Consider the following 57671-nt stretch of genomic DNA (forward strand, 5'->3'; position numbering starts at 1 on the left):
CACGCTTCAAAGCCTCCCACCTATCCTACACAAGCAAATTCAAAGTCCAGTGCAAAGCTATAGTAAAGGTTCACGGGGTCTTTCCGTCTAGCCGCGGATACACTGCATCTTCACAGCGATTTCAATTTCACTGAGTCTCGGGTGGAGACAGCGCCGCCATCGTTACGCCATTCGTGCAGGTCGGAACTTACCCGACAAGGAATTTCGCTACCTTAGGACCGTTATAGTTACGGCCGCCGTTTACCGGGGCTTCGATCAAGAGCTTCGCTTGCGCTAACCCCATCAATTAACCTTCCGGCACCGGGCAGGCGTCACACCCTATACGTCCACTTTCGTGTTTGCAGAGTGCTGTGTTTTTAATAAACAGTCGCAGCGGCCTGGTATCTTCGACCGGCATGGGCTTACGTAGTAAATACTTCACCCTCACCGGCGCACCTTCTCCCGAAGTTACGGTGCCATTTTGCCTAGTTCCTTCACCCGAGTTCTCTCAAGCGCCTTGGTATTCTCTACCCAACCACCTGTGTCGGTTTGGGGTACGGTTCCTAGTTACCTGAAGCTTAGAGGCTTTTCCTGGAAGCATGGCATCAACCACTTCGCTTTCTAAAAGAAAGCTCGTCATCAGCTCTCGGCATTAAGATCCCGGATTTACCTAAGATCTCTGCCTACCACCTTAAACAAGGACAACCAACGCCTTGCTGGCCTAGCCTTCTCCGTCCCCCCATCGCAGTAACTAGAAGTACGGGAATATTAACCCGTTTCCCATCGACTACGCTCTTCAGCCTCGCCTTAGGGACCGACTCACCCTGCGTCGATTAACGTTGCGCAGGAACCCTTGGTCTTTCGGCGTGCGAGTTTTTCACTCGCATTGTCGTTACTCATGTCAGCATTCGCACTTCTGATACCTCCAGCCAGCTTCTCAACTGACCTTCACAGGCTTACAGAACGCTCCTCTACCGCTCAACTTGCGTTGAACCCGTAGCTTCGGTACCTGGTTTGAGCCCCGTTACATCTTCCGCGCAGGCCGACTCGACTAGTGAGCTATTACGCTTTCTTTAAAGGGTGGCTGCTTCTAAGCCAACCTCCTAGCTGTCTAAGCCTTCCCACATCGTTTCCCACTTAACCAGGATTTTGGGACCTTAGCTGACGGTCTGGGTTGTTTCCCTTTTCACGACGGACGTTAGCACCCGCCGTGTGTCTCCCGTGCTGACACTTGCTGGTATTCGGAGTTTGCATCGGTTTGGTAAGTCGGGATGACCCCCTAGCCGAAACAGTGCTCTACCCCCAGCAGTGATACACGAGGCGCTACCTAAATAGCTTTCGAGGAGAACCAGCTATCTCCGAGCTTGATTAGCCTTTCACTCCGATCCACAGGTCATCCGCTAACTTTTCAACGGTAGTCGGTTCGGTCCTCCAGTCAGTGTTACCTAACCTTCAACCTGCCCATGGATAGATCGCCCGGTTTCGGGTCTATTCCCAGCGACTAGACGCCCTATTAAGACTCGCTTTCGCTACGCCTCCCCTATTCGGTTAAGCTCGCCACTGAAAATAAGTCGCTGACCCATTATACAAAAGGTACGCAGTCACCTAACAAAGTAGGCTCCCACTGCTTGTACGCATACGGTTTCAGGTTCTATTTCACTCCCCTCTCCGGGGTTCTTTTCGCCTTTCCCTCACGGTACTGGTTCACTATCGGTCAGTCAGTAGTATTTAGCCTTGGAGGATGGTCCCCCCATATTCAGACAAAGTTTCTCGTGCTCCGTCCTACTCGATTTCACTTCTAAGACCTTTTCGCGTACAGGGCTATCACCCACTATGGCCGCACTTTCCAGAGCGTTCCGCTAAAATCAAAGAAGCTTAAGGGCTAACCCCCGTTCGCTCGCCACTACTAAGGGAATCTCGGTTGATTTCTTTTCCTCAGGGTACTTAGATGTTTCAGTTCCCCTGGTTCGCCTCACACACCTATGTATTCAGTGTGTGATAACCATCTTATGATGGCTGGGTTCCCCCATTCAGACATCTCCGGATCAAAGTCTGTTTGCCGACTCCCCGAAGCTTTTCGCAGGCTACCACGTCTTTCATCGCCTCTGACTGCCAAGGCATCCACCGTATGCGCTTCTTCACTTGACCATATAACCCCAAGCAATCTGGTTACTGCCTATAACGTGAAGACGACATTCGCCGAAAATTTGCATAGAGAACACGCAAATTTTACCTTGACTTGAATAATCACCAGTGAAAGTGACCACTCAAATCTACTTCTATCACATACCCAAATTTTTAAAGAACAGTTCTGGCGCAAAGACCAGAAATCAATACCCTCACACATCACAGGATGCGCAAGCAGCACTCATTTCTGAGCTTTCAGCGATTTTCGAGTTAATGGTGGAGCCAAGCGGGATCGAACCGCTGACCTCCTGCGTGCAAAGCAGGCGCTCTCCCAGCTGAGCTATGGCCCCATCTACAGATCGGCCACATCCCATGACAATTGGTGGGTCTGGGCAGATTCGAACTGCCGACCTCACCCTTATCAGGGGTGCGCTCTAACCAACTGAGCTACAGACCCAATCGTCTCTCTCGGGTCGAAACCCAATCGCTTTTCGCTAGTGAATCAAGCAATTCGTGTGGGAGCTTATGAAGAAGCTGAAGTCTTCGATTAAGGAGGTGATCCAGCCGCAGGTTCCCCTACGGCTACCTTGTTACGACTTCACCCCAGTCATGAATCACTCCGTGGTAACCGTCCCCCCGAAGGTTAGACTAGCTACTTCTGGAGCAACCCACTCCCATGGTGTGACGGGCGGTGTGTACAAGGCCCGGGAACGTATTCACCGTGACATTCTGATTCACGATTACTAGCGATTCCGACTTCACGCAGTCGAGTTGCAGACTGCGATCCGGACTACGATCGGTTTTATGGGATTAGCTCCACCTCGCGGCTTGGCAACCCTTTGTACCGACCATTGTAGCACGTGTGTAGCCCAGGCCGTAAGGGCCATGATGACTTGACGTCATCCCCACCTTCCTCCGGTTTGTCACCGGCAGTCTCCTTAGAGTGCCCACCTTAACGTGCTGGTAACTAAGGACAAGGGTTGCGCTCGTTACGGGACTTAACCCAACATCTCACGACACGAGCTGACGACAGCCATGCAGCACCTGTGTCAGAGTTCCCGAAGGCACCAATCCATCTCTGGAAAGTTCTCTGCATGTCAAGGCCTGGTAAGGTTCTTCGCGTTGCTTCGAATTAAACCACATGCTCCACCGCTTGTGCGGGCCCCCGTCAATTCATTTGAGTTTTAACCTTGCGGCCGTACTCCCCAGGCGGTCGACTTAATGCGTTAGCTGCGCCACTAAGATCTCAAGGATCCCAACGGCTAGTCGACATCGTTTACGGCGTGGACTACCAGGGTATCTAATCCTGTTTGCTCCCCACGCTTTCGCACCTCAGTGTCAGTATTAGCCCAGGTGGTCGCCTTCGCCACTGGTGTTCCTTCCTATATCTACGCATTTCACCGCTACACAGGAAATTCCACCACCCTCTGCCATACTCTAGCTTGCCAGTTTTGGATGCAGTTCCCAGGTTGAGCCCGGGGCTTTCACATTCAACTTAACAAACCACCTACGCGCGCTTTACGCCCAGTAATTCCGATTAACGCTTGCACCCTTCGTATTACCGCGGCTGCTGGCACGAAGTTAGCCGGTGCTTATTCTGTCGGTAACGTCAAAACACTAACGTATTAGGTTAATGCCCTTCCTCCCAACTTAAAGTGCTTTACAATCCGAAGACCTTCTTCACACACGCGGCATGGCTGGATCAGGCTTTCGCCCATTGTCCAATATTCCCCACTGCTGCCTCCCGTAGGAGTCTGGACCGTGTCTCAGTTCCAGTGTGACTGATCATCCTCTCAGACCAGTTACGGATCGTCGCCTTGGTGAGCCGTTACCTCACCAACTAGCTAATCCGACCTAGGCTCATCTGATAGCGCAAGGCCCGAAGGTCCCCTGCTTTCTCCCGTAGGACGTATGCGGTATTAGCGTTCCTTTCGAAACGTTGTCCCCCACTATCAGGCAGATTCCTAGGCATTACTCACCCGTCCGCCGCTGAATCAGAGAGCAAGCCCTCTTCATCCGCTCGACTTGCATGTGTTAGGCCTGCCGCCAGCGTTCAATCTGAGCCATGATCAAACTCTTCAGTTCAATACTGCTTGGGTTTTGAGAAAACCCTAAACTTGGCTCAGCAATCGCAAATCTCTTTACAAGTAAAGAGTAACTCTCGAATAAACGAGTGTTGCTTTGTGATGCTGATAATCTATCTGACCATCAGTCTTACATTCACAAGCACCCACACGAATTGCTTGATTCAGTTGTTAAAGAGCGTTTCGATCAAGTCTTTCGTCTCAACCGAGGCCGCGCATTCTACAGCAGCCTTGTTACCTGTCAAGCTGTTTTTGAAGAAGTTTTTCTTTCTTCTCAACCGCTTGCGCTTCAGATCAACTTGCGTCCCTCGTCAGCGGGAGGCGAATCATACAGCGTTCAAAACCGCTGTCAACCACCTCTTTCAACCGCTTCCGATCAACCCGACCGAAGCCGCCAACAGAATTCAACCACCACCCTGCCAGCCCGGCGCATTCTACTCGAATCCGCCATCCGTGCAACCCTTTTATTTCGCCAACCTTTTGATTTACAAGAGGTTTTGCTTAAGGACTGCGCCGGAAGTGGTGCGCATTATAGGAGCCTGAAAATCAACGTCAACCGTTTATTTCAGTTTTATTCTGCCTTGAGGGAAATACGTGCAAACGACTTCTTTCCAGCCTGACAAACATGGGTCGCGCCAAGCCTGAATACGAAACCACGATCCACTACCTGCCCGTCAACACGGACACCGCTAGAACCCAGCAAGTCACGCGCGACAGCTGCGTTCTTGACCAGCGCCGCCTTATTAAGGACCGACGCAATGGGCATGTCCTGATCAGAGATCAGTTCGATTTCCGGAAGGTCTTCGGGAAGCTCGCCCTCCTTCATCCGATTACCCGCAGAACGATGCGCAGCCGCAGCCGCTTCGTCCCCATGGAAACGCGCAACGATCTCCTCGGCCAACTTGATCTTGATATCCCGGGGATTTGATCCCCGCTCGACATCAGCACGAAACTCATCGAGCTCACCCTGCGACCGGAAGCTGAGCAGCTCGAAGTACCGCCACATGAGCGAATCAGGGATCGAGACCAACTTGCTATACATGACGCCTGGTGCTTCCTGGATCCCGACGTAATTGCCAAGGGACTTGGACATCTTCTTCACGCCATCCAGCCCCTCAAGCAACGGCATGGTCACCACGCACTGCGAGGCTTGACCGTACGACCGCTGAAGCTCACGCCCCATAAGCAAGTTGAATTTCTGGTCAGTCCCTCCGAGTTCTATGTCAGCCCTCAACGCAACCGAGTCATACCCCTGGACGAGCGGATAGAGGAACTCATGGATGGCTATCGGCTGGTTCGTGGAGTAGCGCTTACTGAAGTCATCACGCTCAAGCATACGGGCGACAGTATATTGAGAAGCTAGACGGATAAAGTCGGCCGGGGTCAGCTTGTCCATCCAGGTTGAATTGAACGCCACCTCAGTCTTCGCGGGATCCAGTATCTTAAAAACCTGAGACTTGTAAGTCTCGGCGTTCTCGAGGACCTGTTCCCTGGTCAAAGGGGGCCGTGTGGCGCTTTTGCCACTTGGATCACCAATCATTCCGGTGAAATCCCCTATAAGGAAGATCACCTGATGCCCCAAGTCCTGAAGCTGGCGCATCTTATTAATGAGCACGGTATGCCCGAGATGAAGATCGGGAGCGGTAGGGTCGAATCCCGCTTTGACGCGCAACGGCTCGCCTCGCTCAAGCTTAGTGACCAGCTCCGATTCGACGAGCACCTCATCAGCGCCCCGTTTGATCACCGACAGTTGCTCTTCAACCGACTTCATGGCAAGCCCCATACCATTATTAAAGGGCGACAACCTTACAAGATCGACGGCCGATTACAAGCCGCGCGCTTGTACCGACCAGCAGCTCAGCAGCCACAAGGGTTGCCTGCGATGCGCTTTGCTTATATTTTAGACAGTTATTTCCCGTACAAAAATATGCCAGAAGCCCAAATGATGCCTTCCAAATCAAAAGCTCCGAACTACCCCAAGAGCCATCTTCTGGCTGCCAGTGGTGTAGCTGCGCTGCTGAGCCTGGCGCTGCTTGTATTCCCATCACGTGAAGTCGAGGCGAAGAAGACCTTCATTGACCTGAAGCTCGAGTCCTCCTCTGGACAAATTGTCGTCGAGCCCGGCGACAGCGAACCAGGCCTGGTCGAGTCTCCCTTCGCTGCAACTGCCACGCTGGACACATCATCCGAGGCCAAGAATGCTGAGCTACCGGAAGAAGAGGAGCTCACCCAGGCCCCCGCTCCAGAGTCAGACTCTCTGACGAAGACCGTGGTCGTGGCCAATGGGGATACGCTATCGACAGTATTTTCCAAAGTGGGCCTTTCCCCATCCGTCATGCATGCCGTCCTGTCGAGCAGCAAGGATGCCAAACAGTTTTCCCGCTTGAAGATCGGCCAGCCCCTTGAGTTTCAACTGACCGAGCAAGGCGGGCTAGCCGGCCTACGCAGCAAACTCAACAGTCTGGAAACGCTGGCGCTAGAGAAGACGCCTGACGGTTATTCATTCAAAAAAGAACAGATCAAGCCCGAAATCAGCTCCGTATACGCTCGCGGTGAGATTGATAGCAGCCTGTTTCTAGCCGCGAAGCGCGCGGGCCTCAGCCATAACCTGACTATGGATCTGGCCAACGTATTTGGCTACGACATCGACTTTGCACTAGACATTCGCAAAGGCGACAGCTTCGAAGTTATTTATGAAGAGAAGACCGTAGAGGGGGAACGCATCGGTACCGGCAATATCCTCGCGGCACGCTTTACCAATCAGGGCAAAACCTATTCTGCCGTTCGCTACACCAATAAGGATGGAGCCACCAGCTATTACAATGCTGACGGTACCAGCATGCGCAAAGCATTCATCCGAACGCCGGTAGACTTTGCACGTATCAGCTCTCGCTTTTCCAATGGTCGCAAACATCCGATCCTGAACAAGATCCGAGCGCACAAAGGGGTTGATTATGCAGCCCCGCACGGGACGCCTATCAAAAGCGCCGGTGACGGCAAAGTACTGCTTGCCGGGCGCAAGGGTGGCTATGGCAACACGGTGATCATCCAGCACGGCCAGCGCTACCGCACCCTGTATGCGCACATGCAAGGTTTTGCCAAAGGTGTGCGTAATGGATCCGCTGTAAAGCAAGGTCAGATCATTGGCTACATCGGCACAACCGGCCTTTCCACCGGCCCGCATCTGCATTATGAGTTCCAGGTCGACGGCGTTCATGTCGATCCGCTAGGCCTGAAACTACCGATGGCAGATCCGATCGCTCGCAACGAAAAGCAACGCTTCATGCAACTGAGCCAGCCTCTGATGGCACGGATGGACGAAGAGAAGGCCACCGTATTGGCCCTCAACCAGCAGTAATCGTGGCTCTTTATCTTGGGGTGATGTCCGGCACCAGTCTTGATGGCCTGGACATCGCGCTCATCGAGCAGACCACCCGCACTCGGCTGATAGCCACCCGCTTCCAGGAAATGCCTGCCAAGCTAAAGCAAGATCTACTCGCCTTGTGCTCGTCTGGGCGGGACGAGCTGAAGCGCGCAGCTATTGCTGAGAACCAGTGGGCTACGCTCGCAGCAGAAACGGTTGATCAGCTGCTCATCGAACAGCAGCTTGCCCCGCAGTCGATACGCGCTATTGGCAGCCACGGTCAAACTATCAGGCATGAACCCCATCTCGGGTTCACGATTCAAATCGGCAACCCCGCTCTATTGGCGGAATTGACCGGCATAACCGTGGTTGGGGATTTTCGCCGACGCGACGTTGCTGCCGGCGGACATGGCGCACCGCTCGTGCCCGCTTTCCACGAATCCATCTTTGGCAATTCCCAGCGAGTCCGCGCGATTCTGAACATCGGGGGATTCAGCAATCTCAGCATTCTGTATCCAGGCTACCCTACCCATGGCTTCGATTGTGGGCCCGGCAACGTCCTGATGGACGCCTGGATTCAACGCCACAAGTGCTTGGCATACGACCGCAACGGCGATTGGGCGACGACCGGCATCGTGGATGAGGACCTACTCACCTTGATGCTCAACGAAGAGTTTTTCAAAACTCAGGGCCCCAAAAGCACCGGACGCGAGCTTTTCAACCTGGCCTGGCTGGATAGACTTCTCGCTGAACGGAAAGATCTGCAGCCTGCAGATGTCCAAGCGACGCTGCTCGAACTTACTGCGAGGAGCATAGCCGAGTCACTCATCGCCACCCAGCTGAACGTTGAGGAATTGCTTGTCTGCGGTGGTGGGGCGCATAACGCTGCGCTGATGCGAAGGTTACAGGTGCTGGCCCCGACCTGTGAGGTCAAAAGCACAGACAGCGAGGGGGTGCCGGCAGACTGGGTGGAGGCGATGGCATTTGCATGGTTGGCCCACTGCTGCCTGGAAGGCATCCCGGCAAATCGTCCCGCGGTCACTGGCGCACGGGGCTCTCGAATCCTTGGCGCCATCTATCCCGTTTGATGCCAGAAACGGAAACGCCGTGCAGTGCACGGCGCTTCGAGGCCACGGACATCAGATAGAAAACGACTGACCGCAACCACAGGTAGTCGTTGCGTTTGGATTCTTGATCACGAAACGAGAGCCTTCCAGCCCTTCCTGGTAGTCCACTTCTGCACCAGCAAGGTACTGGTAGCTCATGGGGTCGACCACGAGACTTACGCCCTCTCGCTCGATGATCGTATCGTCGTCGGCCACATCTTCATCGAAAGTAAAGCCGTACTGGAAACCCGAGCAGCCGCCTCCAGTGACGAAGACCCGCAGCTTCAAGCGCGGATTGCCTTCCTCATCGACCAAGCTCTTCACCTTGCTTGCCGCCCCCTGACTGAACTGGATGGCGGTGGGCGTGAAGGATTCGACACTCATTGGTTTCTCCTGGCGTGAAACGCCCTACTGCATTGACGGTGCATTATCGGCTTTCCTGACAAAACCGGTCAATTATTCGACCAGCTTCAGCGCTCCGATGTGAAAACCGGTTTATGGCAGGAGCGCCACATTTCCAAGTCCCAGTTTTTCATTCAGATCGAACAGGATATTCATATTCTGGATCGCCTGGCCGGATGCGCCTTTCACCAAGTTGTCGATCACGGACAGCACGACCACCAGGTCACCGTCCTGCGGACGATGTACGGCAATGCGGCAAACGTTAGCGCCACGCACGCTACGTGTCTCCGGATGACTGCCGGCCGGCATCACATCGACGAACGGCTCGTTGGCATAACGGCGCTCATAAAGGCGCTGCAGATCCACGGAAGTATCGGCAACGGCGGCGTACAGCGTCGCGTGGATACCACGGATCATCGGAGTCAGGTGCGGAACAAAAGTCAGCCCGACGTCACCTTGCGCAGCTCGGCGCAGACCTTGGCTGATCTCCGGCAGATGCCGGTGCCCTTTGACCGCATACGCCATCATGCTTTCGCCAGCCTCGGTGAACAGGGAACCGATCTTCGCTGCGCGCCCGGCACCGCTGACGCCCGACTTGCAATCCGCAATCAAGCACGAGGCATCTGCAAGACCATTTTCAAGCAGCGGTAGAAAGCCCAGCTGGGTAGCGGTCGGGTAACAGCCAGGAACGGCAATCAGGCGTGCCTTTCTGATCTGCTCGCGATTGACTTCAGGCAGTCCGTACACGGCCTCAGCGAGCAGTTCAGGCGCACCGTGAGCCTGCCCGTACCATTTCGCCCACTCTTCGGCATCCTGCAGGCGGAAATCAGCGGACAAATCAATGACTCGGGTTCCGGCTGCCAGCAACTCGCCAGCAAGTGCGTGGGCGACGCCATGAGGGGTCGCGAAGAACACCACGTCGCATCCACCCAATGTTGCTGCGTCCGGAACACTGAAAGCGAGGTCGTCGTAGTGGCCTCGCAGATTGGGGTACATGTCGGTGACCTTCACCCCATCCTCAGAGCGGGAGGTGATGACAGCCACTTCGGCCTGCGGATGCTGAGCAAGCAGGCGCAGCAATTCGACGCCCGTATAGCCTGTGCCGCCAACGATACCGACCTTGATCATGACCTGCCCTCAAATGGAAACGTAAAAGCGCGATGATAAAGCTGCTTTGATCGCGGGCCAACCGCCGGGATGACGGGGGCGAACGCAGCCACTACTATCGACGCATTCGCCTCCGCAGGATTCCATAGATGCTCTACCTTTGGCTCAAAGCACTGCACATCATCGCCGTCGTCTGCTGGTTCGCCGGACTTTTCTATCTTCCTCGCCTGTTCGTTTATCACGCGATGAGTGAGGATGAGCCCAGTCGGGAGCGCTTCAAGATCATGGAGCGTAAGCTTTACCGCGGCATCATGCTTCCTTCCATGATCGCCACGCTGGTGTTTGGCATATGGATGGTCATTCTGAATCCCGGTTTGTTCGGTACAGGCGGCTGGCTTCACGCCAAGTTGGCGCTGGTCCTTGTATTGGTCGGCTATCACCACGTATGCGGCGCACAACTGAAGCGGTTTGCTCGTGACGAGAACATTCGCGGGCACGTGTTCTATCGCTGGTTCAATGAAGTCCCGGTCCTGTTTCTGCTGGCCATCGTGATCCTTGTCGTCGTCAGGCCCTTCTGAGCTGACCGACAGCTGATCAGTTGAGTTCGCGCATTGTGTTACCTGACTCGGAAACCGGAGCATACGCTGTTGTATCGGCTGTTCCTCCCCTCTAATCTGCCGCAACCATCCCTGTGACACGGACGCCACATGCAACAAGCTCAATTCAAAATCGTCTTCACCGGCGAACTTATGCCCGACATGCCGCTTGAGGCGGTAAAGGCAAACCTGGCAGTCCTGTTCAAGACCGACCCAAGCAAGGTCGAGCGATTGTTCAGTGGCCAGGCGGCCGTGATCAAAAGCAAGCTAAGCAGCCAGGAAGCCGACAAGTACATCGGCGCGCTGCACCGCGCTGGCGCCAGGGCATACAAAGAGCCTGAGCACACCAGCCCCACCCTGAGCCTAGTGCAGACGGATGAAGAACTGGCGGCGGCCCAAGGTGACAACCCACCTGCTGCGCTCATGACATGTCCTAAATGCGGGCACGCACAAAGCCACGCCAATGAGTGCAGTACGTGCGGCATCATCATCGAGAAGTATCTGGCGCGTCAGGCGCAGCTTCATGAGAGTGCTGCACCTCAGGGCGCCAGCGCAACGGTGTCACCTTACGCCCCGCCTTCTGCAAACGTCAGCGAAGCAATGCCTCGACATGGCGACCTCAAGCCTTTTTCCGTCACTGGCCGGATTGGCCGTCTGCGTTATCTAGCGTGGTCACTGGTGATCATGTTCGCGGCCACGGGCTTGTTCGGTGTCGCCGCAATCATGATGGCAATCTCCAGCACGATGGGGCTCATCTGCATGGGCTTGATCGGCATCGGCATGCTCGTGGTCAGCGTGCAGATCGGCGTTCAGCGCCTGCATGACTTCGGCTGGTCCGGCTGGCTGATCCTGCTCAATCTGGTCCCGGTGCTGGGCAGCCTGTTTCCCTTCGTCATGCTGCTGATGCCGGGGAGTCGGGAAGTCAATCGCTATGGTTCGCCACCACCGCCCAACAGCCGGTCGGTGAAGATCCTCGCCGCGCTGTGGCTGCTGTTGATCATCTCCGGCCTAGTGGCGGCGCTGACCATCCCCGCGCTGGTGGAAATGCGTCAGGGAGCCGGCTTCTAGCTGCTGAAGCAGACCCTCAATCGGCTTGTACCGTGCGCCCCCTTGCCCACTCCCGCAGTGCATCGAGGCGCTCGGCCATGACAACCGACAACGGCGATGTTGCACGAATGCAGTCGAGCAGCATCGCTTGATCGACATCCCGTTGCTGCGCCTGGCCGGCATAAACCGCGCTGACCACCACCTGCTCGATCTCGGCGCCCGAGAAACCATCACTCGCCCCGGCCAGTACCATCAGACCCATATCATCAGGTTGCAGTTCGCGTCGCGTGAGATGGATGCGGAAGATCTCCGCACGCGTCGCGAGATCTGGCAAATCCACGAAGAAGAGTTCGTCGAATCGCCCCTTTCGCAGCAGCTCTGCAGGCAGCCGATCGATGGCGTTTGCCGTAGCCACCATGAATACCGGCGCGCTACGCTCGGCCATCCACGTCAGCAGTGTGCCCAGTACCCGCTGGCTTACGCCGCCATCCATATCGCCGGTCGCCAAACCTTTTTCGATCTCGTCCATCCACAAAACGCAAGGCGCCATCTGTTCCGCGAGGGTCAGCGCTTCACGCAGGTTACGCTCGGTTTCACCGAAATACTTGTTGTACAAGCAGGCGAAATCCAACCGCAGCAACGGCAGCCCCCACAGACCGGCGACCGCCTTGGCGGCGAGGCTCTTGCCGCCACCTTGCACCCCGACCAGCATCACGCCGCGCGGTAGATCATCGCCCTGACCATCAAGAAACGCGCCCTGCCGCTCCGCCAGCCAACGTTTGAAATTGGCCAGACCACCCACCTCCGCGAAGCGGGCCGTCTCGTATTCGAACCCCAGCACCCCATCGAGATCCAGCAGCTGAAACTTGCTGCGATTGAGCTCGGGAAGATCCTCCTGGGTGATCGCACCGTCATCACAGATGACATTACGTGCCAGCGCCCGCGCCTCTGCATGGCTCAGGCCGCGCAGATTCTTCACCACCTGCTGCAACGTGCGATTGTCGGTGCGAACGCGAGCACCGCGATTACGCTCGCTCCAGCGGGTGGCTTCCTCGCGGACGATGACAAGCAGCTCTTCCTCGGCCGGCAGCGAAAGGCTGAAGCGTGCAGCGTAGCGTTGCACTTCAGGCGGCAGCTTGAGCGCATGCGACACCAGTACGAGGGTCGGCGCCACAGGCGCTTCACTCATCGCAATGTCCTTCAGCAGTCGCACCAACTTCGGCTCATCGAGAAACGGATGCAGATCGCAGAAGACGTACAGGTTCGCCCGGGGATCGTGCTTCACCAGTTTCAGCGCCACGTCCGGCGCGCAGGTTTCCTCGCCGCCCTGCAGCTCGCCGCCAAAGGACAGATGGCGCACCCCCTCGGTCGCCGACCACAGGTAGAAGCCCAAGCCTTGGCGCATGGCAAGCCCCGTCAGCGTCTCGAGCACTCTGCGCTCGTCCCAGGACTCAACCAGCACCAATCGGACTCTCGAATCCAGAACCAAACCCAGATCATGAATATCGTTCTTCACATCACCTCCCTGTACAGCCTCACCACGGCTCATATGCCCTGATACACTGTTTGACCGACGCTCTCCCGGAGAACCGCCATGGATTGTCTGTTTTGCAAGATCGTGGACGGGGAAATTCCCGCACGCAAGCTTTACGAGGACGATCAGGTTATCGCCTTCCACGACATCGCGGCTCAGGCCCCGGTGCACTTTCTGGTGATTCCGAAGAAACATATCGCCACCTTGCACGACCTGAACGAGGAGCACGACAAGGCGCTCGCCGGGCATATCCTCTTGACTGCGCAACGCCTGGCCACAGAGCAAGGGTGTCAGGACGGTTTTCGCGTGGTGATGAACTGCAACGACCTAGGCGGGCAGACGGTCAACCATATTCACATGCACGTACTCGGTCAGCGGCAGATGCATTGGCCGCCAGGCTGACAGCCAAGCGCCCAAACTGCAGCCTCATCCACTGCCCGTGGCTCCAACCTGTTCCGGAGGACATATGACCAGCCAACGCCACTACTCCCCAGCTGACCGCTTGCTGATGCAGGCTGATTCGGCCCTGCGCACGCTGTTGCCTTTCAGTGGCCAGCCAGCACGCCCGTCGCCGGCGGTCTTGAAGAACGAGGCCGAACTCAGCGAGAGCGAGACCCGCCACGTTGCCGGCCTGATGCGCATCAACCACACCGGCGAAGTCTGCGCTCAGGCGCTGTACCAGGGCCAGGCCCTGACGGCTCGCCTCCCGCAGGTACGTCGGGCGATGGAACAGGCGGCGGATGAGGAAATCGACCATCTGGCCTGGTGTGAACAACGCATCCGCCAGTTGGGCAGCCACACCAGCGTGCTCAATCCGCTTTTCTACGGGCTGTCGTTCGGGATTGGCGCCACGGCCGGTCTGATCAGCGATCGCATCAGCCTGGGCTTCGTCGCTGCTACTGAAGATCAGGTCTGCAAGCACCTGGACGAGCATCTTGGCCAGCTCCCGGCAAGCGACGACAAATCCCGCGCCATTCTCGAGCAGATGCGCGAGGACGAGCAGCAGCACTCCACCGCCGCCATCGAGGCCGGCGGCCTGCGATTTCCAGCCCCGGTCAAATTCGGCATGAGCCTGGTATCCAAGGTCATGACCAAGGCGACTTATCGCATCTGACATTTGCCACGAAAAAGGGCGCCGAAGCGCCCTCATCAATGACAATGCTGCTGAAGCCTACGCATGACGCGGCATGTTGCGCGCGTAGAAAATTTCCAGCATCTCGTGACGCAACCGCTTCTCGACCTGCTTGCGCTGCTCCGGAGAAAGATTGCTGGTCGCATCGCCGAACAGATAATTCTCCAGCTCGAAGTCCTTGAGCAGCATCTTGGTGTGGAACAGATTCTCCTGGTACACATTCACATCGGTCATCTGATAGACCGAGCGCGTGTCATCAGACAGGTAGTTCTGGATCGAGTTGATCTCGTGATCAATGAAGTGCTTCTTGCCCTCGACATCGCGGGTAAAACCGCGCACGCGATAATCCACGGTGACGATATCCGAATCGAACTGGTGGATTAGATAGTTGAGCGCCTTCAGCGGCGAGATAACACCGCAGGTTGAAACATCGATATCGACGCGGAACGTGGCAATGCCGTCCACCGGATGTATTTCCGGGTAGGTATGCACGGTGATGTGGCTCTTGTCGAGGTGCGCAAGGATGGTTTCGGGCAGCGGGCCAGGCGACTCCTCGATCTGACTGTCAGTTGGCGTCACCGGTTGTTCGGAGATCAGAATCGTCACGCTGGCGCCCTGCGGCTCGTAATCCTGGCGGGCAATGTTGAGTATGTTGGCGCCAATGATGTCTACAACATCGGTCAGAATCTGTGTAAGTCGCTCGGCGTCGTATTCTTCATCGATGTACTGCACATATGCCTGCTGGTCTTCGGAGGTCTCGGCATAGCAGATGTCGTAGATGTTGAAGCTCAAGGTCTTGGTCAGATTATTGAACCCGTGAAGCTTGAGTTTGCTTTTCACCATTGGAAACATTCTCTTGTCGGGGCTCATGCCCGTCGGACACCGAAGCATCTGAGCAGGACGGTAAACACCTCTTCGCGCCGGTGACGGCCGTTATTGCAATGGAATGAATGACACCCGAATCAATTGGGGCTGCGCATGATGCAGAGCGGGAGGCTTGTCTAAAGCGTTACCAGACCCACTCCCATCGATTGAGATAGCCGATAGCGGTCAGTCGAGCTCGACAATCTCGTAAGCATGGCTGATCTCGACGCCGGCACGACCTAGCATGATTGAGGCCGAGCAGTACTTCTCCGCCGAAAGCTCGACCGCGCGCTTGACCTGAGCCTCCTTCAGCGAGCGGCCCTTGACGACGAAACGCAGATGAATCTTGGTAAACACCTTTGGGTCTTCGGATGCACGGTCGGCCTCAACGAAGACTTCGCAACTATCCACAGCCTGCCGCGACTTTTTCAGGATGCTCACTACATCGAAGTTACTGCAGCCACCCAGGCCAAGTAGCAGCATCTCCATGGGGCGTACGCCAAGGTTACGTCCGCCGTTCTCGGGCGGGCCATCCATCACCACGACATGTCCGCTGCCGGACTCGCCAAGGAACATCGCACCGTCGACCCATTGAATGCGCGCTTTCATCGCCAACTCCAATAAAAACAGGGCGGATAGCTTAGCATGGGCCTTTAAATCGACAGCGTCACATACGCGACTAAAGGTGCGTTGACCCACACGTTTCGCCTGTCGCAACTTTGCAACTGCTCCGCCTTGGTCTGTTAAGCTCACGAAAGCTGAATGACAGCCACATATAACAATAATCAGTCTTTATTGAATACTTATCCGGGACCCACAGCATGGTAGCTATCTCTCTTACGCCCAAGATAAAGAATATCGACAAGTTGCTCGCCCATTGCCATAGACGGCGGTACACGGCAAAGAGCACGATCATTTACGCAGGCGACCGTTGCGAGTCGCTTTTTTTCATCGTCAAAGGCTCGGTCACCATTCTTATCGAGGATGATGACGGTCGCGAGATGATCATCGCCTATTTGAATGCAGGCGACTTTTTCGGAGAGATGGGGCTTTTCGAGAAAGAAGGGGCGGAAAAGGAACGCAGCGCCTGGGTCCGCGCAAAGACCGAATGCGAAGTTGCCGAACTGAGCTATGCGAAGTTTCGCGAGCTGACCCAGCAGGATCCGGACATCCTCTACGCCCTCGGCAGTCAGATGGCCGAGCGTCTGCGCAACACCACACGCAAGGTCGGCGACCTGGCCTTCCTCGACGTTACCGGCCGTGTCGCGCGTACCTTGCTCGACCTGTGCAAGCAGCCTGACGCCATGACTCATCCGGACGGCATGCAGATCAAGATCACCCGCCAGGAAATCGGCCGTATCGTCGGTTGCTCCCGCGAGATGGTCGGTCGGGTGCTCAAGAGCCTGGAAGCCCAGGGTCTCGTCTATGTCAAAGGCAAGACCATGGTGGTATTCGGCACTCGCTAATCCTTCAGACCGCTACCTGCCAGCGCGCAATGCGCGGGCAGGCGGTCACTCCGGATCGGCAGCGACAGGGGCCGCACGGCCGCGCGAACGATCAGGGTAGAACAGGCGCTGCAGCTCTACGCCTGGCTGTTCAGCACGCATGAACGCCTCGCCCACCAGAAACGCATACACCTGGTTTATCTCCATCAGCTCGACATCGGCACGATTGAAGATCCCGCTCTCGGTCACCACCAGACGATCCTTTGGAATCCGCGGCAGAAGATCCAGCGTGGTTTCCAGGTTGACCTCGAAGGTATGCAGGTTGCGGTTGTTGATGCCCACCAGCGGCGTTTCCAGACGTAGCGCACGTTCGAGTTCGGCAGCATCGTGCACTTCTACCAGCACATCCAGCCCCTGCTCCTTGGCCACTGCCGCCAGCTCGTGCATGCGGGTATCTTCCAGTGCCGCGACGATCAGCAGAATGCAGTCGGCGCCAAGCGCTCGCGCTTCGACCACCTGATACGGGTCGATCATGAAATCCTTGCGGATAACCGGCAGCGAGCAAGCCGCCCGCGCCTGCTGCAGATATTCATCGGCGCCCTGAAAGAAATCGATGTCAGTCAGTACCGACAGGCAGGCAGCGCCCCCGGCCTCGTAGCTGGCGGCAATCTCGGCGGGCAGGAAGGGGTCGCGAATGACCCCTTTGCTCGGCGATGCCTTCTTCACCTCAGCGATAACCGCAGGCTCCTTGCTGCGCACCCGGCGCTCAAGCGCGGCAGCGAAGCCACGCACCGGATCGGCAGCTGCGGCACGCTGCTCCAGCTCACCCAGCCCGACCTGGCGACTGCGCTGCGCAACCTCCTCGAACTTGCGGGCGATGATCTTCTCCAGAACGGTCGGCACGCTCACTTTTGATTCTCCTGCTTGAATACCGCGGTGAAGGAAACCAGCTCCTCCAGCTTGTCACGCGCCAACCCGGTGCTGAGGGCATCATGCGCCATCTCGACACCCTGCTTCAGGCTGCTCGCCAGATCGGCTGCGTAAAGCGCAGCGCCAGCGTTGAGCACGATCATGTCGGCAGCCTTCTGCCCGTTCTCGCTCTGCCGACGCCCCAGCGCATCGCGGATCAAGGCCAGCGAGCCCTGAGCGTCCTCTACGTTCAGGCCGATCAAGCTCTGGCTCTTGATGCCAAAGTCCTCGGGCTGAATGCTGTATTCACGGATCTCACCATCCTTCAGCTCGGCAACATGCGTCGGCGCGGCGAGGCTGATCTCGTCCAGCCCATCCTGCGCATGCACCACCAGCACATGCTTGCTGCCCAGACGCGCCAGCACCTCCGCCATGGGCCGGCACAATGCCTTGCTGAACACACCAAGCACCTGATGGCGGACGCCGGCCGGGTTGGCCATTGGCCCCAGTATGTTGAACAGCGTCCGCAGGCCGAGTTCGCGGCGCGGGCCGGCCGCGTGCTTCATGGCGCCATGATGGGCCGGGGCGAACATGAAGCCGACGCCGACCGTATCGACACTGCGCGCCACCTGCTCGGGCGTCAGGTCGAGGAAGACCCCGGCCGCCTCGAGCAGATCGGCGCTGCCGCTCTTGCCGGATACTGCGCGGTTACCGTGCTTGGCGACCTTGCCGCCAGCGGCCGCAACGACGAACGAGGCTGCGGTGGAAACGTTGAAGATATTCATCCCATCGCCACCGGTGCCACAGGTGTCGACAAGCTTGTCGGTGTCGAAACGCACCGGGGCGGCAAGCTCACGCATGACCTGCACCGCGCCGACGATCTCGTCGATGGTTTCGCTCTTCATGCGCATGCCCATGAGGAACGCACCGACCTGCGCATCAGTGCATTGACCGGTCATGATCTGACGCATCACCGCCTGCATCTCTTCGGTGGTCAGGTCCAGCTGACCGACGATGCGGTTAAGGGCTTCCTTGATATCCATCAGCGCACGCCTCCGGTCTGCTTCAGAAAATTCGCGAACAGCTCATGGCCCTGTTCGGTGAGGATCGATTCGGGGTGGAACTGCACACCCTCTATATTCAGCGTCTTGTGCCGCAGCCCCATGATCTCGTCGACGGAGCCATCCTCCAGCTGGGTCCAGGCGGTGATCTCCAGGCACTCGGGCAATGTCTCGCGCTTGACCACCAGCGAGTGGTATCGGGTGACGGTCAGCGGATTATTGAGCCCGGCGAACACACCCTGGTCATGGTGAAACACCGGGCTGGTCTTGCCGTGCATGGCCTGCCGAGCACGTACCACATCGCCACCGAAGGCCTGACCGATGCTCTGGTGGCCGAGACAAACGCCGAGAATGGGCAACTTGCCGGCGAAATGACGAATCAGCTCCAGCGACACACCCGCCTCGTTCGGCGTGCACGGCCCCGGCGAGACGACGATCCACTCCGGATTCAGCGCTTCGATCTCAGCCACGCTCAGCTCGTCGTTGCGCACCACCTTGACGTCGGCACCAAGCTCGCCGAGGTATTGCACGACGTTGTAGGTAAAGGAATCGTAGTTATCCAGCATCAACAGCATGATCAGTTCTCCTGCTGGTCGCGTTCGGCCAGGGCCACCGCGCGGAACATGGCGCGGCGCTTGTTCAGCGTCTCTTCCCATTCGAGCGCCGGCTGCGAGTCGGCGACGATGCCGGCACCGGCCTGCACGTGCAGCTCGCCGTCCTTGATCACCGCGGTACGAATTGCGATGGCGGTATCCATGTTGCCGTTCCAGGCGAGGTAGCCGACCGCGCCGCCGTAGACGCCACGCTTGACCGGCTCGAGTTCGTCGATGATTTCCATGGCGCGAATCTTCGGTGCACCTGAGAGCGTGCCGGCCGGCAGGATCGCGCGCAGCGCATCCATCGCCGTCAATGGCGCCTTGAGCTGGCCGGTGACGTTGGAAACGATGTGCATGACATTCGAATAGCGCTCGATGACCATCTTCTCGGTCAACCGCACCGAACCGTTCTCGGCGACACGACCGACGTCGTTGCGGCCCAGGTCGATCAGCATCAAATGCTCGGCCAGTTCCTTGGCGTCGCTGAGCAGATCCTGTTCCAGCGCCAGATCGGCCTCCTCGGTGGCGCCGCGCGGGCGGGTGCCGGCGATGGGCCGGACCGTGACCAGGCCGTCCTCGACCCGCACCAGCACTTCCGGCGACGAGCCCACCACATGGAAATCGCCGAAATTGAAGAAGTACATGTACGGCGTCGGGTTGAAGCAACGCAGCGCACGGTAGAGATCGATCGGCGCGGCCTTGAACGGGATCGACATGCGCTGGGAGATCACCACCTGCATGCAGTCGCCGGCGAGGATGTAGTCCTTGATGCGGTTGACCGCCTGCTCGTAATCCTCGCGGCTGAAGCTGGAGCGGAAGGTCGGTTCGGCACCATTGCTCTTTTCGAAATCCAGGCCAAGGCGCGGCGTGATCGACTGGCGCAGCTTCGCCCGCAACGCCTGCAAGCGAGCCTGACCGGCCTCGTAGGCTGCCGGCTGCGACGGATCGACCAGCACGATGCAGTGCAGCTTGCCGGCGAGGTTGTCGAAGACCACCACGGCGTCGGAAACCATCAGCAGGATATCCGGTGTGCCCAGCGGATCCGGGTTGGGGCAATTGCCCAGTTTGCGCTCGACATAGCGCACGCTGTCGTAGCCGAAATAGCCGACCAGCCCGCCGTTGAAGCGCGGCAGGCCTTCGACCGGCGCGACGCGGTAGCGCTGCTGGAAGGATTCGACGAAGGCCAGCGGATCCTCGACCTCACAGGCCTCGGTCTCGATGCCATCGGTGGTCACGCTGATACGGTGATCCCGCACGCGCAGCACGGTGCGGCACGGCAGACCGATGATTGAGTAACGCCCCCACTTCTCGCCGCCCTGAACGGATTCAAGCAGATAGGAGTTCGGCGCATCGGCCAGTTTCAGGTACAGCGACAGCGGCGTGTCGAAGTCGGCAAGGGTCTCGAATGACAGGGGGATGCGGTTATGGCCTTCGGCGGCCAAACGCAGGAATTCTTCGCGGGTCATGTCAGCCTCGTGGTCTGAGGAGGGTTCGAACGAACAACGGCAAACGCGCCGGCCTGGCCGGCAGGGAAAGTCAGGCGCGCCAGCGCCAACGGGCCAGAGCCTTGATGACTTTCATCCATTGTCTGCGGGTGAGCACCACGAGCTGATCTCTTCGGTGGGTCAAAAAGAGTCCGGCCACACTAGCGCAGCCCCGGAGCCGAAGCAACCAGCTCACGCAGGTCGTCGAGCACCAAAGCCGGCTGCTCATCCGCGATGGGCTCGCCGTGGTTGTAGCCGTAGGTAAGCGCGACACATGGGACTGCCGCAGCCTTAGCAGCCCGCACGTCATTGCGCGAATCACCCACGAACAGCGATTCGCCGGGCGCAACGCCCGCCTTGTCCATCACCCAGACCAGCGCCGCCGGATCGGGCTTCTGCTGCGGCAAGGTATCGCCGCCGACCAGCCACTTGAAGTAACCGGCCAGCCCCTTCTCCTCCAGCAGCGGTTCGATGAACTGCGCCGGTTTGTTGGTGATGATTGCGAGCTTCACCCCACGCTCGCGCAGCCAGTCCAGGCATTCACGAACGCCCGGATAGACAGCCGTCAGCTCGTGGCCGCCGGCGTACGCCTGCATGAACAGCGCCAGCGCCTCGTCGGCCAACTCGTCGCTTATCGCTTCATGCTCCAGCTTACCGGCCAATGCGCGACGCACCAGCACGCGCGAGCCATTGCCGACCCAGTCGCGTACCCGCTCGATGCCGGCGGGCTCGCGACCAAGCAGCATCAGCATCTTGTCCACTGCGGCGGCCAGGTCCGGTGCCGAATCCATCAGGGTGCCGTCCAGGTCGAACATCACCAGCCGTGGCAATTTGCCGTCGAACAGTTGCTCCAGGCGAGTCATGGCCGGGCCAGCGCCAGCTCGGCGCGCATCTGGTCGATCACGGCTTTGTAATCCGGCTGGTTGAAGATCGCCGAGCCGGCAACGAAGGTATCGGCGCCCGCCGCAGCGATTTCGCGGATGTTCTTCGGATTCACACCGCCGTCGATCTCCAGGCGAATCTCGCGGCCGCTGGCATCGATCAGCGCACGCGCTTCGCGCAGCTTGTCGAGGGTATTGGGAATGAACTTCTGCCCGCCGAAACCGGGGTTGACGCTCATCAGCAGGACCATGTCGACCTTGTCCATGACGTACTTGAGCACGTCCAGCGGCGTGGCCGGGTTGAACACCAGACCGGCCTTGGCGCCGCCGTCCTTGATCAGCTGCAGCGATCGATCGATGTGCTCGGAGGCTTCCGGGTGAAAGGTGATGTAGCTGGCACCGGCTTCGAGGAAGTCGCCGATCATGCGATCCACCGGCTTGACCATCAGGTGTACGTCGATGGGCGCGGTGACGCCATGCTTGCGCAGCGCGGAGCAGACCATGGGGCCGATGGTCAGGTTGGGTACGTAGTGGTTGTCCATCACGTCGAAATGGACGATGTCGGCGCCGGCGGCCAGCACGTTGTCCACTTCCTCACCCAGACGGGCGAAGTTGGCGGAAAGAATCGAAGGGGCGATGGCGAACGGCTGCATGACGACCTCGGGTAGCACGGCAAGATGCCGCGCATTGTACCCGAGGGGTCAGGGTTGCGGCGCGCCTGACATCCATTGCGGATGCCGGCGAGCCCGCCGTTGGATCAGGTCAGCTCATCGAAGCACTCACCGATAATGGCCAGGCCACGGTCGAGCAGTTCGTCTTCGGCAGTCAGCGGCACCAGCACGCGCAGCACGTTGTAGTAGGTACCGCAGGACAGCAGGATCAAGCCCTTCTCCCGCGCCCGAGCGACGATCTGCGACGTCAGCGCCGCAGCCGGTCGCGCCAGGTCGCCCTCCTCGAACAGCTCGATGGCGATCATCGCGCCGAGGCCGCGCACCTCGCCGATCTCCTTGTGCTTGGCCTGGATCGCCTTGAGGCCGGCGGTGAGCTTCTCCGCCACCGCCTTGCAGCGGTCGAGCAGATGCTCCTCCTCGAAGATTTCCATGACCGCCAGCGCCGCCGCGCAGGACAGCGGGTTGCCGGCATAGGTGCCGCCCAGCCCGCCGGGCGCGATGGCATCCATGATCTCGGCCCTGCCGCACACGCCGGCGATCGGGAAGCCCCCGCCGACCGACTTGGCAAAGGTGGTCAGGTCGGCAACCACGCCCATCTGCTCCATGGCGAAGAAGGTGCCGGTGCGCCCGGCGCCGGTCTGCACCTCGTCGGCGATCAGCAGGATGCCGTGCTCGTCGCAGAGCGCGCGCAGGCGGGCCATGAAATCCTTCGGCGCGACATTAAAGCCGCCCTCGCCCTGCACCGGTTCGACGATGATCGCGGCGATGTCGCGCGGCTCGGCATCGTTCTTGAAGATGCGCTCGATGCTCGCGATCGAGTCATCGACGCTGACACCATGGATCGCGCAGGGATACTGCGCACGGAAGATCCCGCCCGGCATCAGGCCCATGCCGGCGGAGTACGGGGCGACCTTGCCGGTCAGGCCGAGGGTCATCATGGTGCGGCCGTGATAGGCGCCGGTGAATGCAATCACGCCGGCACGGCCGGTGGCGGCGCGGGCGATCTTCACCGCGTTCTCCACGGCCTCGGAGCCGGTGGTGACCAGCAGGGTCTTCTTGGCGAAATCACCCGGCACCCGCGCGTTGATCTTCTCGCACAGCTCGACGTACGGCTCGTAGGCCAACACCTGGAAGCAGGTGTGGGTGAGCTTGTGCAGCTGGTCTTCCACCGCCTTGACGATCTTCGGATGCAGGTGGCCGGTATTCAGCACGGCGATGCCGCCGGCGAAATCGATGAACTCGCGGCCCTCCACATCCACCACGCTGCTGTTCTTCGCGTGGTCGGCAAAGATCGGGTGGATCTGGCCGACGCCACGGGGAACGGCGGCGACACGGCGTTGCATAAGGGATTCGTTGGTCTTGCTCATAAGCTCCTCGGTAGCCGCTCATCGTCGGCACGGGTCGGAAAGAACGCCAGGAAGCGGGCGCGGCAGCATACGATGATCGACTGCCGCGCCATCCAAAGCGTTCGGATTACAGTAAAACTCCGTGCATTATTTTGCACGCCTGTTTAGGCCGCTGGCGTCAGATACCGCCCAGGCACAGGTATTTGATTTCGACGTATTCATCCAGGCCGTACTTCGAGCCTTCACGGCCAAGGCCGGAGGCCTTCATGCCGCCGAACGGCGCTACCTCGGTAGAGATCACTCCGGTGTTGATGCCGACCATGCCGTACTCCAGCGCCTCGGCGACACGGAACACCCGGCTCAGGTCGCGGGCGTAGAAATAGGCGGCGAGGCCGAACTCGGTGTCATTGGCCTGACGGATCACCTCGGCCTCGTCGCTGAAGCGGAAAAGCGGCGCCAGCGGACCGAAGGTTTCTTCTCGCGCCACGGCCATCTCGGACGTGACGCCGCCCACCAGCGTCGGCTCGAAGTAGTTGCCGCCCAGTGCATGGGGTTTGCCGCCGGCCAGCAGGGTGGCGCCCTTGTCGAGGGCGTCCTGCAGATGGCGCTGAACCTTGGCTACGGCCGCGGCATCGATCAGCGGACCGGTGGTGACGCCCTCCTCCGCACCGTTGCCGACCTTCAGCCGCGCCACCGCAGCGGCAAGCTTGGCGACGAAGGCGTCGTAGATGCCGTCCTGTACGTAGATGCGGTTGGCACAGACGCAGGTCTGCCCGGCGTTGCGATACTTGGAGATCATCGCGCCCTCGACCGCCGCATCCAGATCGGCGTCGTCGAAGACGATAAAGGGTGCGTTGCCGCCCAGCTCCAGCGAGAGCTTCTTCAGCGTCGGCGCGCACTGCTGCATCAGCTTGATGCCCACCGCCGTCGAGCCGGTGAACGAGAGCTTGCGCACGATAGGGTTCTCACAGAGTTCGGCACCCACCTCACGGGACGTGGCGGCATCGGCGGTGATCACGCTGAACAGTCCCGCCGGAATGCCCGCACGCTCAGCCAGCGCGGCCAGCGCCAGTGCCGAGAACGGTGTCTGCGGCGCTGGCTTGAGCACCATGGCACAGCCGGCGGCCAGCGCCGGGCCGGCCTTGCGGGTGATCATGGCGCTGGGGAAATTCCACGGCGTGATCGCCGCGGTGACGCCGACCGGCTCCTTCTGCACGAGAATGCGCTTGTCGCCGGCATGGGCAGGAATCACGTCGCCGTAGAGGCGCTTGCTCTCCTCGGCGAACCACTCGAGAAAGGATGCGGCGTAGGCCACCTCGCCCCGCGCCTCGGCCAACGGCTTGCCCTGTTCGGCGGTCATGATGCGCGCCAGGTCTTCCTGATTCTCCAGCATCAACTCGTACCAGCGCCGCAGGCGCGCCGCGCGCTCCTTGGCGGTCAGCGCGCGCCAGGCCGGTTGGGCTGCCTGCGCGGCTTCGATGGCGCCGCGGGTTTCGCCGCGGCTCATGTTCGGCACGGCGCCGATCAGCTCGCCGGTGGCCGGGTTGAAGATTTCAGTGCGCGCGCCACTGTCGGCCTCGCACCACTCACCGTTGAGATAGGCGGTTTGGCGCAACAGATCGGGTTGCCCAAGTTGCAGAGTCATGTGCGTATTCCGTCAGGCAGGTTGTTGAGTGCGCAGCTTCTCGGCGCGGCCACGCAGCCACTCCAGAGTCAGCAGCAGGGCGATGGAAAAGCCGATCAGCAGAGTCGCCGCGGCGGCAATGGTCGGGCTGAGGTTCTCCCGTATACCGCTGAACATCTGCCGCGGCAGGGTGATCTGCTCCGGTCCGGCGAGAAACAGCGTCACCACCACTTCATCGAACGAGGTGGCGAAGGCGAACAGCGCGCCGGAAATTACCCCCGGCGCGATCAGCGGCAGTGTCACGCGGAAGAACGCGGTCAGCGGTGATGCGCCGAGGCTGGCCGCAGCACGCACCAGGTTGTAGTTGAAGCCCTGCAGCGTCGCGGAGACCGTGATGATCACGAAGGGCACGCCGAGCACCGCGTGCACCAAGATCAGCGACAGGTAGCTGTTGCCCATGCCCAGCGGTGCGAAGAACAGATAGCTGGCCACACCGATGATCACCACCGGCACCACCATCGGCGAGATCAGTATGGTCATCAGCAGCGCCTTGCCGCGAAATTCCGCGCGGGTCAGGCCGACCGCCGCCAGGGTGCCGAGCACCACAGCGAGAAAGGTCGCGGCGGGCGCGATGAGCATGCTGTTCTTCAGCGAGCGCATCCAGTCGGCCGAGCTGAACAGCGCCTCGTACCAACGCATGGAAAAGCCCTGCAAGGGATAGACGAGGAACGAGCCGGAATTGAACGACAGCGGCACGATGACCAGCACCGGCACAATCAGAAACAGCAGCACCAGGGCGCAGAGAATGCGCAGCGCGTAGTACCAGGCCCGTTCGACGGGTGACATATAGGGGCTCAGCATGAAAGGTTCTCCTGCCCGGCATGAAGACTCTGAAAAGGCGGCCGCGCCGCGACGTGCGTCATCTCAACCCAGCCGCAGGCGGCTGGCACCGACCAGCCAGCTGTAGATGACGTACAGCAGCATGGTGGCGAGCAGCAGCAGGCCGCCCAGCGCCGTGGCCATGCCCCAGTTGATAGTGGTGTTGGTGTAGAAGGCGACGAAGTAGCTGACCATCTGGTCGTTCGGGCTGCCGAGCAACGCCGGGGTGATGTAGTAGCCGATGGAGATGATGAGCACCAACAGGCAGCCGGCACCGACACCGGCCAGCGTCTGCGGAAAGTACACCCGCCAGAAGCTGGCGAACGGATGACAGCCCAGCGACACCGCGGCGCGCATGTAGCTCGGCGAGATGTTCTTCATCACGCTGTAAATCGGCAGGATCATGAACGGCAGCAGGATGTGCACCATGGCGATGTAGACGCCGGTGCGGTTGAACACCAGCTGCAGCGGCTCGTCGATCAGACCCATCTTCAGCAACGCACCATTAATGAGGCCGCCGGACTGCAGCAGCACGATCCACGCCGCCACACGCACCAGAATCGAGGTCCAGAATGGCAGCAGCACCAGGATCATCAGCAGGTTGCTCTGCCGCGCCGGCAGGTTGGCCAGGAGATACGCCAGCGGGTAGGCCAGCAGCAGGCAGATCGAGGTGATCACCAGGCCCATCCAGAAGGTGCGGGCGAAGATATCCAGATACACCGCCTGATCCGGCGAGACCTTGGCCAGCTCGCCCAGCTCGTCGATACGGTGATCCAGCGCCGCCAGCAGGTAGTAGCCGGTCACCGCACTGTCGTTGCGCTGGATCACCTGCCAGAACGCCGGATCGCCCCAGCGCTCGTCGAGGGCTTCCAGTGCCTCCTGATAAGAGGCCGGTGTCTCGCGAAACGGCATCGCCCGCGCAGTCTTGGTCAGCAGGCTGCGATAGCCCGCCAGCTCCATGTTCAACCGTTTGGACAGATCGCCCAGGCTCTGTTCACGGCGCGCCTGATACAGATCCTCGGCCAGCGCCTGATAGGCCGGATCCGCTGGCAGCCCACGACCATCCCATTCGGCCAGCGCCGCCAGCGTGCGTGGCAGCGTGTTCACCACCTCGGGGTTCTCGACGCTGCGCCAGAGCAGCGAGGCGATGGGGACCAGAAAGGTCAGCAGCACGAACAGCAGCAGCGGCAGGATCAGCGCCTGCGACTTGAGCTTGTTCACCCGTTCGGCCCGTGCCAGTCGCTGTTTCAGATTGGGCTCGGCGATCTCGTTCGCCGGCAGGGATATTGCTGTGGCCATGAAGACTCCGCGATTCGTTCCGATAGCTGGGACCGGCCCCGCCAATGCGGCGGGGCGCTCAGGTCAGCGTGCCGCCCAGGCGTTGAAGCGCTGTTCGAGCTGCTCGCCGTAGTCGGCCCAGAAGGTCACGTCCATCGCCACCTGGTCGGCGATGTTTTCCGGTGCGGTGGGCATCTGCGCCAGGCGCTTTTCATCCAGCAACGACACGGCCTGGGTGTTCGCCGGGCCGTAGGCGATGTTCTCGGAATAAGCCTTCTGCTGCTGCGGCTCGACCGTGAAGGCGATGAATTTGCGTGCCTGCTCCTGACTCTTCGCGCCCTTGGGGATGGCCCAGGAGTCGAAGTCATAGATACCGCCGCTCCAGACGATCTGCAGGTTGCTCTCGTTCTGCACGGCTGCGATGCGGCCGTTGTAGGCGCTGCTCATTACCACGTCGCCGGAGGCGAGGAACTGTGGCGGCTGCGCGCCGGCTTCCCACCACTGAATGTGCGGTTTGAGCTGATCGAGCTTTCTGAAGGCGCGGTTCTGACCGTCCTTGGTGGCCAGCACCTTGTAGACGTCCTTGACCGGCACGCCGTCGGCCATCAGCGCGAATTCGAGGGTGTACTTGGCGCCCTTGCGCAGGCCGCGCTTGCCGGGGAATTTCTCGGTATCCCAGAAATCCGCCCAGCTGGCCGGCGCGCTTTTCAGCTTGTCGGCGTTGTAGGCCAGCACCGTCGACCAGACGAAGAAACCAACGCCGCAGGGCTGAATCGCGCCTTCGACGAAATCGTCCGGATTGCCGACGATGCCCGGGTCGAGTTCCTCGAACAGCCCTTCGTCGCAGCCGCGGGACAGTTCCGGCGACTCCACTTCCACCAGGTTCCACGACACGCTGTTGGTGTCGACCATTGCCTTGACCTTGGCCATTTCGCCGTTGTACTCGCCGGCGATGATGCGCCCGTGCCCCGCCGCGTCCCACGGCTCGTAGAAGGCCTTGACGTGGGCCTGCTTGTTGGCGCCGCCAAAGCTCACCGCGGTGAGGTTTTCGGCAGCGGCGTACCCGGCACAGACGAGTCCGAGCGCCAGCGCGGACAGTTTCAGGTAGTTGCTCATACCAGTTCGCTCCTTGATGCAGTTGTGTGGGTTTTTCCAGGCATCGCCTCAGGCGCCTGCAGCGGGTCGAGCGCACGAACGTGCTCGACATGCCAGCCGATCGGCACCACGTCACCGACCCGCAGGGCGCTGTCGAACTCGGCGATCGGCTGTTTGACGAAGAAGTCGTTGACCCCGCATACCTCGAGACGGATGCGGATGTGGTCGCCGAGGTAGATGAACTCGGCAACGCGCCCGGTGAAACGGTTCGGGCAGTTGGCACTGGCGCCGTTGAGCAGCACCCGCTCCGGGCGGATCGACAGGCTGACCGGCGACCCCGTCGCACCGACATTGACCGCCAGCGCCTCGACGGTTTCGCCGCGACCGAGCTTGACCGTGCAGCTCTCGCCACGCCGCTCCAGCAGGTGCGCAGGCAGGCGGTTGTTTTCGCCGAGAAAGTTGGCGACGAAGGTGTTCAACGGCTTTTCGTACAGGGTGCGCGGGTCTTCGATCTGCTGGATCTGGCCCTGATGGAACACCGCCACCCGATCGGACATGGTCAGCGCCTCACCCTGGTCGTGGGTGACGTACACCACGGTGACGCCGAGGCGCTCGTGCAGGTGCTTGATCTCCATCTGCATCTGCTCGCGCAGCTGCTTGTCCAGCGCGCCCAGCGGTTCGTCCATCAGCACCAGCTGCGGCTCGAACACCAGCGCGCGGGCGAGCGCCACGCGCTGTTGCTGGCCGCCGGAGAGCTGCGCCGGATAGCGGTTGCGAAAGCCCTCCAGCTGGACCATCGCCAGGGCGCGCTTGACCCGCTCCTTGATATCAGGCTTGGCCATGCCGCGGACGCTGAGCGGAAACGCCAGGTTCTCCGACACGGTCATGTGCGGAAACAGCGCGTAGTTCTGGAACACCATGCCCATGTCGCGCTTGTGCGGTGGCACGTTGTTGATCGCCCGGCCATCGAGGAGAATTTCTCCCGCCGTGGGCGTTTCGAAGCCAGCCAGCATCATCAGACTGGTGGTTTTGCCCGAGCCAGACGGCCCGAGCAGGGTGAGGAACTCGCCGCGGCGGATGTCCAGATTGAGATCCCTGACGATCAGCGACTCACCGTCATAGCTCTTCTGGATGCCGCGAAAGCTCACCAGGATATCGTTCGCCGTTGACTCGACCATGCTGCTGCACCTGCGTAACCGTTGAACCGTGGTCACAGCGTAGAAGCGCAGCGGCGGTGGAAAAATCGGTACAGCGGAGCGATTGGCCTAGGCGTGAGGGAGAGTCGCGTGTAGGGAACGCCCTACACGGCGGGTCGGTGGCTGGTGCTCAGACCAGCTTGTGTTCCATGGCGTAGCGCACCAGATCGGCCACCGAATGCGCCGCCAGCTTCTGCATCAGGCGGGCCTTGTGGGTGCTGATGGTCTTGCTGCTGAGCGCCAGCTTGCCGGCGATGTCGTTTACAGAGTCGCCCTGCACCAGCCGTTCGAACACCGAGTATTCGCGTTCGGAAAGCAGCGCATGGGGTGGACGCGAATCGGTCAGGCCGACCTCGAAGACCATGCGATCAGCCAGCGCCGGGTCGATGTAGCGCCCGCCACCGGCGACCTTGCGCAGAGCGGTGAGCAGCAGCGCCGGCTCGCTGTCCTTGGTCGCGTAGCCGGCAGCGCCGATCTTCAGCGCCCGCGCCGCCATCTGCGCTTCGTCGTGCATCGACAGCACCAGTACCGCCGGCGGCTGGTTCAGCGCGCGAATCCGTGGAATCGCCTCGAGGCCGTTGACGCCGGGCATGGAGATGTCCAGCAGGACCACATCGCAACTGATCTGGCGCAACTGGTCGAGCAACTGCTGGCCATTGGCAGCCTCGCCGACCACCTGCATGTCACGCGCCATGCCGATCAGCTGCTTGATGCCCTCGCGGACGATGGCGTGATCTTCGGCGACCATGACCCTGATCATGTCGGCAATGCTCCAGTGCTTGCGGCTGATGGAAGCGGCAGCGGGTCCAGTGGAACCCGCGCCGTGATGGTGGTGCCCTCGCCGGGCTGGCTGTCGATTATCAGTTGCCCGCCGAGCATCTGCACCCGCTCGCGCATACCGACCAGGCCGAACGAACTGCCGGCGCCGCGCGCGGCCACAGGAAAACCGCAACCATCGTCGCTGACGCGCAGACAGAGCATGTTGCCTTCGAGCAGTAACTGCACGCTGACCGTCTGCGCCTGGGCGTGACGCATCACGTTGGTCAGCGACTCCTGAAGAATGCGGAACAGGCCGATGGCTTTCGCGTTACCCAGCAACGGCGGGCATTCCGGCACTTCGACCAGACAAGCCACGCCGCTGCGCTCCTCGAAGCGCCGCGCCTGCCATTCCACGGCCGAGGCGATGCCGGCATCGAGAATCGGCGGGGGCAGCGCGGCGCAGCGCGGTAGCGACATCGCGCACCCGCTGGAACAGCTGGGCGATCAGCCGCTTCATGCTCTCCAGCCGCTGCGCCAGGGCCGGGTCGAGGTCGGCGAAGCCCAGCTCGCACATCGAGGTTTCCAGCTTGAGTACGGTCAGCACCTGGCCCAGCTCGTCGTGCACTTCGCGGGCGATATGCGCCTTCTCCTCCTCGCGCACGGTCTCCAGGTGCGCGGCCAGCTCGCGCAACTGGGCGCGCGAGGCATCCAGCTCCAGCTCGATGCGCTTGTTGTCGGTGATATCCCAGACGATGCCGTCCCATACCTGGCGGCCATCCGGCTGGCCGCGCACGGAGGCGCGGATATCCGCCCAACGCACTTCGCCGTCGCGATTGAGAATGCGCCCCTGCCAGCGCCAGTCCTGGCTTTTCTCCAATGCCAGCTGCTGGCTGGCCCAGTAGCCTGCCTCGTCATCGGCGTGCACCAGGCTGCGGATGCCAAGTCCCGGCTGCAGCAAGCGCTCGGCGGAATAGCCCACCAGGCGCTGACTGGCTTCGCTGATATAGGCCACTCGCACCGGTTCCTGCGGCCCGTCCCGCTCCAGGCGGAACACCAGCCCGGGCACGTTGCCGGCCATTGCCTTGAGCCGCGCCTCGCTCTCCTGCAGCTGGGCGCTGGCGCGACGGCGCTCGGTAATGTCGGCGAGAAACACCACCAGATATTCACGGCTGCCGAAGCGCAGAAAACTGTAGGTGACGGCCGCCGGAAAGCGCTGGCCGTCAGCGCGCAGCCATTCGCATTCGTGTACCTGGCGATCATCCTCGCCCGTGCGGGCAGCGCGCCAGCGCGCGAGCCAGGCATCCATGCCCAGCGCCGGGTCGAAGGTTTCCAGCGGGTGATCCAGCAGCCCGCCGGAGGAATGCCCGAGCAGCACCTCGGCGGCCTGGTTGGCGTAACGCACGCGGCTGTCCCAGTTGAGCCAGAGGATGCCGACGGTGCTGTGATCCAGACAAAACTGCGTCAAACGCTGCGCTTCTTCGGCCGCCTCGCGCAGCTCGATATCGCGCCGGGCGGTCTTCAGCCGGCTTTCCAGCAGGCCATGCTGATGCCGCTGCCAGGCCAGCATCAGCAGGCAGGCCAGCAACAACACGCCGAGCAAAAGACTGAGACTGCGCCAGTAGCTGACCTCGCGACCGAGGTCGATGCTGCGGGTCTTGAGCCACTGTTCCTGCAGCTGACTGAATTCCCGCGCCGGAAATTGCCGTATCGCCGCCTCGAGCACGGCGGCAAGTTCCGGGCTGTCACGCCGCGAGGCGATACGCAGAAGCTGCGGGTTGCCCAGATCACCCACCACCGCCAGCGAGTCGTACTCCACCTGCTGCGAAAGGCGGCCGAACACCGGCTCGTCAATGACGGCATAGCTTGCCTTGGCTTCCAGTACCTGGCGCAGCGCATCGCCCTGGCTGGTCGCGGTCAGCACGGTGATATTGGGATAGTTGCTGGCGAGGAACTCGGTGATCGGCCCCGGCCCGACGGCGGAGACCAGCTCGCTCGGGTGCAGATATTCAAGATCGATTGCACGCGGGCCGCCACGATCACCGACGAGCAGGCGCGGGATACGCAGAAAGGGATCGCTATATCGCCACAGCCGCAAGCCTGCCGGCGTCTGCCGTAAGCCGGGGGCCACATCGATCAAGCCCTCCCGAGCGGCCTTCTCCAGCGCGGCCTCGTCATTGAAGCGGCGCCAGTGCAGGCGAACGCCGAGATCGTCCGCCAGATGCTCCATCAGCTGCACATGAAAGCCTGACAGGCGCCGCTGGCGCTGGTCATACTCGGCATAGGGCGCGCCCATCACCCCCCCGACACGCCACTCCGGATGCTGCTCCAGCCAGGCACGGCTGTCGTCGTCGAGCGTCACGGCACTGGCCGCTAAAGGCAGCATGAAGCTAATGAGGAGAAGGAAACGCAGGGTTGAGGCGAGCATATATTCACGCGATTGATGGGCGTGCCGACACGCTGTTGTAATGCATAACCCCTGCCGGCGCCAGCGTGGTACCGGCATCCATAGCGGAGACAATCCATGCGTCGCTTGTCTGCTTTCGTGCTTTTGTTCGGCGTCGCGCTTGGCGGCGGCGTGCCGTACATCGCAGCGGCGCAGGAACCGGAGGCGCCTCAGGAAGCACCGGCGGAGGAGCCAGCAGCAACGCCACGACCATCGCCACAAACTCGTAGCGAGGCGCTGGCCGCAGGGCTGCAACGACAGCTCGAGGCCGCCGCCCAGCTGCAGCTCGGCGACGAGGACAAATTCCTCGCACTCTGGCACCCGGCCAATACTGCGAAGGCCCGCGGCGTGCTCGTCATTATGCCGAGCGAAGGCGAAACCGCCGATTGGCCACGCGCAATCGGCCCGCTACGGCGCGGCCTTCCCGAACATGGCTGGCATACCCTCAGCCTGACACCCGCTGATCCGGCGCTTAGCCCTGGCCCGCGCCCGCCAACGCCAGAAGCCCCGGCTGCGGAAGAGAAGCCCGAAACGGAAGAAAACCCTGAGCCTGACGCCACCGATACCCAGCCGGCCGCGGCGCAAACCACTTCGGCGGGCTACCTGCCTGAGCAGACGGCAGCCACGGACAACGACGAATCGACGCCGCCACAAGCCGAGCAGGACACGCCGCCCCCAACTCATGCCGAGCGCATGCTGGCGCGCCTGGATGCTGCCATCGAGCATGCGCGCTCACTGCAGGCGTCGACGATTGTTCTGATCGGCCATGGCACCGGCGCCTACTGGGCGAGCCAGTACCTGGCACAGCTTCAGCCAAAGGATGTCGCGCAACTGGTGGTGATCGATCCACGCGCACCGTTGCAGGCGGAACAGCCGCTGGAGAGCTATCTCGCAACGCTACCCGCCGCCATCGGCGACTTCTATACGGGCACCCGAGCAGCCGCAAATCAGCAGGCACTGCAGCGGCGCAATGCAGCGCGCCGTGCTGGGCACCCGGACTACCGCCTGGTCGCACTGCCAGGCCTGACCGGTGACCGCAATACCGACCAGGAACAACTGGTGCGTCGCGTGCGGGGCTGGCTGGAGCGCAAGCCGCCACAGTGACGCCCGCTCAGCGAAAGCCGCGGCGCTCGCGAATCAATGCGTAGGCACTGTGCAGCTCGCGGGTGCGCTCGGTGGCGTCGCGCACCTGGGCGGCATTCGCACCAGCCCCCGCCTGCTTGTCCGGATGGTGCTTGCTCAGCAGGCGCCGATAAGCGCGCTTGATCAGCTGCGGGTCGGTATCCGGACGCACACCCAGCAGCTGCATGGCCTGCTCGTAAGCACCACCCCGCCCGGCCGGCGCCTCCTTGCGTCGGGTCGCGCCCGGATCGAGCGCGGCCACCTCGGCGGCATTCCAACCCAGCCACTTGCCCCAGAGCAGCACCAGCTCGTGCTCGCGTGCGCCCATGCTTCCCTGCGCACGTGCCATGCGCCAGCAGGCCTGGATCAGGCGGCGGCTTTCCTCGCGCTGGCTGCGCAGCCGTTGCAGGGTATCGCGCAGGCCGTCACCACTCGACTTGCCGCGGTTGAAGGCGGCGATGGCCTGCTGCTGCGCGGCGGCATCGAGCCCCTGCCGGCGCATCTCGTCACGTGCGGCCTGGATATGCGCCGGGCTCACGCGACCGCCACTCTTGGCCAGACGCCCCAACAGGAAGAACAGCAAATCCCGGCCTTGCAGCACCGGCTTGCCGGCCAGGCGCGCACGCAGGCTGGCCCAGGAATCGAGCCCCAGACGACGATCGAGCACCTGACCCAGCAGACCGCCGAGCAAAGCCCCCGGAATGCTGGCCAGCAACCAGCCGATCAGCAGCCCCAACAGCGTGATGGGCCAGAACATGTCAGCGTCGCGCCTCCAGTAGTTGCTCGACTTCCGCCAGGCGCTCATGGGTACCCACGTCGATCCAGGCCCCGCCAAAGCACTCGCCGGACACCTGCCCATCTGCCATGGCGCGGCGCAACAACGGCGCCAGCTTGAACGCACCCGGCTGGCAGCCTTCGAACAGCGCAGGATGCAAAACGGAAATGCCACTGTAGGTCAGCGCGTCACCATCGACCTCGGGCTCCGTGACGGCCGATTCGCCCAGGCTGAAATCGCCCTGGGGGTGGTGCGGCGGATTGTTCACCAGCACCAGATGCGCGAGCCCGTGAAGCGGCCGTCTCAGCCGGGCGAAATCGTAGTCGGTCCAGATATCGCCGTTGACCACCAGGAACGGCTCATCGCCGAGCAGCCCCAAGGCCCGATGAATGCCGCCGCCGGTCTCCAGCGGCTCGCCCTCGGGCGAATAGCGGATAGCCACGCCGAAAAGACTGCCGTCGCCCAGATAGTCTTCGATCTGCTGGCCGAGCCAGGCGTGGTTGATCACCAGTTCCTCGAAACCCGCGGCGGCCAGCGCACGAACGTGGTACTCGATCAGCGGCACGCCGGCGGCGCGAACCAGCGGCTTCGGCGTGTGCAGCGTCAGCGGGCGCAGCCGCTCGCCCTTGCCGGCGGCCAGAATCATCGCCTTCATGCGTGCGGCGCCTGCGGCAGCTCTGCCAGCAGTTGCTGCAACTCGCCCAGTTCCGGTCTGCGCGCCAACACGGCCTCGATATAGGCAAAGAAGCGCGGCACGTCGGCCAGGTATCGCGGCTTGCCGTCGCGATGGCAGATGCGCGCGAAAATGCCGATCACCTTGAGGTGGCGCTGCAGTCCCATCAGGTCACTGGCACGCAGGAACTCGTCGAGCGATTCGGGCAGCGATACGCCAGCAGCGCGCGCCTTGTGCCAGTAGCCTTCGAGCCAGGCCCGCACCTGCGCTTCGGGCCAGCTGAGAAAGGCATCCTTGAACAGCGAGGTGATGTCGTAGCTGACCGGGCCGAGCACCGCGTCCTGAAAATCCAGTACACCAGGGTTGGGCTCGCTGATCATCAGATTGCGCGGCATGTAGTCGCGATGCACCAGCACCCGTGGCTGCGCCAGCGCCGAGTCGATCAGTTGCCGACAGATACGCTCCCACGCAGCCTGCTGCGCTTCAGTTAACGTATGGCCGAGATGGCGCTGCACATACCACTCGGGGAACAGCTGCAGTTCACGGCGCAGCAGCGCCTCGTCGTATGCCGGCATCGGCTGGGTCACCGGATGCAGCTGGAACTTCAGCAAGGCCTCCACGGCGTCTTCGAACAGCTGTTCGGCATTGCTCTGATCGATGACATCCAGATAGGTCTGGCGGCCCAGATCGGTCAGCAGCAGGAAGCCGCGCTCAAGATCGGACGCCAGTATCTGCGGCACATGGACGCCGGCTTGATCCAGCATCTGCGCGACCTTGACGAAGGGTCGGCAGTCTTCCTGGGGCGGCGGTGCGTCCATCACGATCAGGCTGCGCTCGCCACCCTGCCAGCGGAAGTAACGGCGGAAGCTGGCATCGCTGCTGGCCGCAGTGAGCTGCGCCGCCGGCACTTCGCCCCAGCCGCAACGGGCGAAGATTTCGGGTAATTGCTGTTCCAGCCAGGCGCTAAGGTCCAGCAGACGTTGATCTTGATGCGGCATCCAGGGGGTCTCCACGGCGCTAGCCGATAGGCGGGTCATGCTTTATTATCCTGCATCTTGTGCGACACGGCATGGTTCGTGTTGTGCTTGGTAGGCAGCTGTGCCAGCAGAACCTAAGCCTTTGAAATATAGGGTTTAAATCTACGAAACAGCACAAGTATCTGGCCTCATTCAGGCTTATAAAGACCCGCATGCGGGGATGCGAATTCCCCGTGCAGGGAAAGGAGCGTCTCGAATTTGCCGTCCGGCGAGTTCGATCGAAGCCCATCGAAAAGACAATCCGGTAACCGCCGGCTTGCTCAAACACTCCATAGCCCTGAGGCGACATTCTCGCCTCAGGGCGAGAAGTCACCTCTGGCAATGGCTTGTTGGCCATCACCCTTGTCGAGAGACACCAGAGGTACTTGTCCTAAGCACAGAGCGAAAGCTCTGCTTGTCATTGTCCAACCATCGCCGGCACGGGATGGTAGCGGACTCGTTGTGCGACCAACGGTAGCCTAGGGAAACATGCGTCACTGGTAACGGTGGGGTATGAAGCTTTCCCGACAATGTAGCCCCCATTATGGGTGCGCACTCGCTGCGAGGCAGTGTTGCAGATGCTCGGAGCAGTACCGGGTTGAGGCGCTAGGCTGGCTGGTATGGGCAACACAAGTGAACTGCTGATAAACGTCGTAAGGATAACCATGCCCAAGCTGCTGTCAGGCATGAACCAAAAGGTACGAGGTCGGTTATCTCCGTGGGATGTGGGGATACGTCGCCATCATGACCTCCGGCGAAAAGGCAGGCCCTAACCCAGTCGTGTGACAAGCAGGGAACGTGGTAAGCCCGTATTGCTGCCCTTGTGGCAGGGGAGCCGTAAGGCGAACTGTTGGCGGTGCGGGTATGGGATTGCAGAAAAAGCGAATGCCGGGCTGTAATGGTTCGGATAGGGGTTCGAACATCACCCCACGGGAAACCGGGCAGACTTCTGCATGGTCTTTCGTCGCATGACGTCTGACTGACCTCACTCAAATAGGTGGCAAGCCCACCAGGCTCGTATCCCTTCACGGGATAGGGGAAACGCAAGGAGAAAACGGATGAACGCTTTTGCTCGTGAGATTCTCGCGGCCGCAAGGCAGGCTCCGGCCATCTACTTCGCGCCGCTCCTGGGTGCGATTCAGGAAGTAAAAGCCGAGTGGCAGCGCCAAGTGCGCGGCAACGAGGCCAGCTCTTCTCTGGATAGAAAGCGCTAGGAGCACCCGCAAGCCCTCCAGGGTTTGCCGTAGCCATCATCAACCCCGTTCGGGACCATTGTTCCCGAACGGGGGCAGTGCGTTTCCGCTCGGGTTCTACCTGAGAGGAAAGCAGCATGAAAGAACTCAGCCAGCCGGCCGAGTCTGCGTTTTCCGACACCCCGCAGCAATGGCACGACATCGACTGGTGTCGTGTGCAGCGGAATGTCCGAGGAATGCAGATACGGATTGCGAAGGCTTGTCGGGAAGGCAGATGGCGCAAGGTGAAAACCCTGCAAAGGATGCTGACCCGCTCGAAGTCGGCCAGATACTTGGCCGTACGACGAGTCACTGAAAACCAGGGCAAGCGCACGGCGGGAGTCGACCGCGTGCTCTGGGATACACCCCACGCGAAATGGAAAGCGGCTCAAGGGTTGAAGCGGCACGGATATCAGCCACGGCCTTTACGGCGCGTGTTCATTCCGAAGTCGAATGGGAAGGAGCGCCCTCTGGGTATCCCGACCATGACCGACAGGGCCATGCAGGCGCTGTATCTGCTGGCGCTGGCGCCCATTTCGGAAACCGCGGGTGATCCGAACAGCTACGGCTTCAGGATCGAGCGCTCTACGGCAGATGCAATGGGGCAGTTGTTCGTCTGCCTATCCAAGAAGGCTTCGGCCCAATGGGTATTGGAGGCGGATATACAAGGATGCTTCGACCACATCAACCATGACTGGCTGATCGCCAACGTCCCGACGGACAAGGCGGTTTTAAGGAAGTGGTTGAAGGCTGGTGTAGTACACAAGGGCCAGCTACAGGCAACGGACGCTGGTACGCCACAAGGCGGGATCATCTCGCCAACTTTGGCAAACATGGCACTCGATGGCCTGGAATCACAGCTCAAGCAGCACCTGAGCGTGACAAGGGCCAAGAAGCTGAAAGTCAATGTGGTGCGATACGCAGATGATTTTGTGATTACAGGTACCTCCCCGGAGGTACTGGAAAACGAGGTCAAACCTTGGGTAGAGCAGTTCCTGGCGGTACGCGGGCTGCGGTTGTCACCTGAGAAGACGCAGATCGTCCATATCGACCAAGGCTTCGACTTCCTGGGATGGAGCTTCCGCAAGTATCAAGGGAAGCTCCTGATCAAGCCCAGCAAGAAGAACGTCAAGGCGTTTTACAGCAAGGTCAAGGGAGTTATCGAGAGCAGCAAAACAGCAAGGCAGGAGGATCTAATCCGAGCGCTGAACCCGATGCTGCGAGGCTGGGCGCTATATCACCAGCCCGTAGTTGCCAAACAGGCGTACAGCCGCATGGACAGCAAAGTGCTCCTCAAACTCTGGCGTTGGGCGAAACGGCGGCACCCGAACAAATCGCTGGAATGGGTGCAAAAGCGGTATTTCAGCACCACTGGCGACAGAAATTGGGTGTTCGCCACCACGGTAACGGAAGGAGGTGGGGCAACACGGGAAATTGCGCTGTACTCGCTTGCGGGTACGCCAATCGAACGACACAAGAAGGTGAGCGGGGAGTACAACCCCTTCGATCCCTCCATGGAAGAAATGGGCGAAAAACTGCGGACGGAGCGGATGCTGAAAAAGCTGAAGTACCGGACTCAAGTTGCCAGCCTGTTCCAGAGTCAAAAAGGACTGTGTCTGCTGTGCAATCAACCGATTACCAGGGAAACAGGTTGGCATGACCACCACATTATCTACCGCTCACAAGGTGGTAGAGACTCCCTGGATAACCGGGTACTATTGCACCCAATTTGTCATACACAACTCCACATACGTGGCCTGACAGTGAGTAAGCCGGCCCTCTCGGGGGCTTTGTTAAAGGCTTGAGCCGTATGCGCTGAAAGGCGCACGTACGGTTCTTAGGGGGGAGTTGGCCAGCAATGGCCGGCTCCCACCCGACTCTCAGCCCATCGAGAGGCGTGCGGCCCAGCCGGCCGATGGCTCGCCGCAAGCACGGACCAAAAAACAAGATGGCAGTCAAATACCCCGCGTTTCGTAAAAAATTCCCTCTACTGGTTACTGGCGGTCTGCTTGCATTGCAACCGGTAGCTGTACCTTTTGTCTTCGCAGCCGAACAGTTCGCTTGCCAGCCCGACGCCTCCGGCGGCTGGAATTGCGCGTCCAATGAAACCAGTCAGACCCTGCCACCGCGCCCGGTACACAGCGGCAGCGCCGTGAGCACATCGAGCACCGCCAAATCGACGAGCAGCAAGGTGCAAGCGCCAACGGCGACGACCAAGCTGGTCACCGAAGGCAAGGGCCGTGCCCTCGCCTCGCGCAGCGCCGATTACAGCCATCTCGACTGGGTTCCGCGCGAGCAGCTGACCCCGGCTCAGCTCGCCGAAACCGGCCCTTATTGCACCGGCACCTATGTCGAGCCCGACCGTCCCGGCAAGTTCGACACCACTCCGATGAGCGAAGCGCCGACCTATGTATCGGCCAAAGCCACCCGCTACGAGCAGGAACAGGAAGTCGCCACCCTCGCCGGTGACGTGCTGCTGCGTCAGGGCAGCATTCAGGTGGAGGCAGACGAAGCCAGCCTGCACCAGCTGGAAAATCGCGGCGAGCTGACCGGCAATGTCCGCTTCCGCGACCGCGACGCATTGCTGGTCGGCGACCGCGCCGAGATCTTCCTCGACAGCGGCGAAGCCAAGGTGGAAAACGCCGAGTACGTCGTGCACTCCGGCAAGGTGCGTGGCAGCGCGCAATACGCCAAGCGTGAAGAAACCGCGATCATTCGCCTCAAGGACGGTACTTACACCAGCTGCGAGCCCGGCGAAAACAGCTGGCACCTGCAAGGCAACAACGTCACGCTGAACCCAGCCACCGGCTTTGGCTCGGCCACCAACGTCACGCTACGGGTCAAGGATGTTCCGGTGTTCTACACCCCCTACATCCATTTCCCCATCGACGACCGTCGCCAGTCGGGTTTTCTCGCGCCGAGCATCGGCTCGTCCAGTGATACCGGTTTTTCGCTGCAGACGCCCTATTACTTCAACCTGGCGCCGAACTTCGACGCGACCCTGTATCCGCACCTGATGACCGACCGCGGCCTGCTGATGGAAGGCGAGTTCCGCTACCTCACGCGCAGCAGCGAGGGACAATTCGGCGCGGCCTATCTGGATGACAGCAACGACGACCGCGAGCGGCAATCCGAGTATGAAGACCAGCGCTGGATGTACAGCTGGCAGAACCGTACCGGGCTGGACTCGCGCTGGCTCGCCGAAGTGGACTACACCGATCTCAGCGATCCGTACTACTTCCAGGACCTGAACACCAACCTGGATATCGATCAGCCGGATCACCTCGATCAGCGCGGCACGCTTACCTACCGCGGCGACAGCTACACCGCCCGGCTGAACGTGCATGCCTACGAGCGCGCCACCGTCGCCGACATCACCCCGTATGAGCGGCTGCCGCAGCTGACCCTGGATGGACGGCTGCCCTTCCAGCCGGGCGGCCTGAATTTCACCTACAACACCGAGTTCGTCAGCTTCCAGCGCAGCCTGCGCGACGGCAACTTCATCAACGAAGACGGCAATCCGGAGCAGTGGTACGACGATCGCCTACGTGGCCTGACTCGCGCCGAAGGCGAGCGCATACATCTCGAGCCAGGCGTCAGCCTGCCGCTGAATTGGTCCTGGGGCTTCCTCAAGCCTTCGCTGAAATATGCCTACACACAGTACGACCTGGATCTGGACTCTAAGGGGCGTGATCCGGCATTCGCAGGCATCACAGATTTCGAGGATTCACCGGATCGTAGCGTGCCGATCTTCAGCGTCGATAGCGGCCTGTATTTCGACCGCGACACCCAATGGTTCGGCAAGGACTATCGCCAGACACTGGAACCGCGCCTGTTCTATCTCTATGTTCCGGAAGAGGATCAGGACGACATTCCGATCTTCGATACCGGCGAAAGCAGCTTCAGCTACTCCTCGCTGTGGCGCGAGAACCGCTTCTCCGGCAAGGACCGCATCGGCGATGCCAACCAGGTATCGCTCGGCGTAACCAGCCGCTGGGTCGAGCCCAACGGCTTCGAGCGCCAGCGCTTCAGCATCGGCCAGATCTATTACTTCCGCGATCGCGAAGTGCAGCTGCCGAACATGAGCAATCGCCCGGATGCCACTTCCGACGTATCACCCTACGCGCTGGAGTACATGTACCGCTACAACCGCGACTGGCGCTTCACCTCGACCTTCAACTGGGACCCGGACGCAGGCCAGACCCGCTCCGGCAGCGCCATGTGGCACTATCAGCCGGCCGACAACCCGGGCAAGATCGTCAACGTTGGCTATCGCTACCGCAACGACACGGTGCGCTTCGACCAGGCGACCGGCCAATGGACCTACGGCGGGGACTACGGCAACTGCGAAACCGACCCGGCTAACTGCATCAAGGACTACTACAAGATCAACCAGCACGACTTCTCCGTCATCTGGCCGATCGTCCCGCAATGGAGCGTCATCGCCCGCTGGCAGCATGACTACAGCCGCAGTCGCACCCTGGAAGCCTTCGGTGGCTTCGAGTACGACAGCTGCTGCTGGAAACTGCGCCTGATCAATCGCTACTGGATCGACTACGACGAGACCAGCCTCAACCCTGATCGCAACGACGAGCCAGATAACGGCATCTTCCTGCAGATCGTGCTCAAGGGGCTCGGCGGCGTGGTCGGCAATGCGACCGAAACTTTCCTCGACGAAGGCATCCAAGGCTACCGTGAACGTGAAGATCAAGCTTTCTGAAGTACTGCGCCCGCTCGCGCTCGGCGCTCTGCTGCTGAGCGGCGCGAGCCTCGCGCCTGCAGCCCTCGCCCAGGTTCAACCCCTCGACCGCGTGGTGGCGATCGTCGATAACGACGTCATCATGCAGAGCCAGCTCGAACAACGGATTCGTGAAGTGCAGCAAACCATCCAAAAGCGTGACGCCGATGCGCCGCCGATGGATGTGCTGCAACAGCAGGTGCTGGAGCGCCTGATCACCGAGAACCTGCAGCTGCAGATCGGTGAGCGCTCCGGCATTCGCATTTCCGATGAAGAACTCAATCAGGCCATGGGCACCATTGCCCAGCGCAACAACATGTCGCTCGATCAGTTTCGGGAAGCATTGTCGCGTGACGGCCTGAGCCTGGAGAGCGCCCGCGAGCAGATTCGCCGCGAGATGGTTATCAGCCGCGTGCGTCAGCGCCGTGTGGCCGAACGCATTCAGGTGTCCAACCAGGAAGTGCAGAACTTCCTGGCGTCCGACCTCGGCAAGCTGCAGCTGTCCGAGGAATACCACCTGGCCAATATCCTCATCCCTGTTCCAGAAGCGGCTGATTCGGCAACCATCCAGGCTGCCGAACGTACCGCGATGGAGACCTACCAACAGCTGCAGCAAGGCGCCGACTTCGCACGCCTCGCCGTGTCTCGCTCTGGCAGCGAAAACGCACTGGAAGGTGGCGACATGGGCTGGCGCAAGGCGGCTCAGCTGCCACCTCCGTTCGATACGGAAGTGCGCGAGCTGTCGGTCGGCGAAGTAACTCAGCCGGTACGCACGCCGCCAGGCTTCATCATGCTCAAGCTGCTGGACAAGCGTGGCGGCGAGACGCAGGTACGGGATGAGGTGCATGTCCGCCACATCCTGATCAAGCCGAGTGCGATCCGTAGCGAAGACGAAGCACGCCTACTGGTACAGCGCCTGCGCGACCGCATCAGTGCAGGCGAAGACTTTGCCCAGCTGGCCAAGAGTTTCTCCGAAGATCCGGGTTCGGCGCTCAACGGTGGCGACCTGAACTGGATCGATCCGGCGTCGCTGGTACCCGAGTTCCGCGAAGTTATGGCCAACACGGCAAGCGGCGAACTGTCTCCGGTGTTCAAGTCGCCCTACGGCTGGCACATCCTTGAAGTGCTTGGCCGCCGCGCCACCGATGCCAGCGAGCAGTTTCGCGAGCAACAGGCGTTAACGCTGCTGCGCAACCGCAAGTACGATGAAGAGCTGCAGGCATGGCTTCGCCAGATCCGCGACGAAGCCTACGTCGAGATCAAGCTCTAAGCTGCACGCTGCACCGACAAGTAACAGGAACGCGGGGTGATGGCCGAAGGGTCGCCACCCCGTTTTCATTTCAGGCGGTTGAACGCCACACGCCATGCAGAGAGAAGCCTGATGACCGCTCCCCGCCCCTTCGTTCTCACCCCCGGTGAACCGGCCGGCATCGGCCCTGACCTCTGCCTGCTGCTGGCTCGCGAGGCCCAGCCTCAGATCCTGGTAGCCATCGCCAGTTGTTCGCTGCTGGCAGAGCGCGCCTCGCAACTGGGACTGACGATTGAGCTGCGGGAAGTCGGGCCACATAGCTGGCCAAGCCAACCGGCGCCGGCCAACTGTCTGTATGTCTGGGATACTCCCCTGGATGCACCGGTGATCGCGGGCCAGCTCGACGCGCGCAACGGCCGCTACGTACTGGAAACGCTGACCCGAGCTGGAAACGGGTGTCTCGACGGCAGCTTCGCCGGCATGATCACCGCGCCGGTGCACAAGGGTGTGATCAATGAGGCCGGCATCCCCTTTTCAGGCCATACCGAGTTTCTCGCCGAGCTGACCCGCACCGAGCAGGTGGTCATGATGCTGGCCACGCACGGATTGCGTGTCGCGCTGGTCACCACCCACCTGCCGCTCAAGGATGTCGCCGCAGCGATTACCGCGGAGCGCCTGGAGCGGGTTACGCGAATCCTGCACCACGATCTGGTCAGCAAGTTCGGCATTACCCAACCACGTATTCTTGTCTGCGGCCTGAACCCGCATGCGGGTGAGGGCGGCCACCTGGGCCGCGAAGAAATCGAGATCATCGAGCCCGTGCTGACCAGGCTGCGTGACGAGGGGCTTGATCTGATCGGCCCTCTGCCAGCCGATACGCTGTTCACCCCAAAAAATCTCGAGTTCTGCGACGCAGTGCTGGCGATGTACCACGACCAGGGCCTGCCGGTACTCAAGTACAAGGGTTTCGGTGCCGCGGTCAACGTGACCCTGGGCCTGCCGATCGTTCGCACGTCGGTAGATCATGGCACCGCGCTGGATCTGGCCGGCAGCGGCAAGATCGACACTGGCAGCCTGCGGGTCGCACTGGAAACGGCCTACCAGATGGTCGGCATCCAGAGCTAGCACGCACCCCACGCGGCTCGAACGATCTTCTTGCCGCCCTCGCCTGCTAAAATACGCGCCTTATTCGTTTTCAGCTTTGAGCTTCAGGCTTCAAGCTGCGCCCTGGAGCCCCGATGTCCGATTATCAGCACCGCGCACGCAAGCGCTTTGGCCAGAACTTCCTGCACGACGCTGGCGTCATTCACCGCATTCTGCGGGCGATTCATGCCAAGCCGGGTGAGCGACTGGTGGAGATCGGCCCAGGCCAGGGTGCATTGACCGAAGGACTGCTCGACAGCGGCGCGCATCTGGATGTCGTCGAGCTCGACCTCGACCTGATCCCCATCCTGCGGGGCAAATTCGCCGGGCGCGAGAACTTCAATCTGCACCAGGGCGACGCGCTGAAGTTCGACTTCGGTCGCCTCAGCGCAGAGCCGAACAGCCTGCGCATCGTCGGCAACCTGCCCTACAACATCTCTACCCCGCTGATCTTTCACCTGCTCGACCACGCGCACCTGATCCACGACATGCATTTCATGCTGCAGAAGGAAGTGGTCGAACGCCTGGCCGCGCTGCCGGGCGGCGGCGACTGGGGCCGACTGTCGATCATGGTGCAGTATCACTGCCGGGTAGAGCACCTGTTCAACGTCGGGCCGGGCGCGTTCAACCCGGCGCCAAAGGTCGATTCGGCGATCGTTCGCCTGGTGCCACATGAGACGCTGCCGCATCCAGCGCGCGATCACCATCAACTGGAGCGCGTAGTGCGCGAGGCGTTCAACCAACGGCGCAAGACCTTGCGCAACACCCTCAAGGGGCTGCTGGACGCCGACGCCATCGCAGCGGCGGATGTGGATGGCAGCCTGCGTCCCGAACAACTGGATCTGGCGGCCTTCGTTCGCCTTTCCGACCAACTGACAGAACGCAGCTGAGGCTTCGGTCTCTACCCTGCCTTCAACAGCGAGCAGACTCATGTCCGACGATAACCGCTACCGCATCGACGTCAGCGTCACGCCTCGCTATCTGGCCGCGCAATCGGAGCCGGAACAAAACCGCTATGCCTTTGCCTACACCGTAACCATCGAAAACAATGGCGAGGTGGCGGCGCAGCTGCTGTCGCGACACTGGATCATCACCGATGGCGACGGCCAGGTGCAGGAAGTGCGCGGTGCCGGCGTCATTGGCGAGCAGCCGCTGATCGCACCAGGCGAACACCACGTCTACACCAGCGGAACGCTGCTGGCCACCTGTGTCGGCAGCATGCAAGGCAGCTATGAGATGTTGGCCGAGGATGGTCACAGTTTCGATGCGCTCATTGCGCCGTTCCGCCTGGCCGTACCCGGAGCATTGCATTGACGACCTATGCCGTCGGCGACCTGCAAGGTTGCCTCGAACCGCTGACCTGTTTGTTGGAGCGCGTCGACTTCAGCCCTTCGCGAGACTGCCTGTGGCTGGCCGGCGACCTGGTCAACCGCGGCCCGCAATCGCTCGAGGCACTGCGCTTCGTACGCGATCTCGGGTCGTCCGCAATCACCGTCCTCGGCAATCACGACCTGCACCTGCTGGCTGTGGCTCACAACATAGAGCGCATGCGCAAGTCCGACACGCTGCAAGCAATTCTGGCCGCGCCGGATCGGACCGACCTGATCGACTGGCTGCGCCAGCAGAAGCTCATTCATTACGAAGCCGCGCGTCACACCGCGATGGTGCATGCCGGCATTCCGCCGCAGTGGTCGCTGGAAAAAGCCCTCAAGCGCGCCTTGGAAGTCGAGCAGGCACTGCAGGACGACGCACTGCTGATGCCGTTCCTCGACGGCATGTACGGTAATCAACCGGCGAAATGGAACAAGGAGCTGCACGGGGTGCCGCGACTGCGCCTGATCACCAACTACTTCACCCGCATGCGTTTCTGCAAGGCCGACGGCACGCTCGATTTGGAAGCGAAGGAAGGCGCCGACAGCGCCCCCGCCGGCTACTCGCCTTGGTTTAGCCACGCCAATCGCAAAACCCGCAACGTCAAGCTGATCTTTGGTCACTGGGCTGCGCTGGAGGGTCAATGCGACGAGCCGAACGTCTTCGCGCTGGACACTGGCTGCGTCTGGGGCAACTCCATGACCTTGATGAACCTCGACAGCGGCGAAATGCACCGCTGCGAATGTGAACACGGGAAACCCGCATGACCGACTTCAAACGCATCCCACCGGAACAAGCGCAGACCATGCGCAGCAGCGGCGCCGTAATCGTGGACATCCGCGATCCGCACAGCTATGCCAACGGCCACATCAGCGGCTCGCTGCATCTGGACAACCACTCGCTGCCGGATTTCATTGCCGCCGCCGATCTCGACCAGCCGCTGATCGTCACCTGCTATCACGGCCACTCCAGCCAGAGCGCAGCGGCCTATCTGGTCAATCAGGGCTTTTCGGACGTCTACAGCCTCGACGGCGGCTTCGAACTCTGGCGCCACACCTATCCGGCTGATGTCGAGCGCGGCGAAGAACAAGCGTAAAAATTTATTTCCCCCCGATAGCCCGCCAGCCGCGGGCTAGGCGCTATCAACAGCCGAACGGCAGTGCCTAAATCCCCTCCCCGCCCTTGATCTTGCCGAATCCGAACTATCCTTAAGTTCAGGCCATCCAAATAAACGAAGCCGGGAAACGGCTGACGGATTTCAGGGTTTCGACCATTAGGTGTTCGGGGGAACTCCACTGGCCGCCACTTCGGCCGGGCCCAGAGTGCCTGATGACGCGCCTATTCGTGCATCGATCGAGGTGAAGTCATGAGCATTTTCAGCCACTTCCAACAACGTTTCGAAGCGACCCGCCAGGAGGAGTATTCCCTCCAGGAATATCTCGATCTGTGCAAGGCGGACCCAGGTACCTATGCCAGCGCCGCCGAGCGTCTGCTGATGGCGATCGGCGAGCCCGAACTGGTCGACACATCGGTCGACTCGCGACTGTCGCGCATCTTCTCCAACAAGGTGATCCGCCGTTATCCGGCCTTCGAGGATTTCCATGGCATGGAGGAGTGCATCGACCAGATCGTTTCCTACTTCCGTCACGCCGCGCAGGGGCTGGAAGAGAAGAAGCAGATCCTCTATCTCCTCGGTCCGGTGGGCGGGGGTAAATCGTCGCTTGCCGAGAAGCTCAAGCAGCTGATGGAGCATGTGCCCTTCTACGCAATCAAGGACTCGCCAGTGTTCGAGTCGCCATTGGGGCTGTTCAACCCAATCGAAGATGCGCAGATCCTCGAGGAGGACTATGGCATTCCTCGGCGCTACCTGAACTCGATCATGTCGCCCTGGGCCACCAAGCGCCTGCAGGAGTTCGGCGGCGACATCTCCAAATTCCGCGTGGTCAAGCTGTACCCGTCGATCCTCAACCAGATCGCGGTTGCCAAGACCGAACCGGGCGACGAGAACAACCAGGACATCTCCTCGCTGGTGGGCAAGGTTGATATCCGCAAACTGGAGGAGTTTCCACAGAACGATGCGGACGCCTACAGCTATTCGGGTGCGTTGTGCCGGGCCAACCAGGGTCTGATGGAGTTCGTCGAGATGTTCAAGGCACCGATCAAGGTGCTGCACCCGCTGCTGACCGCCACCCAGGAGGGCAACTACAACAGCACCGAAGGCCTCGGCGCGATTCCTTACAGCGGCATCTTGCTGGCCCACTCCAACGAGTCGGAATGGCACAGCTTCCGCAACAACAAGAACAACGAAGCCTTCATCGACCGTATCTACATCGTCAAGGTGCCCTACTGCCTGCGGGTCAGTGACGAGATCAAGATCTACGACAAGCTGCTGACCAACAGCTCGCTGGCCCATGCTCATTGCGCGCCGGACACCCTGAAGATGCTCGCGCAGTTCTCCGTGCTGTCCCGCCTGAAGGAGCCGGAGAATTCCAACATCTACTCGAAGATGCGCGTGTATGACGGCGAAAACCTCAAGGACACCGACCCGAAAGCCAAGTCGATTCAGGAATACCGCGACACCGCCGGAGTCGACGAAGGCATGAACGGTCTCTCCACTCGTTTCGCCTTCAAGATTCTGTCCAAGGTCTTCAACTTCGACCCGCACGAGATCGCGGCGAACCCGGTGCACCTACTCTACGTGCTGGAGCAGCAGATCGAGCAGGAACAGTTCCCGGCCGAGATGCGCGAGCGCTACCTGCGCTTCATCAAGGAGTACCTGGCGCCGCGCTACATCGAGTTCATCGGCAAGGAGATTCAGACTGCCTACCTCGAGTCCTACAGCGAGTACGGGCAGAACATCTTCGACCGCTACGTGCTGTATGCGGATTTCTGGATTCAGGATCAGGAGTACCGCGATCCGGAAACCGGCGAGATCCTCAATCGCGTGGCGCTCAACGAGGAACTGGAGAAGATCGAGAAGCCGGCCGGCATCAGCAATCCGAAGGACTTTCGCAACGAGATTGTCAACTTCGTGCTGCGCGCCCGCGCCAACAACAACGGCAAGAACCCGTCGTGGCTGTCCTACGAGAAGCTGCGCGTGGTGATCGAGAAGAAGATGTTCTCCAACACCGAGGACCTGCTGCCAGTCATCAGCTTCAACGCCAAGGCGAGCAAGGAAGACCAGAAGAAGCACAACGACTTCGTCGTGCGCATGGTCGAGCGTGGCTACACCGAGAAGCAGGTTCGCCTGCTGTCCGAATGGTATCTGCGGGTGCGTAAATCGCAGTAAGTGGCTGGAAGCCTGAAGCTGGAAGCATCGCGGCACGCTTCCAGCTTCAGGCCTATGGTTTCAGCCAAGCCCGGAGGGCCTATGAGCTACGTGATCGATCGTCGCCTGAATGGCAAGAACAAGAGCACGGTGAACCGCCAGCGTTTCCTGCAGCGGTACCGTGGGCATATCAAGAAGGCGGTGGAGGAAGCCGTCGGCCGGCGCTCCATCACCGACATGGAACATGGCGAGCAGATCAGCATTCCCGGCCGCGACATCGATGAGCCGGTGCTGCATCACGGCCGCGGCGGCCGCCAGACCATCGTCCATCCGGGCAACAAGGAGTTCGTTGCCGGCGAACGCATCCCCAGACCGCAGGGCGGCGGCGGTGGCCAGGGCGCCGGCCAGGCCAGCAATAGCGGCGACGGCATGGACGACTTCGTCTTCCAGATCACCCAGGAAGAATTCCTCGATTTCATGTTCGAGGACCTCGAACTGCCCAATCTGGTCAAGCGTCACCTGACCGGCACCGATACCTTCAAAACCGTGCGGGCCGGCATCAGCAACGAGGGCAACCCGTCGCGCATCAACATCGTGCGCACGCTGCGCTCGGCCCATGCCAGACGCATTGCGCTATCTGGCAGCAGCCGTGCACAACTGCGCACACTGAAGGCAGAGCTGGAGCGACTACGTCTTGAGGAGCCGAACAACTTCGGCGACATCAAGGCCACCGAGGAGGAGATCGAAAGGCTGAAGGCGCGCATCAAACGCGTGCCATTCCTCGACACCTTCGATCTGAAATACAACCTGCTGGTCAAGCATCCCAACCCCAGCTCCAAGGCGGTGATGTTCTGCCTGATGGACGTTTCCGGCTCCATGACTCAGGCCACCAAGGACATCGCCAAGCGCTTCTTCATCCTGCTGTACCTTTTCCTCAAGCGGAACTACGACAAGATCGATGTGGTATTCATCCGTCACCACACCAGCGCCAAGGAAGTCGACGAGGAAGAGTTCTTCTACTCACGGGAGACCGGCGGCACCATCGTCTCCAGCGCCCTGAAGATGATGCAGGAGATCATGGCCGAGCGTTACCCGGCCAACGAGTGGAACATCTACGCCGCTCAGGCTTCCGACGGCGACAACTGGAACGACGACTCGCCGCTCTGCCGCGACATCCTGATCAACCAGATCATGCCGTTCGTGCAGTACTTCACCTACGTTGAAATCACCCCGCGCGAGCACCAGGCGCTCTGGTACGAGTACAACCAGGTCGCCGAAGCCTTTTCCGATGCGTTCGCCCAACAGCAGTTGGTCAGCGCCGGGGACATCTACCCAGTGTTCCGCGAACTCTTCCAGCGGCGCATGACCAGCTGAGGTGTGCAGCATGAAGCGACAGCCCATTTCCACCGGCTCGGAATGGACCTTCGACCTGATTCGGCAGTACGACCGCGAGATCGGCCGCATCGCCGAGCGCTACGCGCTGGACACCTACCCGAACCAGATCGAGGTGATCACCGCCGAGCAGATGATGGACGCCTACGCCTCGGTTGGCATGCCGCTGGGTTACCACCACTGGTCATACGGCAAGCAGTTCCTGCACACCGAGAAACACTACAAGCGCGGGCAGATGGGTCTGGCCTACGAGATCGTCATCAATTCCGATCCCTGCATCGCCTACCTGATGGAAGAGAACACCATGTGCATGCAGGCGCTGGTGATCGCCCACGCCAGCTACGGGCACAACAGCTTCTTCAAGGGCAACTACCTGTTCCGCACCTGGACAGACGCCAGCTCGATCATCGATTACCTGGTGTTCGCCAAGCAGTACATCATGCAGTGCGAGGAGCGTCACGGCATCGATGCGGTGGAAGACCTGCTCGACTCCTGCCACGCACTGATGAACTACGGTGTCGACCGCTACAAGCGTCCCTACCCCATCTCTGCGGAAGAAGAGCGCCGACGCCAGAAGGATCGCGAGGAGCATCTGCAACGGCAGATCAACGACCTCTGGCGCACCATTCCCAAGGGCACGGACAAGGGCGATGGGTTGGCGGACAGTCAGCGTTTCCCGGCAGAGCCGCAGGAAAACATCCTCTATTTCATCGAGAAGCACGCCCCGCTGCTGGAGCCATGGCAGCGCGAGGTGGTGCGTATCGTGCGCAAGATCGCGCAGTACTTCTATCCACAGCGCCAGACCCAGGTGATGAACGAAGGCTGGGCGACATTCTGGCACTACACCCTGCTCAACGATCTGTATGACGAGGGCCTGGTCACCGACGGCTTCATGATGGAGTTTCTGCAGTCGCATACCAGCGTGATCTACCAGCCAGGCTTCGACAGCCCCTACTACAGCGGCATCAACCCCTACACCCTGGGCTTCGCCATGTACCAGGACATCCGCCGGATTTGCGAGCTCCCCACCGAGGAGGACAAGCGCTGGTTCCCGGAGATCGCCGGCAGCGACTGGCTGACCACCGTCAAGTTCGCCATGAACAACTTCAAGGACGAGAGCTTTATCCTGCAGTTTCTCTCGCCTAAGGTGATCCGCGACCTCAAGCTGTTCAGCATCCTTGACGATGACCGCAAGGACGAGCTGCTGGTCCCGGCGATCCACGATGAAAGTGGTTACCACACCATTCGCGAACTGCTCGCCGCGCAATACAACCTCGGCAACCGCGAGCCCAACGTCCAGGTATGGAACGTCGACCGTCGCGGCGATCGCTCGCTGACCTTGCGTCACATGCAGCACGACCGCAAGCCATTAGGCGGGTCCACCGAAGAGGTGCTCAAGCATCTGCATCGGCTGTGGGGCTTCGATGTTCACCTGCAGTCGATGCAGGACGACAAGCTGGTCAATACCCATCACATGCCACCAAGACCCAGCAGCGAGGCAGAGACCGACAACCGTTTTCCCGGCATGAACTTCGCCTGACAGTGGGCCGCGGCCCGCCTCCGCGGCCCTTCCTTACCCGCCACGCTGTAGCCTCAGCGCCGATATCCTTTATCCTCCGCGCCAACGGAGGTGGACATGCAGATCTATAAAGTCGGCGGCGCAGTACGCGACCGCCTGTTGGGGCGCCCGGTGACCGAGGTCGACTGGCTGGTGGTCGGTGCCACGCCGGAAGAAATGCAGGCCAGCGGCTTTCGCCCGGTCGGTGCGGACTTCCCGGTTTTCCTGCACCCGCAGACCGGCGAGGAATACGCCCTGGCGCGCACCGAGCGCAAAAGCGGTCGTGGCTATGGCGGGTTCACCTTCCATGCCAGCCCCGACGTCACCCTCGAAGAAGACCTGCAGCGCCGCGATCTCACCATCAATGCCATCGCCGAAGATGACCAGGGCCAGTTGATCGATCCATACGGCGGTCAGCGCGACCTGCGGGCACGGCTATTGCGCCACGTTTCCCCCGCTTTCGCCGAAGATCCGTTGCGTGTTCTGCGCGTGGCGCGCTTCGCCGCACGCTACGCCGAGACTGGCTTCCGTATCGCCGACGAAACGCTGGAACTGATGCGCCGACTGGCACGCTCCGGCGAGTTGTCGGCGCTGACGGCGGAGCGCAGCTGGAAAGAGATTTCGCGTGCGCTGATGGAGCCGCGGCCGGATGTGTTCATTCAGGTGCTGCAGGACTGTGACGCGCTGGCCGAGTTGTTCCCGGAGCTGGCCGCCACCTTCGCCAAGGGCAATGCCCCCGGTGGGCACCTGCTTGGCACGCTTCGGCAGTGCGCCGAACATGCCCAGCCACTGCCGGTACGCTGGGCCTGCCTGCTACTTGGCTGCGCAACGTCAGCCGATAGCCAGCAGGCACGGCTGAACGCTATCGACGCGCTCAACCAGCGCTGCAAGGCACCGAAAGATTGCCAGGAACTGGCGATGCTGCTCGGCAGATATCAGGATGACGCGTTCAACGCCAAGAAACTGCATGCCGATGCACTGCTCGACATGCTGCAGCATTTCGACATCTACCGGCGGCCGGAGCGCTTCGAGCAGTTCGTCGCGGCTTGTGAAATGCGCGCCCTGGCAGGCGCGCCCGGCGAGTTGCTCTTCGAAGCCGATTATCTGCATGGCGCGGCCAGCGCGGCCCGTGCCGTGTCGGTCAAACCGCTGCTGGAGCAAGGATTCAAAGGTGCCGAGCTGGGCAAAGCGCTCGGTGCTGCGCGCCTCGATGCCCTGAGCATCTACTGCCGGGAATATTCGCAGTAAGGCGATTCAGGCGCGCTGTGGAGGATGGTTGCGGATCAGATCGGCAGGCGTAAGCTCGCTGCCGCGCCACTGAAACGGCACTGGCCAGAGCTGCTGGTCGATGGATGACTGCGCCCACAGATCGGCAAAGGCCTCGCCTGCAGCGGGATGTTTGACGGTCGGCGCCAATAACGCCAGCGGCCAGAGCACGAAGGCGTTCTTCAGGATCTCCGCACGCGGCAGCAGCAAGCCATGGAAGTTGCCGACCAGCTCGCCATACAGCAGCACATCGATATCCAGCGGCAACCCCTTGCGATCCGGCGCGTAACGGCCGTTGTCCGCCTCGATGAACTTGAGCCGGCGGTCCAGTTCCGTCAGCGGCAGGTCGGTGTAGCCGGCGACCACCAGGTTGTAGAAGTTGTCGCCCTTGTAGCCCACCGCCAGGCTCTCGAACACTGGCGAGCAACGCATATCCTGCAGCAGCTCGGCCAGCACATCGAGCCCGGCATGCAGGCGCTCGATGCGCTGCACATTGCTGCCCAGACCGAGCATGACGGGGGTCAGCGGCATCCGCGTTCGATCTCCACGCCCAGCGCACGGGCACGCGCATTGACGCCTGGTTTGGTGACCCGCAGGCGCAGCCAGACGATGCCGAACTCGCTCATCAACTTTTGCGCCAGGCGCTCGGCGAACGTCTCGACCAATTCGAAGCGAGCTTCGGCAGCAAAGCGATCGATGGCCGCAGCGACCTTGGCATAGTCCAGAGCCTTGTCCAGCTCATCATTATCGGCGGCCGGTCGTATGTCCCAGCCCAGCGTCAGGTCGAGCTGCAGGCACTGGCGAATCCCGCGCTCCCAGTCGTAGGCGCCGATTACCGTATCCACTTCCAGGCCTTCGATGAAGACTGTATCCACGCAACGTTCTCCTGCGGCACGACAAGCTCGAAACGCGCCGTTAGACTCAGAGGCTCCCTGCCCCGGATGGATTCCATGTTCTGGCTGCTGACCTTGCTCGCGTACCTGATCGGCTCGCTGTCATTCGCCATACTGCTTAGCCGCCTGGCCGGAATGCCCGACCCGCGCGCCGGCGGCTCCGGCAATCCCGGCGCCACCAATATGCTTCGTCTGGCAGGCAAGCGACTGGCGATCTGCACGCTGTTCGGCGATCTGCTCAAGGGCCTGCTGCCCGTACTGCTGGCCGCCTCGCTGGACATGTCCGTCCAGCAACAGGCCTGGATCGGTCTGGCAGCGGTCTGCGGCCATCTCTATCCGTTGTATTTTCGCTTCCGTGGCGGCAAGGGTGTCGCCACCGCCGCCGGCACCCTGCTCGCGCTCTACCCGCCGGCCGCACTGCTGGCCATCGTCGCCTGGCTGCTGGTATTCCGCCTGACCCGGACCAGCTCGCTGGCTGCCCTTATCGCCCTGCCGCTATGCCTGCCACTGCTGGCCTGGCAGCAACCCGGCGCGCTGTTGCCGATGAGCCTGCTCGCCACACTGATCGTCTGGCGCCATCGCAGCAACGTGCGCGACCTGTTCGCCGGCCGGGAACGGCATTTCTGACCGCTCTGACGCTCATCAGATCGCCGGCAGTGTGTCCATCGACCAACGCGGCTGTACGGTGATCGCCGGACCGTCATGCTGCCCGGCGAGCAAGCGCTGACAGCCAGCGTAAGCGATCATCGCACCGTTGTCGGTGCAAAAACGTGGCCGCGCATAGAAGACCTGACCCTTGAACTCGCCGAGCATCCGCTCCAGCGACTGGCGCAGAGACTGATTAGCGCTGACCCCGCCGGCGATGACCAGCGACTTCAGGCCCGTCTGCCTAAGGGCTCGGCGACACTTGATGGTCAGGGTTTCGACCACAGCTTGCTGGAACGCCAGCGCGATGTCGCAGCGGGTCTGCTCGGATTCGTCGCCCGCGCTGCGGCACTGCTGCCAGGTATTGAGGGTAAAGGTCTTCAGGCCGCTGAAACTGAAATCCAGACCGGGCCGATCAGTCATCGGCCGCGGAAAGACGAAGCGTCCCGGAGCGCCCTGCTCGGCCAGACGGGCAATTTCCGGCCCGCCGGGATAGCGCAAACCCATCAGCTTTGCCGTCTTGTCGAAGGCCTCGCCAGCGGCATCGTCCACCGATTCACCGAGCAGCTCGTATCGGCCAATGCCATCCACGCGAACAAGCTGCGTATGGCCACCCGACACCAGCAAGGCGACGAACGGAAATTGCGGCGGCTGCGCTTCGAGCATCGGCGCCAGCAGGTGACCTTCCATATGGTGCACGCCGACAGCCGGTACGCCCCAGGCCAACGCCAGCGCCTGGGCGCAGGAGGCCCCAACCAGCAGCGCACCGACCAGTCCGGGGCCGGCCGTATAGGCCACCGCATCGATCTGGCCGGCCTCGCGGCCCGCCTCCTCCAGCACCTGGCGAATCAGCGGCAGCATGCGTTTCACGTGATCGCGCGAGGCGAGCTCAGGCACCACGCCGCCATAGACGCGATGCAGGTCGATCTGGCTGAATAGCGCGTCGGCCAGCAGGCCCTGTTCGCTGTCGTAAAGCGCGACACCAGTCTCGTCGCAGGACGTTTCCAACCCCAGCACCAGCATGGGTTCAACCTTTCCGGAGGGCGAATGAAGCCGTGCATATTAATCGTCGGGCCGTCCGACCGACCAGCGCTTTTCGATCAGAGGCTTTGCATTCCGCAATTGGAGCGGGTAACATCCGCAACCCTTAAAACCAGCGTGCTTGCGAGTCATTGCCGAAGCGCGTTGCCACCGGTAATCAAGTGAAGGTAAGTCCTGGATGCCCGCTGTCAAAGTTAAAGAGAATGAACCCTTCGACGTAGCACTGCGTCGCTTCAAGCGTTCCTGCGAAAAAGCAGGCGTTCTGGCCGAAGTCCGCTCGCGCGAGTTCTACGAGAAGCCGACTTCCGAGCGCAAGCGCAAGGCTGCCGCCGCAGTCAAGCGTCACGCCAAGAAAGTGCAGCGCGAGCAGCGCCGCAGCGTCCGCCTGTACTAATCCAGTACAGCTGACGTCGCATCAAGCCCGGCTCAGGCCGGGCTTTGCATTGCATGCTTACTCCGCTTCGCCAGCCGGCGAAAGGCCGGAGTTTTTTCATTTCCGGCTCATGCAATGCGAGCGTAATCAGATACCTCTATGGCCGGCCTGATCCCCCAATCCTTCATCGACGACCTGCTCAATCGCTCCGACATCGTCGAGGTGGTCGGCTCGCGCATCCAACTGAAAAAGGCCGGCAAGAACTACAGCGCCCTCTGCCCTTTTCACAAGGAAAAGACGCCCTCGTTCAGCGTCAGTCCGGACAAGCAGTTCTACTATTGCTTCGGCTGCGGCGCTGGCGGCAATGCGCTGGGCTTCGTCATGGACCACGACCAGCTGGACTTCCCCCAGGCAGTCGAGGAACTGGCCAAGCGCGCGGGAATGGAAGTCCCCCACGAGGAAAGCGGCCGCAAACACAAGCCACGCCAGCCAGTCGATTCGCCGCTCTACCCACTGCTGGCTGCCGCCGCCGATTACTACCGCCAAGCCCTGAAAAGCCACGCTACCCGCAAGTCGGCCGTGGAGTACCTCAAGGGCCGCGGCCTGTCCGGCGTGATTGCCCGGGATTTCGGATTGGGCTTCGCCCCGCCCGGCTGGGACAACCTGATGAAGCATCTCGGCGGCGATGCGCTGCAGCAGAAAGCGCTGATCGACGCCGGCCTGCTGATCGAGAACGCCGAGAACGGCAAACGCTACGACCGCTTCCGCGATCGCGTGATGTTCCCCATCCGCGACAGCCGCGGCCGGGTCATTGCCTTCGGCGGTCGCGTTCTGGGCGACGACAAGCCCAAGTACCTGAATTCGCCGGAAACCCCGGTATTCCACAAGGGCCAGGAACTCTACGGCC

At 61.0% G+C, this 57671-nt stretch carries 50 protein-coding genes, 2 tRNA genes, 2 rRNA genes and 1 pseudogene (1 of these 55 running past the window's edge); 25 read left to right on the forward strand and 30 right to left on the reverse strand.

The window, feature by feature from the left end; genetic code table 11:
* From F753_RS39735 to F753_RS39750, 4 genes are all read right to left on the reverse strand, one after another.
* A 23S ribosomal RNA gene (locus F753_RS39735) occupies positions 1 to 2127 on the reverse strand; the annotation flags it as partial.
* 253 nt (positions 2128 to 2380) lie between these two features.
* A tRNA-Ala gene (locus F753_RS39740) sits at positions 2381 to 2456 on the reverse strand.
* Positions 2457 to 2486: 30 nt separating this feature from the next.
* Positions 2487 to 2563: transfer RNA gene (locus tag F753_RS39745), tRNA-Ile, on the reverse strand.
* A 91-nt stretch (positions 2564 to 2654) separates the two neighbouring features.
* Positions 2655 to 4191: ribosomal RNA gene (locus F753_RS39750) — 16S ribosomal RNA — on the reverse strand.
* Positions 4192 to 4279: 88 nt separating this feature from the next.
* On the opposite strand from F753_RS39750, the gene F753_RS39755 reads away from it, so the two are divergent.
* A complete protein-coding gene (locus tag F753_RS39755) occupies positions 4280 to 4810 on the forward strand; it encodes a hypothetical protein (RefSeq protein ID WP_209320150.1) in 531 nt (176 codons plus the stop codon).
* Here F753_RS39755 and tyrS read toward each other — a convergent pair.
* The gene (gene tyrS / locus F753_RS39760; RefSeq protein WP_031297941.1) at positions 4762 to 5961 is read right to left on the reverse strand and encodes a tyrosine--tRNA ligase; all 1200 of its coding nucleotides are present in this window, start codon (positions 5959 to 5961) and stop codon (positions 4762 to 4764) included. The genes F753_RS39755 and tyrS overlap by 49 nt on opposite strands.
* A 171-nt stretch (positions 5962 to 6132) precedes the next feature.
* Between tyrS and F753_RS39765 the strand changes: the two genes are divergently transcribed.
* Together F753_RS39765 and F753_RS39770 are read left to right on the forward strand one after the other, a co-directional pair.
* Positions 6133 to 7548, forward strand: a complete 1416-nt coding sequence (locus F753_RS39765; protein WP_023445862.1) for a peptidoglycan DD-metalloendopeptidase family protein — start codon at positions 6133 to 6135, stop codon at positions 7546 to 7548.
* A 2-nt stretch (positions 7549 to 7550) separates the two neighbouring features.
* The gene (locus tag F753_RS39770) at positions 7551 to 8642 is read left to right on the forward strand and encodes an anhydro-N-acetylmuramic acid kinase (RefSeq protein WP_031297944.1); all 1092 of its coding nucleotides are present in this window, start codon (positions 7551 to 7553) and stop codon (positions 8640 to 8642) included.
* Between the two features lie 51 nt (positions 8643 to 8693).
* On the opposite strand, the gene erpA is transcribed toward F753_RS39770, so the two are convergent.
* Together erpA and argC are read right to left on the reverse strand one after the other, a co-directional pair.
* Complete coding sequence (gene erpA, locus F753_RS39775) at positions 8694 to 9044, reverse strand: iron-sulfur cluster insertion protein ErpA (RefSeq protein WP_003285497.1); 351 nt, start codon at positions 9042 to 9044, stop codon at positions 8694 to 8696.
* 111 nt (positions 9045 to 9155) lie between these two features.
* A complete protein-coding gene (argC, locus tag F753_RS39780; RefSeq protein ID WP_023445864.1) occupies positions 9156 to 10190 on the reverse strand; it encodes an N-acetyl-gamma-glutamyl-phosphate reductase in 1035 nt (344 codons plus the stop codon).
* Positions 10191 to 10318: 128 nt separating this feature from the next.
* Between argC and hemJ the strand changes: the two genes are divergently transcribed.
* Both hemJ and F753_RS39790 read left to right on the forward strand, forming a co-directional pair.
* Complete coding sequence (hemJ, locus tag F753_RS39785) at positions 10319 to 10747, forward strand: protoporphyrinogen oxidase HemJ (RefSeq protein WP_014821649.1); 429 nt, start codon at positions 10319 to 10321, stop codon at positions 10745 to 10747.
* A gap of 129 nt (positions 10748 to 10876) precedes the next feature.
* Positions 10877 to 11833, forward strand: a complete 957-nt coding sequence (locus tag F753_RS39790) for a DUF805 domain-containing protein (RefSeq protein ID WP_023445865.1) — start codon at positions 10877 to 10879, stop codon at positions 11831 to 11833.
* Positions 11834 to 11849: 16 nt separating this feature from the next.
* On the opposite strand, the gene F753_RS39795 is transcribed toward F753_RS39790, so the two are convergent.
* On the reverse strand, positions 11850 to 13328 hold the full coding sequence (locus F753_RS39795; protein WP_023445866.1) for an AAA family ATPase: 1479 nt from the start codon (positions 13326 to 13328) through the stop codon (positions 11850 to 11852).
* Between the two features lie 78 nt (positions 13329 to 13406).
* Here F753_RS39795 and F753_RS39800 point away from each other — a divergent pair, with 78 nt between their 5' ends.
* The gene (locus F753_RS39800) at positions 13407 to 13748 is read left to right on the forward strand and encodes a histidine triad nucleotide-binding protein (protein WP_023445867.1); all 342 of its coding nucleotides are present in this window, start codon (positions 13407 to 13409) and stop codon (positions 13746 to 13748) included.
* A 64-nt stretch (positions 13749 to 13812) separates the two neighbouring features.
* Positions 13813 to 14460, forward strand: a complete 648-nt coding sequence (coq7, locus tag F753_RS39805) for a 2-polyprenyl-3-methyl-6-methoxy-1,4-benzoquinone monooxygenase (RefSeq protein ID WP_023445868.1) — start codon at positions 13813 to 13815, stop codon at positions 14458 to 14460.
* A gap of 57 nt (positions 14461 to 14517) precedes the next feature.
* On the opposite strand, the gene speD is transcribed toward coq7, so the two are convergent.
* Together speD and F753_RS39815 are read right to left on the reverse strand one after the other, a co-directional pair.
* Positions 14518 to 15318, reverse strand: coding sequence for an adenosylmethionine decarboxylase (speD, locus tag F753_RS39810; RefSeq protein ID WP_031297947.1), 801 nt, complete (start codon positions 15316 to 15318; stop codon positions 14518 to 14520).
* A 210-nt stretch (positions 15319 to 15528) separates the two neighbouring features.
* Positions 15529 to 15951 (reverse strand): OsmC family protein, encoded by a 423-nt coding sequence (locus F753_RS39815; protein ID WP_014821655.1) that lies wholly within the window; start codon positions 15949 to 15951, stop codon positions 15529 to 15531.
* Between the two features lie 212 nt (positions 15952 to 16163).
* Here F753_RS39815 and crp point away from each other — a divergent pair, with 212 nt between their 5' ends.
* Positions 16164 to 16808, forward strand: coding sequence for a cAMP-activated global transcriptional regulator CRP (gene crp / locus F753_RS39820; RefSeq protein WP_014821656.1), 645 nt, complete (start codon positions 16164 to 16166; stop codon positions 16806 to 16808).
* Positions 16809 to 16853: 45 nt separating this feature from the next.
* Here crp and trpC read toward each other — a convergent pair whose 3' ends face one another.
* From trpC to F753_RS39890, 14 genes and pseudogenes are all read right to left on the reverse strand, one after another.
* Complete coding sequence (gene trpC / locus F753_RS39825) at positions 16854 to 17696, reverse strand: indole-3-glycerol phosphate synthase TrpC (RefSeq protein ID WP_023445870.1); 843 nt, start codon at positions 17694 to 17696, stop codon at positions 16854 to 16856.
* Entirely contained in the window at positions 17693 to 18739 is a 1047-nt protein-coding gene (gene trpD, locus F753_RS39830) for an anthranilate phosphoribosyltransferase (protein WP_023445871.1), read from the reverse strand. Before trpD ends, trpC begins: the two co-directional genes overlap by 4 nt.
* Positions 18739 to 19332 carry an aminodeoxychorismate/anthranilate synthase component II gene (locus F753_RS39835; protein WP_023445872.1) on the reverse strand — a complete coding sequence of 198 codons (594 nt, stop codon included), beginning with the start codon at positions 19330 to 19332 and terminating at the stop codon, positions 18739 to 18741. Before F753_RS39835 ends, trpD begins: the two co-directional genes overlap by 1 nt.
* Positions 19333 to 19334: 2 nt before the next feature.
* Entirely contained in the window at positions 19335 to 20819 is a 1485-nt protein-coding gene (trpE, locus tag F753_RS39840; protein ID WP_023445873.1) for an anthranilate synthase component I, read from the reverse strand.
* Positions 20820 to 20998: 179 nt separating this feature from the next.
* Entirely contained in the window at positions 20999 to 21700 is a 702-nt protein-coding gene (locus tag F753_RS39845) for a phosphoglycolate phosphatase (RefSeq protein WP_023445874.1), read from the reverse strand.
* Positions 21697 to 22371: a ribulose-phosphate 3-epimerase gene (rpe, locus tag F753_RS39850; RefSeq protein ID WP_015278319.1), complete on the reverse strand. Its 675-nt coding sequence runs from the start codon at positions 22369 to 22371 to the stop codon at positions 21697 to 21699. Before rpe ends, F753_RS39845 begins: the two co-directional genes overlap by 4 nt.
* A gap of 104 nt (positions 22372 to 22475) precedes the next feature.
* Positions 22476 to 23756: a 4-aminobutyrate--2-oxoglutarate transaminase gene (gene gabT, locus F753_RS39855; protein WP_023445875.1), complete on the reverse strand. Its 1281-nt coding sequence runs from the start codon at positions 23754 to 23756 to the stop codon at positions 22476 to 22478.
* Between the two features lie 157 nt (positions 23757 to 23913).
* Positions 23914 to 25374 (reverse strand): NADP-dependent succinate-semialdehyde dehydrogenase, encoded by a 1461-nt coding sequence (gabD, locus tag F753_RS39860; protein WP_031297952.1) that lies wholly within the window; start codon positions 25372 to 25374, stop codon positions 23914 to 23916.
* An 18-nt stretch (positions 25375 to 25392) separates the two neighbouring features.
* Entirely contained in the window at positions 25393 to 26220 is an 828-nt protein-coding gene (locus F753_RS39865) for an ABC transporter permease (RefSeq protein WP_015278322.1), read from the reverse strand.
* 63 nt (positions 26221 to 26283) lie between these two features.
* Positions 26284 to 27537, reverse strand: a complete 1254-nt coding sequence (locus F753_RS39870; protein ID WP_023445877.1) for an ABC transporter permease — start codon at positions 27535 to 27537, stop codon at positions 26284 to 26286.
* Between the two features lie 63 nt (positions 27538 to 27600).
* Positions 27601 to 28632 (reverse strand): ABC transporter substrate-binding protein, encoded by a 1032-nt coding sequence (locus F753_RS39875; RefSeq protein ID WP_023445878.1) that lies wholly within the window; start codon positions 28630 to 28632, stop codon positions 27601 to 27603.
* A complete protein-coding gene (locus F753_RS39880) occupies positions 28629 to 29789 on the reverse strand; it encodes an ABC transporter ATP-binding protein (RefSeq protein ID WP_023445879.1) in 1161 nt (386 codons plus the stop codon). The genes F753_RS39875 and F753_RS39880 overlap by 4 nt, the downstream gene beginning before the upstream one ends.
* 148 nt (positions 29790 to 29937) lie before the next feature.
* Complete coding sequence (locus F753_RS39885; protein WP_023445880.1) at positions 29938 to 30567, reverse strand: response regulator; 630 nt, start codon at positions 30565 to 30567, stop codon at positions 29938 to 29940.
* Positions 30564 to 32991: pseudogene (locus F753_RS39890) on the reverse strand (PAS domain-containing sensor histidine kinase). The gene F753_RS39885 and the pseudogene F753_RS39890 overlap by 4 nt, the downstream one beginning before the upstream one ends.
* 96 nt (positions 32992 to 33087) lie before the next feature.
* Between F753_RS39890 and F753_RS39895 the strand changes: the two are divergent.
* Positions 33088 to 34113, forward strand: coding sequence for an alpha/beta hydrolase family protein (locus F753_RS39895; RefSeq protein ID WP_023445881.1), 1026 nt, complete (start codon positions 33088 to 33090; stop codon positions 34111 to 34113).
* Positions 34114 to 34120: 7 nt separating this feature from the next.
* On the opposite strand, the gene F753_RS39900 is transcribed toward F753_RS39895, so the two are convergent.
* From F753_RS39900 to F753_RS39910, 3 genes are read right to left on the reverse strand one after another with little or no spacing between them, the layout of a single operon-like run.
* Complete coding sequence (locus tag F753_RS39900; RefSeq protein WP_023445882.1) at positions 34121 to 34888, reverse strand: TerB family tellurite resistance protein; 768 nt, start codon at positions 34886 to 34888, stop codon at positions 34121 to 34123.
* A 1-nt stretch (position 34889) separates the two neighbouring features.
* Complete coding sequence (gene murU / locus F753_RS39905; protein ID WP_023445883.1) at positions 34890 to 35561, reverse strand: N-acetylmuramate alpha-1-phosphate uridylyltransferase MurU; 672 nt, start codon at positions 35559 to 35561, stop codon at positions 34890 to 34892.
* On the reverse strand, positions 35558 to 36577 hold the full coding sequence (locus tag F753_RS39910; protein WP_023445884.1) for an aminoglycoside phosphotransferase family protein: 1020 nt from the start codon (positions 36575 to 36577) through the stop codon (positions 35558 to 35560). The genes murU and F753_RS39910 overlap by 4 nt, the downstream gene beginning before the upstream one ends.
* 1076 nt (positions 36578 to 37653) lie before the next feature.
* On the opposite strand from F753_RS39910, the gene F753_RS49600 reads away from it, so the two are divergent.
* The 13 genes from F753_RS49600 (at position 37654) to F753_RS39970 (ending at position 53794) form a co-directional block, all read left to right on the forward strand.
* On the forward strand, positions 37654 to 37809 hold the full coding sequence (locus F753_RS49600) for a hypothetical protein (protein WP_023445885.1): 156 nt from the start codon (positions 37654 to 37656) through the stop codon (positions 37807 to 37809).
* Between the two features lie 116 nt (positions 37810 to 37925).
* Positions 37926 to 39632 (forward strand): group II intron reverse transcriptase/maturase, encoded by a 1707-nt coding sequence (ltrA, locus tag F753_RS39915; protein WP_023445886.1) that lies wholly within the window; start codon positions 37926 to 37928, stop codon positions 39630 to 39632.
* A 143-nt stretch (positions 39633 to 39775) separates the two neighbouring features.
* Positions 39776 to 42547: an LPS-assembly protein LptD gene (locus tag F753_RS39920; RefSeq protein ID WP_031297957.1), complete on the forward strand. Its 2772-nt coding sequence runs from the start codon at positions 39776 to 39778 to the stop codon at positions 42545 to 42547.
* Positions 42528 to 43835, forward strand: coding sequence for a peptidylprolyl isomerase (locus tag F753_RS39925; protein WP_031297961.1), 1308 nt, complete (start codon positions 42528 to 42530; stop codon positions 43833 to 43835). Before F753_RS39920 ends, F753_RS39925 begins: the two co-directional genes overlap by 20 nt.
* 111 nt (positions 43836 to 43946) lie before the next feature.
* Entirely contained in the window at positions 43947 to 44939 is a 993-nt protein-coding gene (gene pdxA / locus F753_RS39930; RefSeq protein WP_023445889.1) for a 4-hydroxythreonine-4-phosphate dehydrogenase PdxA, read from the forward strand.
* 113 nt (positions 44940 to 45052) lie between these two features.
* Entirely contained in the window at positions 45053 to 45847 is a 795-nt protein-coding gene (gene rsmA, locus F753_RS39935; RefSeq protein WP_023445890.1) for a 16S rRNA (adenine(1518)-N(6)/adenine(1519)-N(6))-dimethyltransferase RsmA, read from the forward strand.
* Positions 45848 to 45887: 40 nt separating this feature from the next.
* Positions 45888 to 46271 carry a Co2+/Mg2+ efflux protein ApaG gene (gene apaG, locus F753_RS39940; RefSeq protein WP_023445891.1) on the forward strand — a complete coding sequence of 128 codons (384 nt, stop codon included), beginning with the start codon at positions 45888 to 45890 and terminating at the stop codon, positions 46269 to 46271.
* Positions 46268 to 47095: a symmetrical bis(5'-nucleosyl)-tetraphosphatase gene (locus F753_RS39945; RefSeq protein ID WP_023445892.1), complete on the forward strand. Its 828-nt coding sequence runs from the start codon at positions 46268 to 46270 to the stop codon at positions 47093 to 47095. Before apaG ends, F753_RS39945 begins: the two co-directional genes overlap by 4 nt.
* Positions 47092 to 47424, forward strand: coding sequence for a thiosulfate sulfurtransferase GlpE (gene glpE, locus F753_RS39950; RefSeq protein WP_003300975.1), 333 nt, complete (start codon positions 47092 to 47094; stop codon positions 47422 to 47424). The genes F753_RS39945 and glpE overlap by 4 nt, the downstream gene beginning before the upstream one ends.
* A 270-nt stretch (positions 47425 to 47694) precedes the next feature.
* Complete coding sequence (locus F753_RS39955; protein ID WP_014821684.1) at positions 47695 to 49617, forward strand: PrkA family serine protein kinase; 1923 nt, start codon at positions 47695 to 47697, stop codon at positions 49615 to 49617.
* An 81-nt stretch (positions 49618 to 49698) separates the two neighbouring features.
* The gene (locus F753_RS39960) at positions 49699 to 50970 is read left to right on the forward strand and encodes a YeaH/YhbH family protein (protein ID WP_014821685.1); all 1272 of its coding nucleotides are present in this window, start codon (positions 49699 to 49701) and stop codon (positions 50968 to 50970) included.
* Between the two features lie 10 nt (positions 50971 to 50980).
* Positions 50981 to 52528 carry a SpoVR family protein gene (locus tag F753_RS39965; RefSeq protein WP_023445893.1) on the forward strand — a complete coding sequence of 516 codons (1548 nt, stop codon included), beginning with the start codon at positions 50981 to 50983 and terminating at the stop codon, positions 52526 to 52528.
* Positions 52529 to 52624: 96 nt separating this feature from the next.
* Complete coding sequence (locus F753_RS39970; protein ID WP_023445894.1) at positions 52625 to 53794, forward strand: multifunctional CCA addition/repair protein; 1170 nt, start codon at positions 52625 to 52627, stop codon at positions 53792 to 53794.
* A gap of 6 nt (positions 53795 to 53800) precedes the next feature.
* On the opposite strand, the gene folK is transcribed toward F753_RS39970, so the two are convergent.
* Positions 53801 to 54343, reverse strand: a complete 543-nt coding sequence (folK, locus tag F753_RS39975) for a 2-amino-4-hydroxy-6-hydroxymethyldihydropteridine diphosphokinase (RefSeq protein ID WP_023445895.1) — start codon at positions 54341 to 54343, stop codon at positions 53801 to 53803.
* The gene (gene folB, locus F753_RS39980; protein ID WP_023445896.1) at positions 54334 to 54687 is read right to left on the reverse strand and encodes a dihydroneopterin aldolase; all 354 of its coding nucleotides are present in this window, start codon (positions 54685 to 54687) and stop codon (positions 54334 to 54336) included. Before folB ends, folK begins: the two co-directional genes overlap by 10 nt.
* 75 nt (positions 54688 to 54762) lie before the next feature.
* Between folB and plsY the strand changes: the two genes are divergently transcribed.
* Positions 54763 to 55332 (forward strand): glycerol-3-phosphate 1-O-acyltransferase PlsY, encoded by a 570-nt coding sequence (plsY, locus tag F753_RS39985; protein WP_031297964.1) that lies wholly within the window; start codon positions 54763 to 54765, stop codon positions 55330 to 55332.
* 15 nt (positions 55333 to 55347) lie between these two features.
* Here plsY and tsaD read toward each other — a convergent pair whose 3' ends face one another.
* Positions 55348 to 56373 carry a tRNA (adenosine(37)-N6)-threonylcarbamoyltransferase complex transferase subunit TsaD gene (gene tsaD, locus F753_RS39990; protein WP_023445898.1) on the reverse strand — a complete coding sequence of 342 codons (1026 nt, stop codon included), beginning with the start codon at positions 56371 to 56373 and terminating at the stop codon, positions 55348 to 55350.
* A gap of 196 nt (positions 56374 to 56569) precedes the next feature.
* Here tsaD and rpsU point away from each other — a divergent pair, with 196 nt between their 5' ends.
* Together rpsU and dnaG are read left to right on the forward strand one after the other, a co-directional pair.
* Positions 56570 to 56785, forward strand: coding sequence for a 30S ribosomal protein S21 (rpsU, locus tag F753_RS39995; RefSeq protein ID WP_003296736.1), 216 nt, complete (start codon positions 56570 to 56572; stop codon positions 56783 to 56785).
* Between the two features lie 138 nt (positions 56786 to 56923).
* A protein-coding gene (gene dnaG, locus F753_RS40000; RefSeq protein WP_023445899.1) for a DNA primase crosses the window boundary here: on the forward strand, positions 56924 to 57671 show its 5' portion. The gene runs 1196 nt beyond the window's last position; only the first 748 of its 1944 coding nucleotides appear in the window; it begins with the start codon at positions 56924 to 56926; its stop codon lies off the right edge, out of view.

The organism is Stutzerimonas chloritidismutans AW-1 (genome assembly GCF_000495915.1).
GTDB lineage: Bacteria > Pseudomonadota > Gammaproteobacteria > Pseudomonadales > Pseudomonadaceae > Stutzerimonas > Stutzerimonas chloritidismutans.

Coding starts and splice junctions, on each gene's coding strand:
- tyrS (WP_031297941.1), bottom strand. CDS start 5,961: ATGAAGTCGGTTGAAGAGCAACTGTCGGTGATCAAACGGGGCGCTGAT.
- F753_RS39765 (WP_023445862.1), top strand. CDS start 6,133: ATGATGCCTTCCAAATCAAAAGCTCCGAACTACCCCAAGAGCCATCTT.
- erpA (WP_003285497.1), bottom strand. CDS start 9,044: ATGAGTGTCGAATCCTTCACGCCCACCGCCATCCAGTTCAGTCAGGGG.
- argC (WP_023445864.1), bottom strand. CDS start 10,190: ATGATCAAGGTCGGTATCGTTGGCGGCACAGGCTATACGGGCGTCGAA.
- hemJ (WP_014821649.1), top strand. CDS start 10,319: ATGCTCTACCTTTGGCTCAAAGCACTGCACATCATCGCCGTCGTCTGC.
- F753_RS39790 (WP_023445865.1), top strand. CDS start 10,877: ATGCAACAAGCTCAATTCAAAATCGTCTTCACCGGCGAACTTATGCCC.
- F753_RS39800 (WP_023445867.1), top strand. CDS start 13,407: ATGGATTGTCTGTTTTGCAAGATCGTGGACGGGGAAATTCCCGCACGC.
- coq7 (WP_023445868.1), top strand. CDS start 13,813: ATGACCAGCCAACGCCACTACTCCCCAGCTGACCGCTTGCTGATGCAG.
- F753_RS39815 (WP_014821655.1), bottom strand. CDS start 15,951: ATGAAAGCGCGCATTCAATGGGTCGACGGTGCGATGTTCCTTGGCGAG.
- crp (WP_014821656.1), top strand. CDS start 16,164: ATGGTAGCTATCTCTCTTACGCCCAAGATAAAGAATATCGACAAGTTG.
- trpD (WP_023445871.1), bottom strand. CDS start 18,739: ATGGATATCAAGGAAGCCCTTAACCGCATCGTCGGTCAGCTGGACCTG.
- F753_RS39835 (WP_023445872.1), bottom strand. CDS start 19,332: ATGCTGTTGATGCTGGATAACTACGATTCCTTTACCTACAACGTCGTG.
- trpE (WP_023445873.1), bottom strand. CDS start 20,819: ATGACCCGCGAAGAATTCCTGCGTTTGGCCGCCGAAGGCCATAACCGC.
- F753_RS39845 (WP_023445874.1), bottom strand. CDS start 21,700: ATGACTCGCCTGGAGCAACTGTTCGACGGCAAATTGCCACGGCTGGTG.
- rpe (WP_015278319.1), bottom strand. CDS start 22,371: ATGCAGCCGTTCGCCATCGCCCCTTCGATTCTTTCCGCCAACTTCGCC.
- gabT (WP_023445875.1), bottom strand. CDS start 23,756: ATGAGCAAGACCAACGAATCCCTTATGCAACGCCGTGTCGCCGCCGTT.
- F753_RS39865 (WP_015278322.1), bottom strand. CDS start 26,220: ATGCTGAGCCCCTATATGTCACCCGTCGAACGGGCCTGGTACTACGCG.
- F753_RS39870 (WP_023445877.1), bottom strand. CDS start 27,537: ATGGCCACAGCAATATCCCTGCCGGCGAACGAGATCGCCGAGCCCAAT.
- F753_RS39875 (WP_023445878.1), bottom strand. CDS start 28,632: ATGAGCAACTACCTGAAACTGTCCGCGCTGGCGCTCGGACTCGTCTGT.
- F753_RS39880 (WP_023445879.1), bottom strand. CDS start 29,789: ATGGTCGAGTCAACGGCGAACGATATCCTGGTGAGCTTTCGCGGCATC.
- F753_RS39885 (WP_023445880.1), bottom strand. CDS start 30,567: ATGATCAGGGTCATGGTCGCCGAAGATCACGCCATCGTCCGCGAGGGC.
- F753_RS39895 (WP_023445881.1), top strand. CDS start 33,088: ATGCGTCGCTTGTCTGCTTTCGTGCTTTTGTTCGGCGTCGCGCTTGGC.
- F753_RS39900 (WP_023445882.1), bottom strand. CDS start 34,888: ATGTTCTGGCCCATCACGCTGTTGGGGCTGCTGATCGGCTGGTTGCTG.
- murU (WP_023445883.1), bottom strand. CDS start 35,561: ATGAAGGCGATGATTCTGGCCGCCGGCAAGGGCGAGCGGCTGCGCCCG.
- F753_RS39910 (WP_023445884.1), bottom strand. CDS start 36,577: ATGCCGCATCAAGATCAACGTCTGCTGGACCTTAGCGCCTGGCTGGAA.
- F753_RS49600 (WP_023445885.1), top strand. CDS start 37,654: ATGAACGCTTTTGCTCGTGAGATTCTCGCGGCCGCAAGGCAGGCTCCG.
- ltrA (WP_023445886.1), top strand. CDS start 37,926: ATGAAAGAACTCAGCCAGCCGGCCGAGTCTGCGTTTTCCGACACCCCG.
- F753_RS39920 (WP_031297957.1), top strand. CDS start 39,776: ATGGCAGTCAAATACCCCGCGTTTCGTAAAAAATTCCCTCTACTGGTT.
- pdxA (WP_023445889.1), top strand. CDS start 43,947: ATGACCGCTCCCCGCCCCTTCGTTCTCACCCCCGGTGAACCGGCCGGC.
- rsmA (WP_023445890.1), top strand. CDS start 45,053: ATGTCCGATTATCAGCACCGCGCACGCAAGCGCTTTGGCCAGAACTTC.
- apaG (WP_023445891.1), top strand. CDS start 45,888: ATGTCCGACGATAACCGCTACCGCATCGACGTCAGCGTCACGCCTCGC.
- glpE (WP_003300975.1), top strand. CDS start 47,092: ATGACCGACTTCAAACGCATCCCACCGGAACAAGCGCAGACCATGCGC.
- F753_RS39955 (WP_014821684.1), top strand. CDS start 47,695: ATGAGCATTTTCAGCCACTTCCAACAACGTTTCGAAGCGACCCGCCAG.
- F753_RS39960 (WP_014821685.1), top strand. CDS start 49,699: ATGAGCTACGTGATCGATCGTCGCCTGAATGGCAAGAACAAGAGCACG.
- F753_RS39965 (WP_023445893.1), top strand. CDS start 50,981: ATGAAGCGACAGCCCATTTCCACCGGCTCGGAATGGACCTTCGACCTG.
- F753_RS39970 (WP_023445894.1), top strand. CDS start 52,625: ATGCAGATCTATAAAGTCGGCGGCGCAGTACGCGACCGCCTGTTGGGG.
- folK (WP_023445895.1), bottom strand. CDS start 54,343: ATGCCGCTGACCCCCGTCATGCTCGGTCTGGGCAGCAATGTGCAGCGC.
- plsY (WP_031297964.1), top strand. CDS start 54,763: ATGTTCTGGCTGCTGACCTTGCTCGCGTACCTGATCGGCTCGCTGTCA.
- tsaD (WP_023445898.1), bottom strand. CDS start 56,373: ATGCTGGTGCTGGGGTTGGAAACGTCCTGCGACGAGACTGGTGTCGCG.
- rpsU (WP_003296736.1), top strand. CDS start 56,570: ATGCCCGCTGTCAAAGTTAAAGAGAATGAACCCTTCGACGTAGCACTG.